Annotated in this window: 57 protein-coding genes and 3 pseudogenes (2 of these 60 only partly in view); 47 read left to right on the forward strand and 13 right to left on the reverse strand. The window is 41.9% G+C overall.

The annotated features are described in order from the left end of the window. A protein-coding gene (locus LI288_RS07420; RefSeq protein WP_227089972.1) for a hypothetical protein crosses the window boundary here: on the reverse strand, positions 1–481 show its 5' portion. The gene continues 11 nt to the left of window position 1, outside the view; the window shows 481 of its 492 coding nt (coding positions 1–481); its start codon is at positions 479–481; its stop codon lies beyond the left edge, outside the window. Between the two features lie 481 nt (positions 482–962). Between LI288_RS07420 and LI288_RS07425 the strand changes: the two genes are divergently transcribed. The 6 genes from LI288_RS07425 to LI288_RS07450 all read left to right on the forward strand — a co-directional run bounded on the left by LI288_RS07425 (position 963) and on the right by LI288_RS07450 (position 5,129). After that, a complete protein-coding gene (locus tag LI288_RS07425; RefSeq protein ID WP_227089973.1) occupies positions 963–1,940 on the forward strand; it encodes an AIR synthase-related protein in 978 nt (325 codons plus the stop codon). A gap of 32 nt (positions 1,941–1,972) precedes the next feature. Next, on the forward strand, positions 1,973–2,455 hold the full coding sequence (locus tag LI288_RS07430) for an Lrp/AsnC family transcriptional regulator (RefSeq protein ID WP_022431835.1): 483 nt from the start codon (positions 1,973–1,975) through the stop codon (positions 2,453–2,455). Then, complete coding sequence (locus tag LI288_RS07435) at positions 2,452–3,633, forward strand: pyridoxal phosphate-dependent aminotransferase (RefSeq protein ID WP_227089974.1); 1,182 nt, start codon at positions 2,452–2,454, stop codon at positions 3,631–3,633. Before LI288_RS07430 ends, LI288_RS07435 begins: the two co-directional genes overlap by 4 nt. After that, positions 3,620–4,090, forward strand: coding sequence for a chemotaxis protein CheX (locus LI288_RS07440; RefSeq protein ID WP_022431837.1), 471 nt, complete (start codon positions 3,620–3,622; stop codon positions 4,088–4,090). Before LI288_RS07435 ends, LI288_RS07440 begins: the two co-directional genes overlap by 14 nt. 82 nt (positions 4,091–4,172) lie before the next feature. Continuing rightward, entirely contained in the window at positions 4,173–4,673 is a 501-nt protein-coding gene (trmL, locus tag LI288_RS07445) for a tRNA (uridine(34)/cytosine(34)/5-carboxymethylaminomethyluridine(34)-2'-O)-methyltransferase TrmL (RefSeq protein WP_227089975.1), read from the forward strand. 21 nt (positions 4,674–4,694) lie between these two features. Next, positions 4,695–5,129 carry an LPXTG cell wall anchor domain-containing protein gene (locus LI288_RS07450; protein WP_227089976.1) on the forward strand — a complete coding sequence of 145 codons (435 nt, stop codon included), beginning with the start codon at positions 4,695–4,697 and terminating at the stop codon, positions 5,127–5,129. A 290-nt stretch (positions 5,130–5,419) separates the two neighbouring features. On the opposite strand, the gene LI288_RS07455 is transcribed toward LI288_RS07450, so the two are convergent. Genes LI288_RS07455 through LI288_RS07465 form a run of 3 tightly spaced genes read right to left on the reverse strand, consistent with a single transcriptional unit; the run spans position 5,420 to position 9,981 of the window. Beyond that, on the reverse strand, positions 5,420–6,838 hold the full coding sequence (locus tag LI288_RS07455; RefSeq protein ID WP_227089977.1) for a HAMP domain-containing sensor histidine kinase: 1,419 nt from the start codon (positions 6,836–6,838) through the stop codon (positions 5,420–5,422). Positions 6,839–6,891: 53 nt separating this feature from the next. Next, positions 6,892–7,596, reverse strand: coding sequence for a response regulator transcription factor (locus LI288_RS07460; protein WP_022431841.1), 705 nt, complete (start codon positions 7,594–7,596; stop codon positions 6,892–6,894). Positions 7,597–7,611: 15 nt separating this feature from the next. Next, the gene (locus LI288_RS07465; protein ID WP_227089978.1) at positions 7,612–9,981 is read right to left on the reverse strand and encodes an endonuclease MutS2; all 2,370 of its coding nucleotides are present in this window, start codon (positions 9,979–9,981) and stop codon (positions 7,612–7,614) included. A 210-nt stretch (positions 9,982–10,191) separates the two neighbouring features. On the opposite strand from LI288_RS07465, the gene LI288_RS07470 reads away from it, so the two are divergent. The 22 genes and pseudogenes from LI288_RS07470 (at position 10,192) to LI288_RS07580 (ending at position 28,461) form a co-directional block, all read left to right on the forward strand. Further along, complete coding sequence (locus LI288_RS07470; RefSeq protein ID WP_227089979.1) at positions 10,192–11,436, forward strand: S1C family serine protease; 1,245 nt, start codon at positions 10,192–10,194, stop codon at positions 11,434–11,436. 52 nt (positions 11,437–11,488) lie between these two features. Then, positions 11,489–12,427 (forward strand): 3'-5' exoribonuclease YhaM family protein, encoded by a 939-nt coding sequence (locus LI288_RS07475; RefSeq protein WP_227089980.1) that lies wholly within the window; start codon positions 11,489–11,491, stop codon positions 12,425–12,427. A gap of 8 nt (positions 12,428–12,435) precedes the next feature. Further along, on the forward strand, positions 12,436–13,998 hold the full coding sequence (rlmD, locus tag LI288_RS07480) for a 23S rRNA (uracil(1939)-C(5))-methyltransferase RlmD (RefSeq protein WP_331464616.1): 1,563 nt from the start codon (positions 12,436–12,438) through the stop codon (positions 13,996–13,998). A 66-nt stretch (positions 13,999–14,064) separates the two neighbouring features. Next, positions 14,065–14,589, forward strand: a complete 525-nt coding sequence (locus LI288_RS07485; protein WP_008119059.1) for a flavodoxin family protein — start codon at positions 14,065–14,067, stop codon at positions 14,587–14,589. A 46-nt stretch (positions 14,590–14,635) separates the two neighbouring features. Continuing rightward, positions 14,636–14,845: a hypothetical protein gene (locus LI288_RS07490; protein WP_227089981.1), complete on the forward strand. Its 210-nt coding sequence runs from the start codon at positions 14,636–14,638 to the stop codon at positions 14,843–14,845. A gap of 179 nt (positions 14,846–15,024) precedes the next feature. Continuing rightward, positions 15,025–15,625 (forward strand): annotated as a pseudogene (locus tag LI288_RS07495) (Fic family protein); the annotation flags it as partial. Positions 15,626–15,996: 371 nt separating this feature from the next. Continuing rightward, entirely contained in the window at positions 15,997–16,332 is a 336-nt protein-coding gene (locus LI288_RS07505; RefSeq protein ID WP_227089982.1) for a DUF3784 domain-containing protein, read from the forward strand. 66 nt (positions 16,333–16,398) lie between these two features. After that, on the forward strand, positions 16,399–16,902 hold the full coding sequence (locus LI288_RS07510; protein WP_022432925.1) for an AAA family ATPase: 504 nt from the start codon (positions 16,399–16,401) through the stop codon (positions 16,900–16,902). Positions 16,903–16,985: 83 nt separating this feature from the next. Continuing rightward, positions 16,986–17,739, forward strand: a pseudogene (gene rhuM / locus LI288_RS07515) (RhuM family protein). A 114-nt stretch (positions 17,740–17,853) separates the two neighbouring features. Beyond that, positions 17,854–18,513 (forward strand): helix-turn-helix transcriptional regulator, encoded by a 660-nt coding sequence (locus LI288_RS07520; RefSeq protein ID WP_022432927.1) that lies wholly within the window; start codon positions 17,854–17,856, stop codon positions 18,511–18,513. A 217-nt stretch (positions 18,514–18,730) separates the two neighbouring features. Next, positions 18,731–19,078, forward strand: coding sequence for a hypothetical protein (locus LI288_RS07525; RefSeq protein ID WP_022432928.1), 348 nt, complete (start codon positions 18,731–18,733; stop codon positions 19,076–19,078). Between the two features lie 174 nt (positions 19,079–19,252). After that, a complete protein-coding gene (locus tag LI288_RS07530; protein WP_022432929.1) occupies positions 19,253–20,251 on the forward strand; it encodes a zinc ribbon domain-containing protein in 999 nt (332 codons plus the stop codon). A 262-nt stretch (positions 20,252–20,513) separates the two neighbouring features. Then, positions 20,514–20,726, forward strand: a pseudogene (locus tag LI288_RS14605) (DUF1848 family protein); the annotation flags it as partial. Positions 20,727–21,025: 299 nt separating this feature from the next. After that, entirely contained in the window at positions 21,026–21,169 is a 144-nt protein-coding gene (locus LI288_RS07540) for a hypothetical protein (protein WP_022432931.1), read from the forward strand. A gap of 10 nt (positions 21,170–21,179) precedes the next feature. Further along, positions 21,180–21,455 carry a hypothetical protein gene (locus LI288_RS07545; RefSeq protein WP_264473936.1) on the forward strand — a complete coding sequence of 92 codons (276 nt, stop codon included), beginning with the start codon at positions 21,180–21,182 and terminating at the stop codon, positions 21,453–21,455. A gap of 74 nt (positions 21,456–21,529) precedes the next feature. Beyond that, a complete protein-coding gene (locus LI288_RS07550; RefSeq protein ID WP_227089983.1) occupies positions 21,530–22,513 on the forward strand; it encodes a TAXI family TRAP transporter solute-binding subunit in 984 nt (327 codons plus the stop codon). Between the two features lie 17 nt (positions 22,514–22,530). Further along, positions 22,531–23,718, forward strand: a complete 1,188-nt coding sequence (gltS, locus tag LI288_RS07555; RefSeq protein WP_022432934.1) for a sodium/glutamate symporter — start codon at positions 22,531–22,533, stop codon at positions 23,716–23,718. Positions 23,719–23,742: 24 nt separating this feature from the next. Further along, positions 23,743–23,940 (forward strand): hypothetical protein, encoded by a 198-nt coding sequence (locus LI288_RS07560; protein ID WP_022432935.1) that lies wholly within the window; start codon positions 23,743–23,745, stop codon positions 23,938–23,940. Between the two features lie 3 nt (positions 23,941–23,943). After that, the gene (locus tag LI288_RS07565) at positions 23,944–25,281 is read left to right on the forward strand and encodes an MATE family efflux transporter (protein WP_022432936.1); all 1,338 of its coding nucleotides are present in this window, start codon (positions 23,944–23,946) and stop codon (positions 25,279–25,281) included. A gap of 60 nt (positions 25,282–25,341) precedes the next feature. Next, positions 25,342–26,916 (forward strand): Na+/H+ antiporter NhaC family protein, encoded by a 1,575-nt coding sequence (locus LI288_RS07570; RefSeq protein WP_022432937.1) that lies wholly within the window; start codon positions 25,342–25,344, stop codon positions 26,914–26,916. After that, entirely contained in the window at positions 26,916–27,866 is a 951-nt protein-coding gene (locus tag LI288_RS07575; protein ID WP_022432938.1) for a DMT family transporter, read from the forward strand. Before LI288_RS07570 ends, LI288_RS07575 begins: the two co-directional genes overlap by 1 nt. A gap of 4 nt (positions 27,867–27,870) precedes the next feature. Further along, positions 27,871–28,461, forward strand: a complete 591-nt coding sequence (locus tag LI288_RS07580; protein WP_227089984.1) for a putative ABC transporter permease — start codon at positions 27,871–27,873, stop codon at positions 28,459–28,461. Between the two features lie 60 nt (positions 28,462–28,521). Here the strand turns inward: LI288_RS07580 and LI288_RS07585 are convergent, their stop codons facing one another. Together LI288_RS07585 and LI288_RS14710 are read right to left on the reverse strand one after the other, a co-directional pair. Further along, positions 28,522–29,322, reverse strand: coding sequence for an SDR family NAD(P)-dependent oxidoreductase (locus LI288_RS07585; protein WP_227089985.1), 801 nt, complete (start codon positions 29,320–29,322; stop codon positions 28,522–28,524). 127 nt (positions 29,323–29,449) lie between these two features. Then, on the reverse strand, positions 29,450–29,911 hold the full coding sequence (locus LI288_RS14710; RefSeq protein ID WP_369122872.1) for a tyrosine-type recombinase/integrase: 462 nt from the start codon (positions 29,909–29,911) through the stop codon (positions 29,450–29,452). Between the two features lie 14 nt (positions 29,912–29,925). On the opposite strand from LI288_RS14710, the gene LI288_RS07590 reads away from it, so the two are divergent. Together LI288_RS07590 and LI288_RS07595 are read left to right on the forward strand one after the other, a co-directional pair. Then, entirely contained in the window at positions 29,926–30,747 is an 822-nt protein-coding gene (locus LI288_RS07590; protein ID WP_227089986.1) for a flagellin, read from the forward strand. 467 nt (positions 30,748–31,214) lie between these two features. Further along, positions 31,215–32,174: a hypothetical protein gene (locus tag LI288_RS07595; protein ID WP_227089987.1), complete on the forward strand. Its 960-nt coding sequence runs from the start codon at positions 31,215–31,217 to the stop codon at positions 32,172–32,174. 133 nt (positions 32,175–32,307) lie between these two features. Here LI288_RS07595 and LI288_RS07600 read toward each other — a convergent pair whose 3' ends face one another. After that, a complete protein-coding gene (locus LI288_RS07600; RefSeq protein WP_227089988.1) occupies positions 32,308–35,016 on the reverse strand; it encodes a PocR ligand-binding domain-containing protein in 2,709 nt (902 codons plus the stop codon). Between the two features lie 43 nt (positions 35,017–35,059). Next, on the reverse strand, positions 35,060–35,935 hold the full coding sequence (locus LI288_RS07605; RefSeq protein ID WP_227089989.1) for a response regulator: 876 nt from the start codon (positions 35,933–35,935) through the stop codon (positions 35,060–35,062). 260 nt (positions 35,936–36,195) lie between these two features. Between LI288_RS07605 and LI288_RS07610 the strand changes: the two genes are divergently transcribed. The 4 genes from LI288_RS07610 to LI288_RS07625 are packed head-to-tail and all read left to right on the forward strand — an operon-like array spanning position 36,196 to position 38,448. Next, complete coding sequence (locus tag LI288_RS07610; protein ID WP_022431125.1) at positions 36,196–36,378, forward strand: DUF6472 family protein; 183 nt, start codon at positions 36,196–36,198, stop codon at positions 36,376–36,378. A gap of 20 nt (positions 36,379–36,398) precedes the next feature. Further along, positions 36,399–37,355: an NYN domain-containing protein gene (locus LI288_RS07615; RefSeq protein ID WP_022431124.1), complete on the forward strand. Its 957-nt coding sequence runs from the start codon at positions 36,399–36,401 to the stop codon at positions 37,353–37,355. 4 nt (positions 37,356–37,359) lie between these two features. Continuing rightward, positions 37,360–37,917 (forward strand): NUDIX hydrolase, encoded by a 558-nt coding sequence (locus tag LI288_RS07620; protein ID WP_022431123.1) that lies wholly within the window; start codon positions 37,360–37,362, stop codon positions 37,915–37,917. Between the two features lie 51 nt (positions 37,918–37,968). After that, complete coding sequence (locus tag LI288_RS07625) at positions 37,969–38,448, forward strand: S-ribosylhomocysteine lyase (protein WP_022431122.1); 480 nt, start codon at positions 37,969–37,971, stop codon at positions 38,446–38,448. Positions 38,449–38,640: 192 nt separating this feature from the next. On the opposite strand, the gene LI288_RS07630 is transcribed toward LI288_RS07625, so the two are convergent. From LI288_RS07630 to fba, 3 genes are all read right to left on the reverse strand, one after another. Next, complete coding sequence (locus LI288_RS07630) at positions 38,641–40,752, reverse strand: glutamine synthetase III family protein (protein ID WP_227089990.1); 2,112 nt, start codon at positions 40,750–40,752, stop codon at positions 38,641–38,643. 235 nt (positions 40,753–40,987) lie between these two features. Further along, positions 40,988–41,926: a class B sortase gene (locus tag LI288_RS07635; protein ID WP_227089991.1), complete on the reverse strand. Its 939-nt coding sequence runs from the start codon at positions 41,924–41,926 to the stop codon at positions 40,988–40,990. A 15-nt stretch (positions 41,927–41,941) separates the two neighbouring features. Next, entirely contained in the window at positions 41,942–42,805 is an 864-nt protein-coding gene (fba, locus tag LI288_RS07640) for a class II fructose-1,6-bisphosphate aldolase (RefSeq protein WP_022431119.1), read from the reverse strand. 483 nt (positions 42,806–43,288) lie between these two features. Between fba and LI288_RS07645 the strand changes: the two genes are divergently transcribed. From LI288_RS07645 to LI288_RS07655, 3 genes are all read left to right on the forward strand, one after another. Next, positions 43,289–43,579 carry a hypothetical protein gene (locus tag LI288_RS07645; RefSeq protein WP_227089992.1) on the forward strand — a complete coding sequence of 97 codons (291 nt, stop codon included), beginning with the start codon at positions 43,289–43,291 and terminating at the stop codon, positions 43,577–43,579. Positions 43,580–44,008: 429 nt separating this feature from the next. Continuing rightward, positions 44,009–45,079 carry a hypothetical protein gene (locus tag LI288_RS07650; protein WP_227089993.1) on the forward strand — a complete coding sequence of 357 codons (1,071 nt, stop codon included), beginning with the start codon at positions 44,009–44,011 and terminating at the stop codon, positions 45,077–45,079. Beyond that, entirely contained in the window at positions 45,076–45,864 is a 789-nt protein-coding gene (locus LI288_RS07655) for a TPM domain-containing protein (protein WP_227089994.1), read from the forward strand. The genes LI288_RS07650 and LI288_RS07655 overlap by 4 nt, the downstream gene beginning before the upstream one ends. Positions 45,865–46,175: 311 nt before the next feature. On the opposite strand, the gene LI288_RS07660 is transcribed toward LI288_RS07655, so the two are convergent. Beyond that, entirely contained in the window at positions 46,176–47,471 is a 1,296-nt protein-coding gene (locus tag LI288_RS07660) for a tyrosine-type recombinase/integrase (protein WP_004841158.1), read from the reverse strand. An 86-nt stretch (positions 47,472–47,557) separates the two neighbouring features. Next, entirely contained in the window at positions 47,558–48,187 is a 630-nt protein-coding gene (locus tag LI288_RS07665) for a helix-turn-helix domain-containing protein (protein WP_004841162.1), read from the reverse strand. 175 nt (positions 48,188–48,362) lie between these two features. Here LI288_RS07665 and LI288_RS07670 point away from each other — a divergent pair, with 175 nt between their 5' ends. The 10 genes from LI288_RS07670 to LI288_RS07715 all read left to right on the forward strand — a co-directional run. Continuing rightward, complete coding sequence (locus LI288_RS07670) at positions 48,363–48,593, forward strand: helix-turn-helix domain-containing protein (RefSeq protein ID WP_002578307.1); 231 nt, start codon at positions 48,363–48,365, stop codon at positions 48,591–48,593. A gap of 146 nt (positions 48,594–48,739) precedes the next feature. Beyond that, the gene (locus LI288_RS07675; protein ID WP_009243674.1) at positions 48,740–49,054 is read left to right on the forward strand and encodes a hypothetical protein; all 315 of its coding nucleotides are present in this window, start codon (positions 48,740–48,742) and stop codon (positions 49,052–49,054) included. A 329-nt stretch (positions 49,055–49,383) separates the two neighbouring features. Beyond that, positions 49,384–51,084, forward strand: a complete 1,701-nt coding sequence (locus LI288_RS07680) for a MobA/MobL family protein (protein WP_055159449.1) — start codon at positions 49,384–49,386, stop codon at positions 51,082–51,084. Then, a complete protein-coding gene (locus tag LI288_RS07685; protein WP_004841175.1) occupies positions 51,068–51,772 on the forward strand; it encodes a DUF6040 family protein in 705 nt (234 codons plus the stop codon). Before LI288_RS07680 ends, LI288_RS07685 begins: the two co-directional genes overlap by 17 nt. Positions 51,773–52,154: 382 nt before the next feature. Further along, a complete protein-coding gene (locus tag LI288_RS07690) occupies positions 52,155–52,529 on the forward strand; it encodes a TnpV protein (protein WP_057491876.1) in 375 nt (124 codons plus the stop codon). Between the two features lie 365 nt (positions 52,530–52,894). Next, positions 52,895–54,814, forward strand: coding sequence for a tetracycline resistance ribosomal protection protein Tet(O) (tet(O), locus tag LI288_RS07695; protein ID WP_057491875.1), 1,920 nt, complete (start codon positions 52,895–52,897; stop codon positions 54,812–54,814). Positions 54,815–54,868: 54 nt separating this feature from the next. Then, entirely contained in the window at positions 54,869–55,039 is a 171-nt protein-coding gene (locus LI288_RS07700; RefSeq protein WP_226896997.1) for a cysteine-rich KTR domain-containing protein, read from the forward strand. A 492-nt stretch (positions 55,040–55,531) separates the two neighbouring features. Beyond that, positions 55,532–55,957, forward strand: a complete 426-nt coding sequence (locus tag LI288_RS07705) for a sigma-70 family RNA polymerase sigma factor (RefSeq protein ID WP_033126097.1) — start codon at positions 55,532–55,534, stop codon at positions 55,955–55,957. Positions 55,958–56,549: 592 nt separating this feature from the next. Further along, on the forward strand, positions 56,550–56,894 hold the full coding sequence (locus tag LI288_RS07710) for a plasmid mobilization protein (protein WP_033126096.1): 345 nt from the start codon (positions 56,550–56,552) through the stop codon (positions 56,892–56,894). A gap of 1 nt (position 56,895) precedes the next feature. Next, positions 56,896–57,671 carry the 5' portion of a relaxase/mobilization nuclease domain-containing protein gene (locus LI288_RS07715; protein ID WP_033126095.1) on the forward strand. The gene runs 580 nt beyond the window's last position, so the window shows 776 of its 1,356 coding nt (coding positions 1–776); the start codon lies at positions 56,896–56,898; its stop codon lies off the right edge, out of view.

Raw genomic sequence — 57,671 nt, forward strand, 5'->3', positions numbered from 1 at the left:
AAGCCTCTCCGCGCTGGATGGCTTTTAACCGGGCAATAATCGGGTCTTTGGAAAGCGAGGAAAGCTGTTCTGCCTGTGCGATTAAAAAGTCGATTTTTTCAGGCTTTCCATATTCCATGTAATATCCGGCAAGCAGGGTATAGTTTTTACCGATGTCGGTATGGGTTGCGATGCCGAATTCCAAAAATGCGGCAGCCTCTTTTTTCAACCCCTGTTCTGTCAGTAGTTCAGCAATTCTTGCAAGGGAGCGGCTCAGTGTGACATAGTTGTTGTCATAATCGGTCAGCTCGGTTAAGTTGCCGACACCGTATTCCAATTTTAAATCGGTGTTGGTAAAACCTGACAGATTTAAAATCTTTTTTTCTTTTAAAGCTTCAATTGTATGCCACTCCTTTAAGATATGTTCATCCTGCGTATCCGGACAGGTCAGTGTATCCGGAATCCGGATGTAATCCAGTCCGGAAATATCTTTTTTCCGCACAGAATTGGCTTCCGACTCCCGTTTCCAGAAGGTTTCATTGTTAATTTTCTCTTTTTTTGAATTTTTTTTCATATTATGTTGAAGCAGAAATAATATTAGTATAAAATAAGGCAGTATCAGTTTCATAATTTATCCTTTACATTGGGATAATCACAGAAATGGAGCAAGTGTGAAAAATCCTTAAATTCAAGATTTTTCACACGGCAGTTTTGTGCCGCAGGCGTCACAAAGCTGCGCTTATCGCAGAACTGAATAAATTCAGTCCGCGATTCCTCCGGCATTAAAATGCCTGCGGAATGGAGAAGAAAATGATTAATTTTAACAATAAAAAAAACAAGCAAATTTTTTCTGCAATTATCATTATTATTTTAGTATTGGCAATGGTTGTGCCGATGGTGGCATCAGCCCTGCTTTACTAATCATAACCTAAATAAGGCAAAGTGGCAAGTTTTACTTAAAGACCTGCCGGAATGGAGAGTATATGAATCCGGGAAAAGTATCAAATTCGATTTTGAAGCGTTCTGTTTTAAAGCAGATAAAAAAACGTGAAGAATATGCGGCGAAACCGGCGATTGGTGTAGACTGTGCGTATATCAGCCTGCAAAAGAAAGACAAGCCTGCGGTGGTGAGTGCGGCAGCGGCTGCAACGGGGGACATTGCAGCGAAAAATCCGGTACAGCGAGCCGCCAATAATATTTATGCAGGCGGCGGAATTCCCGTGGCGGCGGAGTGCACGGTGCTTTTACCGCTGTCCGCAGAGGAGGCGAAGCTGCGGGAAATCATGGAAACGCTCCAAAAGCAGTGCGAACCGCTGGGTATCCAGATTTCCGGCGGACATACGCAGGGCAGTGCAGCGGTTTTAGAACCGGTTGTAACGGTGACGGTAATCGGGCTGTGTGACGGGAAAAATTTATCGGCGAAAAATATTCATCCGGGACAGGACGTGATTCTGACAAAGTGGATTGGTATCAGCGGCATCCGGCAGATTATTGCAAAGAACCGCCCGGAAATTTTACGGTTTTACAGAGAAGACGTGATTGAAAAGGCACAGGGAAATGCACAGGATATGTCCGTTGGGGAAGAAGCGTTTCTTGCTGCACAGGCAGGCGTGACCGGTATGCACGATGTTTCTGAGGGTGGCATTTTTGCAGCACTGTGGGATATGGCAGAAGCCGGAAAAGTCGGACTGGATATTGATTTTAAAAAGATTCCGGTCAGACAGGAGATTATTGAAATTTGTGAAATTTTTGACGTAAATCCATATGAATTGGAATCTTGTGGTGCTTTGTTAATGACAGCGGATAACGGACATGATATAATAAAAATATTGTCTGATGCAGGAATTAAGGCATCTGTCATTGGAAGGACAACGGCAGATCACAATAAAATTTTGCGCAATGACGATGAGGTACGGTATTTGGACACACCGAACCGGGACGAGGTATATCGTTTTATATAAGTCTTGGATTACAGCGAAAGGCGGATGAATGTATGAGAGAAAAGATATTAAATATGCTGGAAAAAAACAGCAGAATCGATTTAAAAGACATGGCGGTTATGCTTGGCATGACAGAGGTGGAAGTCGCCAATGAAATCGCGGATATGGAAAAAGAGCATGTCATCTGCGGTTATAATACCCTGATTAACTGGGACAAGACAAGTGAAGAAAAAGTAACAGCCCTGATTGAAGTGAAAGTCACACCGCAGCGCGGATTGGGATTTGACAGCATTGCAGAGCGCATTTATAAATATGATGAGATTACATCGGTTTATTTAATGTCCGGTGGATTTGACTTTACGGTCATTATTGAAGGCAAGACGATGAAATCAGTGGCACAGTTTGTAGCCAATAAGCTTTCACCGCTGGATTCGGTACTCAGCACATCCACACATTTTGTACTGAAAAAATATAAGGATTACGGCAGGGTATTGGATGCAGAAGAAAAAGATGAAAGGATGCTGGTGACACCATGAGAAATCCATTGTCAAAGAAAATAATCGGTATTGAACCGTCAGGAATCCGTAAATTTTTTGATATTGTCAGTGAAATGCCGGATGCGATTTCTTTAGGTGTCGGAGAACCGGATTTTGATACACCGTGGAATGTCCGCGAAGAAGGCATTTATACGCTGGAAAAGGGAAGAACATTTTATACATCCAATGCAGGTTTAAAAGAACTGCGTGAAGAAATCAGCCGGTATGTAAACCGCAAATATGATCTGCACTATGACCCGGTGCATGAAATTTTTGTCACGGTCGGCGGTAGTGAAGCGATTGATGTGGCACTGCGCTGTATGACAGACCCTGGCGATGAGGTGCTGATTCCGCAGCCGAGTTATGTGTCGTATCTGCCGTGTGCAGTCATGGCGGATGCCGTGCCGGTGCCGATTGAACTAAAGGCGGAAAATGATTTTAAGCTGACAAAAGAACAGCTTTTAAACAGCATTACGAATAAGACCAAGATACTGGTACTGCCATATCCGAACAATCCGACCGGTGCAATTATGACGAAGGAAGAACTGGAAGAACTTGTTCCGGTGATTATTGAAAAGGATTTATATGTGATTTCCGATGAAATTTATGCGGAACTGACATATGGAGGGAAGCGCCACTGTTCGATTGGTTCACTGCCTGGCATGAAGGAGCGGACCATTGTGATTAACGGCTTTTCAAAAGCATTTGCAATGACCGGATGGCGCTTAGGCTATGCCTGCGGACCGGCACCGGTTATTGAGCAGATGGTAAAACTCCACCAGTTTGCGATTATGTGTGCGCCGACGAACAGTCAGTTTGCGGCAGTGGAAGCGTTGAAAAATTGTGACATGGAGGTTGAAATGATGGTAGAGGCATATGATCAGAGAAGACGTTTTCTGCTCAATGCCTTTAAAGAGATGGGACTGGAATGTTTTGAGCCGTATGGCGCATTTTATGTATTTCCGTCAATTAAGAAATTTGGAATGACATCAGAGGAATTTGCAACAAGGTTACTGAGTGAACAGAAGCTGGCAGTAGTACCGGGAACAGCTTTTGGAGCATCAGGTGAAGGCTTTGTGCGCATTTCTTATGCGTACTCCATCGAAAATTTAAAGGTGGGATTAGAAAGAATACAGAAGTTTATAGAGTCCTTGGGAGGAAATGATGGCAGAATTTAGCGTAGAATATATCAATCCTTTTTTAATGGCGGCAACCAGCGTGATTAAAGATATTTGCCAGGTCGATATGAAAATTGGCAGACCGTATGTAAAGACAACGGAGTTTGCAAGTGATTCCGTGATTATTATGATTGGTGTGACAGGAGAAGTGCGCGGACAGGTTTTAATGTCATTTCCGGAAGCACATGCGCTCCATGTAGCCTCCAAGATGATGATGGGGATGCCGGTTACGGCACTCGACGATATGTCTGCCAGTGCGATTAATGAGCTGGGCAATATGATGATGGGAAACGCGGCAACGATTCTTTCGACAAAAGGCATTGCCATGGATATCACACCGCCGACTTTATGCCGCGGAAATGTTTATTTAAAGCAGTCTTACAGTCAGAATATCTGTGTTCCGCTGACAAGTGATGAGATTCATATGGAACTGGATATTGCAATTAATGTGAATTAATTATAATACACGGCGGAGGCATTGACGGATAGGACGGTGCAGTTGTGTAACTGGTTGATTGCAGGATCAGAAAGGGGAAAAGATGTTAAATATTGTATTACATGAACCGGAGATGCCGGCGAATACCGGAAATATCGGAAGAACGTGTGTGGCGGCGGGCGCAAGACTGCATTTGATTGAACCGCTCGGCTTTAAGTTAAATGAAAAGATGTTAAAGCGTGCCGGACTGGATTACTGGGACAAGCTGGATGTAACGGTCTATGATGATTATGCGGATTTTCTGGAAAAGAATCCCGGCGCAAAGATTTACATGGCAACGACAAAGGCGCAGAAGACTTACTGTGATGTGTCTTATGAGGATGACTGTTATATTATGTTTGGCAAGGAAAGTGCCGGAATTCCGGAAGAAATTCTGGTCGATAATGAGGAAACATGTATCCGTATCCCGATGATTGGCGATATCCGTTCCCTGAATCTGTCCAATTCCGTTGCAATTGTACTGTATGAGGCTTTGCGCCAGCACAATTTTGAAACAATGAATCTGGAAGGACATCTGCACAGATTGCACTGGAAAAGTGAATGAATATAAGAATAGCATGAAAAAATGGTAGTCGTAGACATCTCTATTTTAAGAGGTACGGAATTTGTTCATCAGTTCCCTGGCGGCGTTGAAGTAACATTAGACATTCCGGCAGGCTATGAGGAAGCCAATACAAAGGTATTCCGTATGGAAGCAGACGGAACGGCAACAGATATGCAGGCAGTCTGCAAGGACGGCAAAGCAGTCTTTGTAACCAACCATTTCAGTACCTATGTTATTGCAGAACAGGCAAAGACGGCAGAGGAAGCACCGAAGGTTGTGAATGAAAATGTTTCAACCGCACAGACCAAAGCTGCAAAAGCAGAAAATACAAAGAATGAAACCGTAAAAACAGGCGATACTGCCAATGCAGGATTATATGTAATGCTGATGGCAGTCATGTTTATCGGTGCAGGCGTTCTGGTCATCGGAAAACGTAAAGAATTATTTACAAAATAGAATTAGAAGCAAAAGTAAATATAAAGTTGTAAAAGACTGAAAATAAAAGCCGGCGTATAAAGTAAGCAGAAAAGCAAAACTTTATACGTCGGCTTTTTACAGTGTAATATTTTCTAAAGCCAACCCCATCCCGCCCGCCGCCGTTCCAGTAAAAAAATCATCCGCTTTCTAAAGCCAAGTGCCACAGGCAAAAGCCATTGCCGTCCCGTTCGCCACGCCCCGGTAAAAAAATCATCCGCGGTCCGAAGTCAAGTGCCAACGGTGAGGAACGCGGATGATTTTTTTACCTATTACTTACTTAAAGCCAGTGTAAAAATAAACTCTGTGCCGACGCCGACGGTGCTGACGACATCAATCGTTTCATTGTGTGCCTGTAAAATTTCCTTAGTGATAGAAAGTCCAAGGCCGGAGCCTTTTTTGTCGCGGCCGCGGGATGCATCGGATTTGTAAAAGCGGTCCCAGATTTTATCAAGACTTTCCTTTGAAATACCGGAGCCGTTGTCCTTGACGGAAATATAGGCTTTCTCACCTTTTTCCCGCACGGAAATGTAAATCACGGAATTTTCGTGGCTGAATTTAATTGCGTTGTCGACAAGGTTGTAAATAACCTGTCCGATTTTGCTTTTATCGGCTTTGACGGAACAGGTTTCCGCGGAAAAGGTCAGCTGGAACTGAATCCGCTTCTTTTTACACGTTCCCTCAAAGGTTTCAATCGTGTGCTTGATAATCGAATTGACATCAAATACGGACAATTCAAGCCGCACGGTTTTCGGGTCTAATTCATTCAGCGTTAAAATGTTGCTTGTCAGCTTCGTCAGCCGGTCCGTTTCAAACAGTACAATATCAATATATTTTTTTGTCATTTCCGGCGGAATCGTACCGTCTGCAATGGCTTCCAGATATCCTTTAATCGATGTCAGCGGTGAGCGGAAATCGTGGGAAATGTTGGATAGGAACTTCTGCTGGAACTGGTCGGATTCGTCCAGCTTTGATGCCATATAATTTAAGGAAGCGGACAGCCGTCCGATTTCATCAATATCATTTTTGACATCAATTTTATAGGCGAGATTTCCTTTTCCGTATTCCTTTGTCGCTTTGATAATGCCGTTGAGCGGTTTGTGAATCTGGACAAAGTACAGTGCGATAAAGCTGAGGCTTAAAAGCATTACCATAACCAGTGTGATGTAGTTGGTATTAAAGGTTGTGTATACATTACCGGTAATCACATTTTCATCTAAATGCACAACCACATAGCCTTTCATCGTAAAGGAGCTGGTTATCGGTGCGAAGACACTTAAACAGGTACAGTCAAGCATACCGTAAAAATCGCCGGTCTGCGTGTGTTTTGTCCCCAGACTGGTATAATCAAAGCCATCAATGGTGTATAAAATATCTTTTGTGTTATGCTCCTGTGTATAAGCTGTATCCAGAATGATATTGCCTGCGGTGTCGATAAACATAATGCGTGTATCGTTGAGCAGGGCAACGGTCCGTAATTCGGTTTCAACGATACGCAGGTGCTCCTCACTGAAATAGTCATCGGCGTATTCACTTGAAATCGACAGTGCCTGCTTGTACAGGGCATCTGTATAGTAGTTGTAAACCTTTGCATAGTCGATGCGGTAGCTGATAAAAGTCACGCCTAAAAAGCCGAGCAGGGCAACTGCCGCATAGACAAAAAGGTATTTGGTTAAAAGATTAAATTTCATAATTGAAAACAATCCTTTCCGGTGTTATGACGGTTTTATTTCATCTTTGTGGATTACCGGCGTGTTACGAACTTGTAACCGATGCCCCATACCGTTTCAATCGACCAGTTTGCGTGGTCTTTGATTTTTTCACGGATTCGCTTAATATGGACATCGACCGTCCGGGTATCTCCGATATATTCATAACCCCAGATGTGGTCTAAAAGCTGTTCCCTTGTAAAGACCTGATTCGGCGAAGAAGCCAAAAAGTAGAGCAGTTCCAGTTCCTTCGGCGGCATTTCCACCGTCTTTCCGCAGTATTGTACGGAATAATTGCTGAGATTGATAATCAGATCCGGGTATTCCACGCACTGCACAGTTGCACCGACCGGCGCAGATTCCGCCGGCATCTGGTAGCGGCGTAAAACTGCCTTGACGCGGGCAACCAGCTCCTTTGTTTCAAACGGTTTGATAATATAATCATCAGCCCCCAGTTCCAGTCCGAGTACCTTATCAAAGGTTTCGCCCTTGGCGGATAGCATGATAATCGGTACATTGTTGGACTTGCGGATTTCACGGCAGACTTGATAGCCGTCAATACCCGGAAGCATTAAGTCCAGTAAAATGAGGTTCGGGCGGAAAGTGTCAAGCTGGAGCAGGGCACTTTCGCCGTCATAAACAATCTTTGTTTCAAAACATTCTTTTGTCAGATAAAGAGAAATGAGTTCTGCAATATTTTCGTCATCGTCAACAATCAGTATTTTTTGTTTTGTCGCCATGTAAAAATCCCCCTTTTATTTAAAATCTACAATGGTTACACCGGTGTCGCCCTCGCCGATTTCGCCGAGACGGAACGACTTGATATAAGGAACACCGCGCAGGTAGGCGGTAACGCCGTTTCGCAGCGCACCGGTGCCTTTTCCGTGTACAATGCGTACCTGCGGAATTCTTGAAATGTACGCATCGTCTAAATATTTGTCCAGTTTGGCAACCGCTTCGTCAACGGTCAGTCCCAAAAGATTGATTTCATGGGAAATCGAAGCCGCCTTGGACATCTTGATTTTGCCGGAGCCGCCAGCCCCCTTCGGTGCTTTTTTAGCTTCTTCCGGGTCTTTGTAGCCGACAAGAATCTCTAAGTTATTGATTTTTGTCTTGGTGCTTAAACTGCCCATCTGTACGGTGATTTCGCCCTTCGGACTTGGCGGTGCGGTCACGGTGCCGATTAAGTTCATGCTTAGAACGCGCACATGTGTGCCGACTTTAAATTCGGAAATGTCGTGTGCCTTATGTGCTTTCGGCTTTGCTGCCTGGACGGAAAGTTTTTCCTGACGTTTATTCATCTTGTCACGGATGGCACTGCGCTGTTTTTCCAGTTCTTTTACGGTCATGCCGTGCTTGTTCATCGTCTTAATCGTCTGGTCGGCATATTCTTTGGCATCTTTTAAAATCGCCGCCGCTTCTTCGTTGGCTTTGCGCAAAATTTTGTCGCGGCGTTCATCTAACCGGTCGGATTTTGTCTTTAATTCGTCCTTTAACTGCTGGATTTCCTGCTTATAGGCATTGATTTCGGCACGTTCTTTTTCAATCGTAATGCGGCTATGCTCCAAATCGGAGAGCAGGTCTTCAAACTGTACGTCATCGGCATCCATGCGGGCAGAAGCATCTTTAATAATATAATCGGGCAGACCGAGCTTTTTGGAAATCGCAAAAGCGTTACTTTTTCCCGGAATACCGATTAATAAGCGGTAGGTTGGACGCAGGGATTCCACGTCAAATTCACAGCAGGCATTTTCCACGCCGTCCGTGGTGAGTGCATACACCTTAATCTCGCTGTAATGTGTGGTCGCCATGGTTGTAATGCCGCGTTTGTGCAAATCATTTAAAATGGAAATGGCAAGTGCCGCACCTTCTGTCGGGTCTGTTCCCGCACCGATTTCATCAAATAAAATCAGGCTGTGTGCATCGGCTTCCTTTAAAATGCTGACCGTGTTGGTCATATGGGAAGAAAATGTACTTAAACTCTGCTCAATGCTCTGTTCATCACCGATATCGGCAAATACATTGTCAAATACGGCAAGCTCGGAGTGGTCGAGAGCCGGAATGTGCAGACCAGACTGCGCCATTAAGGTCAGCAGTCCCACGGTCTTTAAAGAAACCGTTTTACCGCCGGTATTCGGACCGGTGATAATAAGCAGATTAAAATTCTTTCCTAAATAAATGTCGATTGGCACAACCTTATGCGGGTCAATCAGCGGGTGACGTCCCTTTTTAATATTGATATAATTGTTGGTATTCATAACCGGGCAGCTGCATTTATATTGCTTGGACATCTGTGCCTTTGCAAAAATGAAATCCAGCGTAGTCAGTACCTGGAAATCCGTTAATAGTTCATCGGTAAATTCAGATGCCTTTGCGCTTAATTCTGCAAGAATGGCTTCAATTTCAGCCTGTTCCTTTAATTCAAGCTCGCGGATATCATTGTTTAATTTGACAACCGCCGCCGGTTCGATAAAAAGAGTTGAACCGGTTGCAGACTGGTCATGCACCATGCCGGGTACCTGCGATTTGTATTCGGCTTTGACCGGAAGACAGTATCTGCCGGAGCGTGAGGTGATGACAAAATCCTGTAAGCAGTTACGCACGGAAGATGAATTTAACATCTTATTTAATTCGGTGTGAATCCGTTCAGCGGCAAGCACCTTCTGACGGCGGATACTGCGCAGATTTGCACTGGCATCATCGCTGATTTCATCTTCTGAGACAATACAGCGCTTAATTTCTGTATTTAACGGTGTCAGCGGTTCAAGTGCATGAAAATATCCCGTTAAGGAATCGGTGGTATCTTCGTAATAATTTTTTACCCTTGCAGCCGCGGTCAGCAGGGAACTGATATGCAGTAACTCTACCGTATTTAAGGAGCTGCCGATTTCAAGACGTTTTACGGAAGCACCGATGTCGTGCACGCCGCCAAAAGAAACAGCCCCCTTTGCATAGACACGGGAAAGGGCATCACTGGTTTCTGAAAGAGCAGCGTTAATATCGTGGATGTCCGTCATCGGCACCAGCTTTTTTAAGCGTTCCTTTGCTTTATCGGAAGCCGCAAAAGATACTAAGCGGTCAATAATTTTATCATATTCAAGAGTCGTTAAAGACTTGTAATTCATTCATTTCTCCAATCCGGAAATGCAGGGTCTTGCAGACACGGAATCTGTGGCATTTCCGGCACAGATTCCATTTTATTGTACCGCATTTGAAACAAAAATTCTACTATGGATATAAGAATTTACAAGTAGGTCATAAATTGTTCATAACTGTCCGTTATAATAAAATTAATTTTGCAGTTCAATAAAAGTTAGGTTATGGTGACAGAAAAAATGGGAAACACAGAACACAAGGAAGAAGACTCCTTTGCTTTATATACGGAAAAAATCGTACCCAAGCCGTCCGTGAAGTACCGCAGACTAATCCGCGCGGCAAAGTTTTTTGCGGCGGCAGTGCTGTTTGGTCTGATTGCAAGCGGTGTGATGCTTCTTGTATATCCGGCATTGGAAAAAAGAATGGTTCAGAGGAATACGGACAAAGAAATTCTGACCATTGAAAAGGATGAATATCCGAGTGAAGAACAGGATAATACGGAAACAAAAGAAACGATAGCCGATGACAATTATGAGGCAGTGTTACAGACAACCGATGCGGCAGCTTTAAAAAATGTTGCTACGGCGGCGATTAAATCACTGGTATTAATTGACGTCTATAAGACCGATATGGGAAATATCCTGACGGAAACACAGAGTGCGACAGAAACGGTCGGACTTGTAATCGGACAAGTCAATTCAGAATATATTATTTTGACCAATGCGGCGGTTGTGCGTGATTCGTCGTCACTGGTCGTAAAGGTTTCAAAAGCGACAGAAGTCGATGCCGAGCTGGTTGGAAGCGATACGGATACCGGCATTGCGATTGTCAGTGTCAAGGAATCGCAGATTCCGTCCAAAGAAAGAAGTTCGATTGTAACAGCGCAGTTAGATAACTCTTACAGCATACAGCAGGGGGATATTGTCGTTGCGGCAGGCAGGCTTTACGGACAGAATAAGACGATTGATTACGGCATGGTTTCAGGCATTTCAACAAAAAGCGGTGTCGATAACAGCTATGAGATTATCAGCACGGGACTTGCGGGCATAGAAGGCGATTACGGTTATCTTTTTAATATGAAGGGAAATGTTGTCGGCATTTCCATGAAGAATACAAAGACGACATTTTCAGTGCTTGGCATTTCGGATTTAAAATCAATGATACAGGAATTATCTAACGGAAACAGCCCGGTATATTTCGGCATTAAAGGGCAGAATGTAACCGGTACAATGGCAACGCGCTATGGACTGCCGGTGGGAATTTACGTAACGGATATTGAACTGGACTCTCCGGCATATGCGGCGGGAATCCAGCCGGGGGATATTATTACCGAGATTGACGGAAATATGGTTTTGACAATTCAGGCATTTAGTGAGAAACTATATCAGTGTGAAAGCGGTCAGCAGATTTCTATTACAGCCAAACGGTTTGGCGGGGATGAATATAAGGATATGACATTTAACGCCGTAATTGCGGTGAAATAAAGCATATAATCTGGCTGACGGCAGGAGAAATGAGAAAAGGAAAGGGCAGATTATGCATTTTATTGAAAAATTTAAGGACGGAGACAGAATCTCCGATGTTTACCTTTGTAAGTCCAAATCAACAGCACTCACAAAGTCAGGAAAAGAATATGAAAATGTGATGCTTCAGGATAAGACCGGACAAATGGATTCCAAAATATGGGACCCGTCTTCCGGCGGTATCTGTGACTTTGATGCCATGGATTATGTTGCAGTAACGGGACAGGTTATCAGCTTTAACGGCGCATTACAGTTAAAGATTGAAAGAATCCGCAAGGCAGACGAAGGAGAATATGTTCCGTCTGATTATATTCCATGTTCTAAGTATGATATCGAAGAAATGTATACAGAACTCATGCAGTATATAGGCAGTGTGAAGAATGAGTATCTTTCGGCACTGTTAAAGAGCTTTTTTACAGACGATGCCGATTTTATTGCAAAGTTTAAGAGCATTGCGGCAGGAAAGACGGTACACCACGGCTTTTTGGGCGGATTATTAGAGCATAGTTTAAGTGTAACCAGACTGTGTGTAAAGATTGCGGAAAATTATCCGTTTTTAAACCGCGATTTACTGATTACATGTGCGGCGCTTCACGATGCCGGAAAAGTAAAGGAACTCGCACCGTTCCCAAAGAACGATTATACGGACGAGGGTAATTTCCTCGGACATATTGTAATGGGTTATGAAATGATTCAGCAAAAGATTGCAGGCATTGAAGGTTTTCCGCCGGTGCTGGCTTCCGAAGTCGGACACTGTATTTTATCCCATCACGGCGAGCTTGAATACGGTTCTCCGAAAAAACCTTGTATTATGGAAGCGGTAGCACTGTCCATGGCAGATAATATGGATGCCAAAATGGAAACGTTTAAAGAGGCACTGGAAGCCAAAGACACCAACGAATGGCTTGGTTTTAACCGGTGGCTGGATGCAAATATCAAAAAGACACTGTAGAGGTAAATGTGAAAAGCGAATTTAAAAAAGACGATTGTGTGACACTGCACATTGAGGATATCGGAACGGGTGGCGAAGGCATCGGAAAAGCGGACGGATTTACATTTTTTGTAAAAGATGCCATTGTCGGCGATGTTATCGAAGCCAAAATTATGAAATTAAAGAAAAATTATGGCTATGCAAGACTGATGAAAGTGCTTACACCATCTAAAGACCGTGTAGAGCCGAAATGTCCGGTCGCAAGGCAGTGCGGCGGCTGTCAGATACAGGAAATGCGTTATGAAGCCCAGCTTGCTTTTAAGCAGAAAATGGTACAGAACAATTTAGAGCGTATCGGCGGACTTTCGGACTTTGAAATGTACCCTGTAATCGGCATGGAAACACCGTATGCATACCGTAATAAGGCACAGTTTCCGGTCGGGGAAGATAAGGATGGCAATATTGTCATCGGATTTTATGCCGGAAGAACACATCATATTGTGGAGCAGACAGACTGCTGTATTGGTGCGCCGGAAAACGGCGAAGTGCTTCGCAAAGTCAAGGCATATATGCAGAAAAATCAGATTCGCCCGTACAATGAGGAACACCACAGCGGGATTGTGCGCCACATTTTAATCCGCACCGGCTATCATACTAAAGAGATTATGGTCTGTCTGATTGTCAATGCGGCCAAGGCTTCCTGCTTAAAAAATGCAGAACAGCTCACAGAATCGCTGCGTGAAATGGAAGGCATGACTTCGGTGATGGTGAATTTCAACACGGAAAAGACGAATGTGATTCTCGGCAAAAAAAGCGAGGTGCTGTGGGGGCAGCCGTATATTGAAGATTTTATCGGCGATGTAAAATATCAGATTTCACCGCAGTCTTTCTTTCAGGTAAATCCGATGCAGACGGAAAAGCTGTATGCAAAGGCACTTGAATATGCGGGACTGACCGGAAATGAAACGGTGTGGGATTTGTACTGCGGTATCGGAACGATTTCGTTATTCCTTGCAAAAAATGCGCGCAAGGTATACGGCGTGGAAATTGTGCCGCAGGCAATTGAAGATGCCCGCAATAATGCAAAGCGCAACGGTATCGACAACGCAGAGTTTTTCGTGGGCAAGGCGGAAGAAGTCGTACCGGCATTTTATGAAAAAGCCCTAAAGCAGGCGCAGGATTCGGAAGCCGGTAAAAGTATCCGCCCGGACGTGGTCGTTGTGGATCCGCCGAGAAAGGGCTGTGAAGAAGTGCTGCTTGAAACGATTGTGAAAATGCAGCCACAGCGGATTGTCTACGTAAGCTGTGATTCGGCAACACTGGCACGTGACCTGAAGTTTTTAAGCGCCAACGGCTACGCCGTAAAGAAAGTCCAGCCGGTAGACCAGTTTGGACATAGTGTGCATGTGGAGACGGTTGTTCTTTTGTCCCAACTAAAACAAAAGCCAGATGATTACATTAATGTTACGATTGAACTTGATGATATGGATATAACATCAGCAGAGACTAAGGCAACATATGATGAGATAAAGAAGATAGCAGGCAGCCACAGTGCCCAGAAGATAAAGAAAGTGCAATTGTGGAGGCATTGAAGCATTTTAAGATGATTCAGCAGAAATAAAAGGAGTTTGATAAATTGGAAGTTGGAGGATACACGCATGAAAATTGTAATCATTAATGGAAGTGCCAGAAAAGGAAACACGCTGACAGCAATCAATGCATTTATAAAAGGAGCATCAGAAAAGAATGAAATTGAAATCATTGAACCTGACAAACTCAACATTGCACCATGCAAGGGATGTGGTGTCTGTCAATGCTCTAAGGGATGCGTCGATAAGGATGATACAAATCCTACAATTGATAAAATTGCTGCCGCAGATATGATTCTTTTTGCTACACCAGTTTATTGGTGGGGAATGTCAGCACAATTGAAACTTATCATTGATAAGTGCTACTGCCGTGGATTGCAGTTAAAAAATAAAAAAGTTGGCACGATTGTTGTAGGCGGTTCTCCCGTAGACAGTATCCAGTATGAGCTGATTGATAAGCAGTTTGACTGTATGGCAAAATATCTTTCATGGGATATGCTTTTCAAAAAATCATATTACGCAACAGCCAGAGATGAACTTGAAAAAAACAAGGATTCCATGAACGAACTTGAGGGGATCGGAAAAAATTTATAAAGCACGTTCCAAATCCCAGTTTGCCAGAGAAAGGTATGGTGAGCGAATGAGAATATTATACGAACTTTCATGGTTATGGGAGACTCTGGTCATTGCGCTTGCGGCTGCGGCTGTTTGCGTGGTTTGTGCCATGCTAATCTGTAAGGCAGTAAAGAAGAACCTCAGCAAAAAAACGGCGGCAGTTATCGGCGCAGCAGCGTTTGCGGGAGCTGTTTTGGCAGTCATTGTGATTGCCCGGACTCCGATGCCGCTTTGATTAAACGGGATGCTTGATTGCCTGTGCATAAGTACAACTTACGATTTGTGTGTATGGTAAATCTAAACTGTATTTTAGCAATATTTCCTTAGTGGGGGTAGAAAGTGCCCCCACTTTCATTATTTGGGGGCGGAAAGCGCCACCACATATAATAAACAAAGGGTTCAAGGGAAAAATCCCTTGCTATTCACAGAAAGCTGTTTACCGGTATCTATTCCCACGCCGGACGTATCAGGGATTACAACATCACGAAGAAGGAATGGGTCTTAAATGGCGCGACTGTACTCTACGGCAGCGCCACGGAGCTGCGGGCGACATTGGACTATGATTTTTCGGAGGAGAAGAAGTTCTCTTATAAGAACCTTTCGATGGATGAAATCATCCACCATCTTGCGTTTTTTATTTCAAGATTGTGGCAGATCCATGTTTTCGGTGAGGGCAACACCGGAACGACAGCGGTATTCCTTCGCAATCTCCTGTTGAACGAGAATCATCCTCTTCATAACCGGATATTGCACATCAGCGGCACTTTTAAAGAACCGGAAAAAGTGAACATTGACTCTGGAAAAAGTGAACATTGAAAATAAAAAAGTGAACATTGAAGAGGATTTTACAGCAAAGACCGCTTCGCATGTTCGCAAATTACAAGAGGCTTTAGGAAAAGAAATCGTATTCGGCAGCAATAGAGTTGAGTGGATGGGGAATCGCGGGTATTTTGACTTATTCCCTCAGAGCGAAGTCTTGAGGCGATTGGAAAATCTGTGCACCTGCATTATATAGTAGGAACAAGCACAACATTGATTTCATCTTCCAGAAGATTAAAGACAGGAACCCAGTATTTATCTGTGGATTCCATACAGACATCATGGCAATCATTGTCAAGAAGCCATTGACTGAACTGCCACACAATTAAACTAAGGTGCTTAAACAATTCTTAGTGTACGGATTCATGATGCCACTTATTTGTGCTTGAAAAGGCAGAACTTACACTGATTATTATGCTGTCTAAAACGAAGAAAGTTATTACAACTCCTCCTCCCGTGCTTTGTAGTGTAGCTTCTTGCAAACTATTTTACAGCACAGTGTAGAGAGTTGGAACACTTTCATTACTATTTGTGCCGCCAGCCGAAGGCGGCGGAATGGAGATTATTATGAATATAGGATTTTGGTCATGTATAATTTTGGCTATACTATTTGTAATTATAGGTGTGTTGTTTGCGATTTTTAAGGAAAAAGCAGCAAAATTTGTTTCAGGATTTAATTCGTTTTCTAAAGAAGAACAGGCATTGTATGATAAAGCTCAGATCTCTCGTGATATAAGAAATCAGTGCTTTATATGGGCTGTTATAATGTTGGCAGGCGCATTATTATCCTGCTTTTTAACCCCATATATGGCTATACCAATCTATATTATTTGGTTAGTTTTGTTTTTTAGGGAAGTCCACTTTGATAATCATAAAGCGTTTGAAAAATATTTGTTAAAGTAAATTCCAGCTTGTAGAATTGAAAGTTGGAGATGTAAAATAAATTTGAATTGTGGAGAATACTGACTTATGAAAATACATATTATTGGTTGCAGTGGTTCTGGAAAAACCTATTTAGCAAATGCACTTTCAAAAAAGTATAATATTTCCCATTTCGACTTAGATGATATTCAATGGGATAATAACGCCAAAGAATATGGCAAAAAGAGAACGCTTGATGAACGAAAAGCGTTATTACAAGAAATATTATATAATAATGATGAGTGGATAGTTGAGGGGGTATATTATGCCTGGGTACGGCAAAGTTTTGATGAAGCTGATAAAATATATGTTTTAGATATGCCTGGTTATTTATATAAAAGTAGAATTATTATGCGCTCTATAAAAAGAAAATTGGGAATACAAAAAGGAAAAAGAGAAACTTTGAAATCGGTCTATAACCTTTTGAAATGGACTGAAACTTTTCAGGATAAAAATCTGAAAGAAATAAGAAGTATTTTAGATAGATATGATGATAAAGTTATATGGCTATCAAGAAAAAAAGATGTAGAGAAAATAATAAAGGCGGTATGATAACTTCCTGTTTGTACCTATGTTATCATATCGAAAAAGTGTCACCACTGGTGATACAATCTAAATAATCGGAGTTGGTTGCGTTGGCAAAAAAGAAAAATGAAATAAGCATTCGTTCAAGTGCAGCAGAATATCTTACCTACATTGCTTCTGTCGGAGAGCAGGAAGATAGCATTGAAATGCGCTACGAAGATGAAAATATATGGCTGACACAGAAGATGATGGCTACGCTTTATGATGTTGATGTGCGTACAATTAGTGACCATATCAAAAAGGTGTATTCAGATAGCGAGTTGGAAGAAACGGCAACTATCCGAAAATTTCGGATAGTTCAAACCGAGGGCCCTCGCCAGGTTCAGAGAGAAGTGAACCATTATAACCTGCAGATGATTATTGCTGTCGGCTTCAAGGTAAACAATGAACGTGCCGCGCAGTTCCGTAAGTGGGCAAACGGTATCGTAAAGGACTACACCATCAAGGGCTGGGTTATGGATGATGAGCGTCTGAAACGAGGTACTTATCTTACGGACAAGTATTTCGATGAGCAGTTAGAACGCATCCGGGAAATTCGTGCAAGCGAAAGAAAGTTCTATCAGAAAATCACAGATATGTATGCTACTGCGATAGATTATGACAAAACATCGGCAACAACGAAAAGGTTCTATGCAACCGTTCAAAACAAAATGCATTTTGCAGGATGCCGGAAAGGTTTCTGCTGAAATAGCCAAACTCCACGCTGAAACTGAGTTTGAAAAATATCGTATCATTCAAGACAGATTGTTCATGTCGGACTATGACAGGTATCTGCTTGAATTAGAGGAAAAGGCGAAGAAGTAATAAAAAAGCAAATGTAAAAGCATTTTGACACGTATTTTCTGCGATGTCAAAGCCGTTTGGTAGACTACAAGTGGTGGTTTTCCTATAATAAAAGTGCAAGGGAGGTGCAATGGCATGGAGCATGATATTGGAAGTAAAATCAAGGCAGCCAGACTTGAGAAGAAACTGACACAGGAACAGGTTGCCGAAATATTGGGAGTAAGTCGTCAGACCATCTCAAATTGGGAAAATGAAAAATCATACCCAGATATCATCAGTGTCATTAAAATGAGCGATTGCTACGAAGTCTCTCTTGACTATTTATTGAAGGGAGAACAAAAAATGAAGACCTATTATGATTATCTTGAAGAAAGTACAAATGTTGTGAAAAGCAACACTAACAGAAATAAAATCATTACAATACTGTCCTATCTGCTGATCTGGGCGGTTGCCATGATTGTGTTCTGGTTCTTTACAAGCGGAAGTGATGCTATGGGTTATAGTTTGATGTTCCTTTGGATTATTCTTCCTGTAACTACATTCGTTGTGTCCATTGTTATCGGCAAAAATGACTTTTGGGAAAAAGGAAAATGGGCATTTACCCTTTTCTTCGGAGTAATGTATATGCTTGCTGAATACGGAACATTCAAAATGGCAAACAACATTGCTTTTGACAAACTGAATGCACCGGATTGGGGAATGATTGTAGTTGGTGCAATAATTTCTGCAATAGGTATGCTGATAGGTTCGTTGTTTAACAAGAAGCGTAACAAACAGAAGAAACAAGACATTTAATGGAGGGGCGAATATGAGCGAGTTTAGAACGGTTGTGGCTGTAATTATAATGATTTTGTGCGGAGTTGCAGGATTGTTCCTTGGAGCCACGCATTAACAATGCTATTGGTGGATGTATCCTTGGTGTTTTGATTTCTGGTATCGCCTGCATTATCTATGTGTTGGATAACCAAGACAAAAAATAAGGCAAAAGCAGTTTGATAAGGAGCGTGATGGTATGAAAAGGTTTATATCATTGATTTTATCGCTAACATTCGTGTTGGTATTGGCTGGGTGCAATAACAGAAGTATGAACTACATTATTGAAAATGAGCCAAGCGTAGTAGGTGTTGTAGAAGAAGTGCATGATGATTATGTAATTATGTATTCAGAAACGGCAGAGGGTTATCCTAACGGTTCAAGGTGGTCAATTTCATTGACTGTGGAGAGCAAAGATAGTTATGCAGACCCTGTTGTTGGTGACGAAATTGTTGTATATTACGATGGGAATGTTATGGAAACAGACCCTTTAAAGGTAGGTACAGTATATGCCATCACATTGAAAACTCCTGCTAACAGAAAATGAAAAATCTTAAATTTGGAGCGTAATTAGTGTCTGCCGATAATGTGTACCCAATGTCAAGGACAGTTACTAGAAAACTTCCAATTGATACAAAAGGATATTTTTAAAATAAGCAGTTCAAAAATATCTACATGCGTGGTACAATGGTAGTGTCAACGTATGAGGAGGTTTACACTAATGAAGTGTCCCAATTGTGGTGGAGAAATAGAAAATAATGCAAAATTTTGCACATTTTGCGGTTCACAAATTACAGTAGAAATGCAAAAAGAACGTGAACAGCTAAATAAATCTGGCTGTCCTAAATGCGGTAGCACCAATGTTACATTTAACCGAGAAAAGCAGGGAGAACTTAAAGGGAAAAATGGTACTGTTGTTGTAAGGTCTACAATAGGCTTATGTAAAGATTGTGGATATACATGGAGTACCACTAACACTACACAGCCACAGAAAAAGAATAAGACATGGCTGTGGGTACTAGGTTGGATATTTGTATTTCCAGTTCCATTAACTATTTTAATGCTTCGTAAGAAAGATATGAAACCAGCATTAAAGTATGGTATTATTGCGGCTGCATGGATAGTATATCTTATAATTGGTTTATCTGGTAATTCAAATGATAATACAGCTACAACGGGAAATAATACAGAAACAATAGTATCTGAAAACGAAACTATAAATGATGATGTGACAACAAATATTGTAGAAAGTCAAACAGATAGTGAGGTTGTTGAGCAGACAGAAACAAATTATGCTGACGATGAAATAGTAAATAAATTCATTTCAGAGTTCCAAGAAATCGCAGGGTACAAAATGACGGACATTAGCAAAGGAAACATTCGCACAAAGTACTTTGCATATGCAAATAATTGTTATCTTGAAATGATAAATGCAACAGACGCTGGTGCAGAAGCATTCTGCATTTCATATTCATTTGGCAGTTTATCAGAGGAAGAAATCTATTCTGTATTTACTGATTGCTTAAAAACATTAGGTGCTACTGATGAGGAAATAGAAAAGACCATTGCTGATTTTACCACTAATAATGATGGAGATTACATGATTGAAGGATATGAGACAAATAGCTCTATAACTTGTACATATTGTCCTACAAAGGAGTTATCAAACGGAACATCAATAGGTCACATAGAGATTGCATCTAGTACTTTTGGTAAATAAGAAATAAAAACCAAAGCCACATCAGTCATATCTGGTGTGGCTTTTCTCAAATTCCCATCTCAAACACTTAGTGTTCCCATGATAAAAAATTCATCTAGCTTTAGTGAAAAATGAATAAAAAGTGATGAAATGAATAAATATACAGGTTAGTTTAAGCTAAATACATATAGGAACACTTTTCCGAAAAGGGAGTTTTTTAATAATACTATCTTATTTAGCGCTTACGGCTTATTTAAACATTATTCTAACGGAGTGAGGGGAAATGATTATACAGACAGGAATGAGGACAGATATTCCGGCATTTTATTCCCAATGGTTTATGAATCGAATAAAAGAGGGGTATGTACTTGTTCGCAATCCTTATAATGAAAGACAGGTGACAAGATATCGTTTGACACCTGATGTAGTTGACCTCATCGCATTTTGTACGAAGAATCCCGCACCAATGCTGCCATATATGAATGTTTTAATCTCTTTAGTTATTTGCCTCCTGTGAAAAAATAACTCTTGTTTCATCAACAAACAGTTTCAATGACCTGCTTATGGCTGATATGACCGCTGTCGGTAAGAATATCATGTCGGGCCAGTTTCTTTTTTTACACTGTATAAATGGGAAGAGTTTTGGTTGAACAGCAGCTGGAATGATGATAAAATTTTGTTGTAACAAATGATCAAACAAATTTTTTCTGGAAAAGTGATGCTGAAATGTCAAAGAAATTAACGGAAAAATCATTGGAGAAGAAACTTCATAATATGGATACAGGAGAATAAAAGATGAGCAGTGATATCAAAAATGAATTTGAAGAATATGTAAAAACGCTTACGGAAACTATCTGCAACGACATTTTTCTGGAAAAGCTGGAACAGATCTGTCACGAATATGAGGACGGGGTTAAGCCGGTACAGCAGAAATCATGATGATACAGCGATGAGAAGGGACAAAGACTGGCAGACCGAATTAATGGCGGAAAAACTCAAAAAACGTTTTGCACGATATGAAAATTTCTCCATGACATACATCGGCACACATGAGAAGGTGCTGTGTATTGATGAACGGTATACGCTGGTTGGAAGTTATAATTTACTGTCGTATGACGGCGGTGAAAAAGAGATGTTTCAGGGATATCATTTCCGGTTTGAAGGCGGTGTCATGATTGACGATGCGGAATTTGCAAAACATGTCATAAAAGAGATTGGAATGTAATATAGCCAGCGGGCAAAAGATATGGTATGATAGCTTTTGCCATAAAAGCGGAAGAATAACAGCGAGGTGATTTATTGAAAAAGAAAATATTGGGAATAGGAGCGACGGTACTGATTCTGTCGGCGGCGTTTTTTGCAGGCTGCGGACTGACCGGAACGAGAATCCGGTTCGGTGCGGCAGGACTTGGCGGAACGTATCACGCTTTTGCAGATACATTTGCAGGGCTTATCACAGCCGAGAAAGAAAAATGCACGGTCGAGGTAAAGACCACTGCCGGGTCGGCGGCGAATCTGCGGCTTTTATCAGACGGATATATTCAGATGGCGGTTGCGCAGAATGATTTAACCAATGATGCATACTATGCGGCCGGGACATTTGAAAACAGCAGAAAGTACCGTGGATACAGCGCGGTTGCGGCACTTTACACGGAAAGCTGCCAGATTGTGGTACGTGCGGATTCCGGCATTGAAAGCATGGACGATTTGCAAGGGAAAACAGTCAGTGTCGGTGAGAACGAATCCGGTACGGAATTAAATGCTGAGCAGATTTTAGCTGTCAGCGGACTGACAGATAAGCTGATTGATAAAGTACATCTGGATTACACAGAAGCGGCAGAGCGGCTTGCAGACGGAAAGATCGATGCTTTTTTTTGTACGGCGGGTGCAGAAACAACAGTGATTTCAGAGCTGTCTAAGCAGTGTGAAATCCGCCTGCTGGAGCTTGATGAAAGTACAAGAGACAAACTTTTAAATTCCTACACTTTTTATACGGAATCCGTGATTCCAAAGGGAACGTACAACAATCAGACAGAGGATATACATACTGTCGGTGTCAAAGCGGTGCTGCTTGTGAGTGATAAGTTGCCTGAAAAGACGGTGAAAGCGCTTACAAAAACACTGTTTGAAAACAAGCAGGAGTTACAGTATGCACTGCCTGTCAATATTGTGATGAATGAGCAGACGGCGACAGAAGGAATTACAATTCCGTTTCACAAGGGTGCTGCGGCATATTACAAGGAATGTGGAATTGATGTAGTGACAGGGAAAGGAAGCAGATAGGCAGCAGGTGGACATTAGTGGAAATATATTTGGATATGTACCAGACAATTACTGTAGCAGTACTTGTCTTAATGTTAGGTAAAGTTTTAAAGAAAAAATTCGGAATTTTAGAGCGGTTCTGTATTCCGGCACCGGTTATCGGCGGCGTGGTGTTTGCCGTTTTTACCTGTATTTGTTATGTGACGGGTATTGCGGAATTTTCGTTTGATGATATTTTAAAGGAAGTATGCATGGTATTTTTCTTTACTTCTGTAGGCTTTCAGGCGAATTTAAAAGTGTTAAAAAGTGGTGGAAAGGCACTGATTATTTTTCTGGGACTGGTCATCGGCCTGATTCTTTCACAGAACTTTTTAGCGGTCGGACTGGCAAAGCTTTTACACATTAGTCCGCTGGTCGGACTATGTACCGGTTCAATTCCGATGGTTGGCGGTCACGGTACGGCAGGTGCATTTGGCCCGGTGCTGGAGGATTTTGGTATTATGGGTGCAACAACACTTTGTACGGCAGGTGCAACATTTGGTCTGATTATGGGCAGTATCATGGGCGGACCGGTCGGCAAGCGTCTGATTGAGAAGAAAAATCTGTTAGATACGGTTGTGCCGGAAGATGACAGCCTTCTGGTAGAAGATGAAAAGAAGCATGAACGTCATACCAGCATGTATCCGTCAGCGGTATTCCAGTTAATTATTGCAATGGGACTCGGTACAATCGTATCCCACCTGTTATCGCTGACCGGCATGACGTTTCCGATATACATCGGTGCGATGATTGTTGCCGCATGTATCAGAAATATCGGGGAATATTCGGGAAAATTTACTATTTATATGGGTGAAATTAATGATATCGGTGGTATCAGCCTGTCGCTGTTTTTGGGAATAGCGATGATTACATTAAAGCTCTGGCAGCTTGCAGATCTGGCACTGCCGCTTATCGTACTGCTTGCAGGACAGAGCCTGCTCATCTTTTTATACACGTATTTTGTGGTATTTAATGTCATGGGCAGGGATTATGATGCGGCAGTACTTTCATCCGGTGTCTGTGGTTTCGGTATGGGTGCAACCCCGAATGCCATGGCAAATATGCAGGCAGTCTGTGAAAAGTACGAACCTTCGGTCAAAGCGTATCTGCTTGTACCGTTAATCGGAAGTTTATTTGCGGATTTTTTAAACAGTCTGGTGATAACATTTTTTATTAATTTCTTATAAAATGCCTGCGGAACGGAGAGGAATATGTTTGATAGATGGAAAAAGACCCATAAGGCTGTGTATGAGGTAGAAAGTGAAAACCTGGCGGTGCCGGAGGTGCATATCAGGGAGGATGATACGGCGGCACATGATACAAAAAAACCGGAAGCGGAAGAAGAAATTACCTATGAAAATGTAGCAATTCCGGAAATTCATATTAAAAGAAAGCAGCGGGATAAATAATACATGAAAGATTTAACGAAAGGCAGTCCGTCGCGGCTGATTTTGTCATTTGCGATACCGATATTTTTCGCCAATCTGTTACAGCTGACGTACAGCCTTGTGGATACGCGGATTGTCGGGTCGTTTCTGGGAGAAGACGCACTGGCGGCAGTTGGGGCGACCAGTACACTTAGTAACCTGATTATCGGATTTCTGCTGGGACTTGCCAACGGTTTTGCGATTATTACGGCACAGCGTTACGGTGCAAAAGATATTGCCGGTGTGAAAAAATCCTTTGCCGCCTCTCTGATGATGGGAACGGGAATTTCAGTGCTTTTAACGGCGGCAGGACTGATTTTCTTAAAACAGATATTACAGTTTTTAAATGTACCGGAGGCGTTGTTTGGGACGGCGCGCTCTTATATCGTAGTAATTGTGGCGGGCATGCTTGCAACGTTTCTTTATGATGCATGTGCAGCGGCGCTGCGGGCGCTGGGTGATACGGTCACACCGCTTATCATACTGGCGGTATCGGTCGGATTAAACATTGCGGGAGATTTATTTTTTATATTAGTACTACATGCAGGTGTGTACGGTGCGGCGGTGGCAACGGTACTGTCACAGGTACTGGCATTTGTCATCTGCTGGATTTACATGATCCGCCGCTATGAAATTTTACAGTTAAAAAAGACGGATTTTACGCAGCCGGAAAAAGAAATGCTTGGCAATATGGCGGCTTCCGGTCTGTCCATGGGCTTTATGAGTTCACTGGTTAATATCGGGTCGCTGACCCTTCAGACGGCGATTAACAGGCTTGGACAGGACATTATCGTGGCTCATACGGCGGCGCGGAAAATATCTGAAATGTTTATGATTATGTTTTCGGTATTCGGACAAACCATGGCGACATACTGCGGACAAAATATGGGCGCCGGGCGTATAGACCGCGTCAAAAAAGGTATATGGCTGGCACTTTTATATACCTGTATCTGGTGTATGCTGACCGTTGTGGCAAGTTATACCATCGGTGCAGGGCTGGTTGGACTGGTTACGGGAAGTAAAAATGAAGTCGTGATACACACGGCAACGGTGTATCTGAAATTCAATACCGTATTTTACTGTGTAACGGCGGTCATCTGCATTTTAAGAAATGCAATGCAGGGGCTTGGCGAGCGGATCACCCCGCTGGTGTCGAGTTCGCTTGAAATGATAGGAAAAATCGTTATTGCAGCGGCACTTGTGCCGAGAATCGGTTACAACGGCGTTATCGTTGCAGAGCCGCTGGTGTGGTTTATTATGGTCATACCGCTGGTTGTAAGAATTTATACCATGCCGGTGATGCGTGGGAAAAAACAAATATGATATCATTATAATACAGAAATACAAAAATAGCGGCAAAACCGCTAAGGAATGAGGAGTTTTATGGAACAGATGATGGAGTATGTCCCAAATATGTATGCAACATTTTGGGCATTGGTACCGCCGCTGGTGGCAATTATTCTGGCACTGGTGACAAAGGAAGTTTACAGTTCCCTTTTTATCGGAATTGTAATCGGCGGATTATTTTACGGCAACATTTTTCAGCAGGGATTCAGTTTTGAAAAATCGGTACTGCACATTTTTGAAGACGGACTGGTCGGCGTTTTATCAGACCCGTATAACGTCGGCATTTTAATCTTTCTTGTAGTGCTTGGCATTATGGTCAGCATGATGAACAAGGCAGGCGGTTCGGCAGCCTTCGGACAGTGGGCGGGACGTCATATCAAGACCAGAATCGGTGCACAGCTTTCAGCGGTTCTGCTGGGGATGCTTATTTTTATTGATGATTACTTTAACTGTCTGACGGTCGGAAGTGTTATGCGGCCGGTCACGGATAAGCATCAGGTATCCAGAGCAAAGCTTGCTTATATTATTGATGCAACGGCAGCACCGATTTGTATTATTGCGCCGATTTCTTCATGGGCGGCGGCAGTTACGGGCTTTGTAGAAGGCGAGGACGGATTTGCGGTCTTTATGAATGCGATTCCATATAACTATTATGCATTGCTTACAATTATTGCAATGCTGACAATGGTTTTATTTAAAATTGATTTTGGTGCAATGGCAGTACATGAAGCCAATGCGGCAAAGGGAGATTTATATACAACGCCGGAGCGTCCGTATGCCAATTCCGCACCGGATACGGTAAAGGGCAGAGGTACGGTAGTAGACCTGCTGTTCCCAATTATTACGTTAATTATCTGCTGTATTATCGGCATGATTTACACCGGCGGTTTCTTTAGCGGAACAGGTTTTGTAGAGGCATTTTCGGGAAGTGATGCTTCTGTCGGACTGATGCTTGGAAGCTTTTTTGCACTGGTAATTACGATTGTATTTTATGCACTGCGTAAGGTACTTACCTTTACAGAAAGCTGCGGCTGTCTGCCGGAAGGTTTTAAAGCAATGGTTCCTGCAATTTTGATTCTTACCTTTGCATGGACATTAAAGGGTATGACAGATAGTCTTGGTGCAAAAGAATATGTTGCCGGACTGGTAGGCGGTATTTCAGGACCATGGCTGGCATTATTCCCGGCAGTTGTATTTGTTGTCGGTGCGTTCCTTGCGTTTGCAACAGGTACGTCATGGGGAACTTTTGGTATTTTAATTCCAATTGTAGTTAGTACATTTTCGGGAACGAATCATACAATGATGATTATTTCCATTTCTGCCTGCATGGCGGGTGCGGTATGCGGCGACCACTGTTCACCGATTTCGGATACAACGATTATGGCATCGGCGGGTGCACAGTGCAGCCATATCAACCATGTATCGACACAGCTGCCGTATGTGTTGGTTGTAGCAGCTGTTTCATGTATTACATACATTATTGCAGGATTTGTACAGAGTCCTGTTCTGCCGCTTGTAATCGGAATTGTATTGATGGTTGGCACGCTTTTCGGCATAAAGTATCTGATGAAAAATATCGGTGTGCGCGATAAGAAGGATAAGGTACAGTAATGGCGGATAAAATCAAAAACATTAAAGGAAGCCTGATTCTTCTGCTGGCAGCGTTTATCTGGGGAACGGCCTTTGTTGCCCAGACAAGCGGTGCGGATTCGGTAGGGACGTTTACATTTAATACCTGCCGCTCAGTGGTTGGAGCGCTTTTTTTACTGCTGGTGATAGTGCTTTTGGACAGTTACGGAAAACGTACCTCAGGCGGGGGAAAAGACACACTACAGGAGCCGTATTCACGGACAAAGTGGCCGGTAAAGGGTGGCGTACTCTGCGGCATAATTTTATTTGTGGCAATGTCCTTACAGCAGTATGGAATCGGTATTTATCCGGCAGGTGTGGCGGCATCCGGAAGAGCAGGATTTCTTACGGCAACGTATGTGGTGCTGGTTGCCATCTGTTCCGTATGGATGGGCAAAAAGCTGCATCCGCTGATTGCGGTATCCATTGTCGGCTGTATTGCCGGAATGTATCTTTTGTGTATGTCCGGCGGATTTGCAGGGATTTATATGGGCGATGTGTGCGAGTTTTTGTGTGCAGTCGGTTTTATGTGTCATATTCTTACAGTTGAACATTTTGCAAAGGAAGACGGCATAAAATTATCCTGTATTCAGTTTGCGGTATGTGCTATACTGTCAGGTGTGATGATGCTTTTTACCGAAAATGTCGATTTTGCCGGAATATGTGCGGCAGGACTTCCGATTTTGTATACGGGTGTATTATCGAGCGGAATCGCCTATACCTTACAGATTATCGGACAGAAGTACGCACAGGCTTCGGTAGCTTCGATTGTAATGAGCCTTGAATCCGTCTTTTCGGTACTTGCGGGCTGGCTTGTATTACATGAGGTGTTAAGTCCGAGAGAACTGACCGGCTGTATGCTTGTGTTTGCAGCGGTGATTCTGGCACAGGTTCCGGATATGCTGAATCATTCAATAAATGAAAAAGGGTGAAAAAATGAAATATACATATTATCAACTGGGTATTATGGCGGCAGTTGTATCGTTTCTTGGATTCGTCGTTGAAAATATCTGGCTTGCCATGACAAAAGGGTATATCAATAACAGGAATATGAATGCGCCTTTTTTACTGGGCTATGGGCTGCTGATTTTGTTTATGTACGCGGTGTTTGGAACACCGGCAGCACTTAGAATGTTTGCAAAGGAAAAGGTGCGTTGGAAACGGTATCTGGTTTACTTTTTATGTTCATTTGCCGTTGTCTGTGTAGGTGAAATTGTGCTGGGCATTGTGGTGGAGGCACTTTGTCATATTGAATACTGGAATTATTCCAATATTCCGATGCACATTACAAAATATACGTCCATACCGACCAGTACAGCATTTGCGGCAATGATTACAATTCTGATGGGAAATGTTTTTCCGGTTCTGATGGACTGGATATGCCGTATCAATACGCAGTGGGCAAAAATCATCTGCGCCGTACTTTGGATTGTGATGGTGGCAGACTTCTTTATCAGCTTTGGACATATGATAAAAGCCAAAAATTTTTATTTAAAATGGAAAATTTTTTTAAGAGCGAAAAAGTAGCGGAAAAATGATTAAAGAAAGGACAGGCGGCTGTAAATATACAGTGCCTGTCCTTTTTTATTATGGACGCTGTCCGAGTCCGCCTTCTAATGTCAGGGTTTCGCCTGTCATGTACTTGAAGTCCGGAGAAGCAAGCTGTACGCATACGCGTCCGATTTCAAGTTCAGCATCACCGAAATGTCCTGCCGGTGGTGTATGTACATTCTTTTCAAAAGCTTCCGGATAAGCGTTCTGGAACTGCTCTAACTGTGAAGTCCATGCTAATGGGCAGATAATGTTGACGTTGATTCCGTCTTTTGCCCATTCTGTAGCGGCAACACGTGTCAGTCCACGGATACCTTCCTTTGCAGCAGCATAAGCGCACTGTCCGTAGTTACCGAATAAACCGGCACCGGATGCGAAGTTGATGACAGAACCCTTTGTCTTTGCAAGATATGGATAGCAGGCCTTCATATAATAGAATGCTGCATAAAGTCCTGAATACAGTGCAAGGTTAAACTGCTCTGTTGTGTGGTCTGCTAAAGAAACACCGGAAGCAGAAGCCTGTGCATTATTGATTAAAACGTCAATCTGACCGAAAGTATCAATCGTCTGCTTTACAACATTTGCAACAACTGCTTCGTTGTCTGCAGAAGCGTTGACATCAGCCTGGATTGTAAGAACCTTGATATTGTAAAGTCTTTCAAGTTCTTCCTTTGCAGCGGCAAGCTTTGCTTCATTACGTCCGGTAATCACAAGGTTTGCACCTTCTTTTGCGTAAGCGGTAGCAATACCGTAGCCGATAGAACCACATCTTCCGTCACTTAATACGGCGCGGCCTGCACCGGTAATAATGGCGGTTTTTCCTGTTAAAAATCCCATAACCTAAATCTCCTCATATAATATTTTTAGATAATCGCATAAATATACACAAATCGTTTCATGTTTTAAATGAATAAGGATATTTATCACGACATATCTAACTTAATCATAACACAGTTAGACATTCCTAACAAGGAAATTTATGTAAAATATAAGAATATGAATCAGCATGGGGAGTGAATAAAATCTGATAAAATGAATAAAATATAAATAAAGAATAATAAAAATGCAACATTTTATAAGATAATGTTGCATTCATATATATTAAATCGGAAAGAAGAAAAAATACTGTAGTCCGTTTGGTAAAAATATAATCCTCCGGCTCAGGATTGCGTATTTCAAAATATACGATAAGAGAAGCTTTGACGTGTTGGTTTAGTGCAATGACATTCAACTTCTGTGTTTTTTGTTCATTGACATAAATATGGTCAAAAAAATGATGTTTGTTAAAATCATAAACCATGCGCCATTTCAGCTGTAAAATATCGCCAATTCTAAGTGCAGTATAAAGTCCCAGCAAAATCAGCGTCTGCTTATTATATAAATCAAAGGGAACGGATTTCCCGCAAAAAAACATTTTTACACACATGGAGGTAAACAAATATGGTAGTACAGCACAATATTACAGCGATGAACGCAAACAGAATGTTAGGCGTTACAACAACAGGTCAGTCTAAGTCAACAGAGAAGTTATCAAGTGGTTACAGAATCAACCGTGCTGCAGATGATGCCGCAGGTCTTTCAATTTCTGAAAAGATGAGAAAGCAGATCCGTGGTCTTTCACAGGCTTCTACCAATGCACAGGGAACTGTAACTGATTTAACAGATACTACAACAGCAGAGAATTTAGCAAACTATTTTGATGCTAAAACAGGTGTATATAAGGGTGGTTTATATTCAAGACTTACCGCAGATAATGCAGATGGTGCTAATGGAACAAAAGGCACTATAACACAGATTGGTGCCGAACAGATTAATAAATTTGTCGATGTTACTGTTACAGAAAAGACAACAACAACAAGTGCATTAAGTTTAAATCTTCATGTAGGTGCAGATTCTACAGATAATAATAAGATTAAGCTTGAAATTGAATCTATGAGTTCAAAGTCTTTAGATGTAGATGGATTAAAGGTAGATACAGAAGATGGTGCAACAAATGCGATTAATACAATTGAAGCAGCTATCCAGAAGGTTTCAGATCAGCGTTCTAAGTTAGGTGCTGTTCAGAATCGTCTGGAGCATACAGTTGCCAACCTTGACAACGTTGTTGAAAATACAACATCCGCTGAATCACGTATCCGTGATACAGATATGGCTGAAGAAATGGTTAGCTACTCAAAGAACAACATTCTTATGCAGGCAGGTCAGTCTATGCTTGCACAGGCTAATCAGCAGAATCAGGGTGTTCTTTCACTTCTTCAGTAATTTAAGTTATCTTAATGATTTAAATTATTTTAGTAATTTAAGTGATTTTAGACCTTTTGGCAGGCGGTTAAAGCCTGCTAAAAGGTCTTTTTTGCTGTTATGAACAGTAATTATAAAAATATATAATAAAAAGTATATTATTGATGCAATTTACTATTGCAATATAAATGATATTATGTTATTATTTCAATAGAATATATTCTAAGAACGAATTTAAGCACGGTTTTTTATAAAGATTATGTGTTTAAAGTCTGATTTATATTTGAAATCTAAATATTTAGATTTCGTCTGTATTTTCTATCACGTTTTTTGGAATTTACTGCGGATTCTGAAAGGTCTTTATGGATTTATTTAGACCCTTTTATCATCCGTTTTCATTCCAAAAGATTTGAAAATTTTAGAAAATTTGTCAAAACGCTTGTCGACAATCCCACAAGTCCAGTATAATAAAAGAAAGGAACCAATGCATGGATAATACACCTTACGATGATGTATTCCGTACACTTTTAACCGATTGTACGGAGTTAATGATTCCGGTTGTCAATGAAATTTTTCATACGCACTACACCGGAAAAGAAACCATCTGCCTGCTGCAAAATGAGCATTTTATTAAAATGCCGGACGGCAGTGAGCAGGAACGGATTACAGATTCCAGCTTTGAAATTATCAGCGAAGAAACAGCACCGATAGCACAGGGACAGAAAAAACGATATCACATTGAATGTCAAAGTACGGAAGACGGCAGTATGATTGTACGAATGTTTGAGTATGATACACAGCTTGCATTAGAAAACAGAGAATTTACATCAAATATTTTGACAGTACAATTCCCTGATTCAGCGATTGTGTCGCTTAGACATACTAAAAATACGCCCGAAGAAATGACAGTTAAAGTCTTAACTCCGGGCGGAAGGGTATCCTATACCGTGCCGGTATTAAAGGTAAAACGTTATACGATTCATGAATTGTTTGAAAGGAAACTGTTTTTTCTGATACCGTTTCATATTTTTGCATATGAGAAGGATTTTAAAGAACTGGAAGAAAACAAGAAAAAGTTAAAGCAGCTGGAAGCAGAATATGCTTCAATCAGGGAACGGCTTGAAATCGCCTGCCAGATGGGTGACTTGAACAGATATGCCAAAGCTGCTATTCTTGATATGTCACGTAAAGTCATAGAGCATATTGCTGTTAAATATAAAAATGTTGCGAAAGGGGTGAGCCGGACAATGGGTGGAAAAGTATTAAACTATGAAGCAAAAGATATCTTAAACCGCGGACGCCGCGAAGGCGAAGAATATACTAAAATTCAGATTGCCACAAAACTTCTTAATATGGGGAATGACATAAAATCTGTCGCAGAATTAGCTGAATTGCCACAGAAAACTGTAGAAAAACTGGCGCAAAGTATATCAAAAGAAGAAAAATAAGATTGTAAAGCAGCGTGAAATCAGGTTTATCATCAGCATGGACAAAAAAGGCTACACGTTTTAAGAAATACCCCGCAGGGTATAAACAGAAATGTAATACGCTGCGGGGTATTGTAGTTGATAAAATACGATATTAAACAACAGATTTCCATGCATCAAGGATTTTCGTGCATTGTTCCACGTCAATATCGGAAACAGCCGTCTTTAGCTGATTTAAAAATTCCTGCTGGTTGTCAGGATAGATAAAGTGTGTCATTTCCTCCAGCGTAGATTCCATGGTATCGCTGTTCAGATTATCAATTGCATCATACATGGCATAAAAAAGCTTCTCCAGAACCGGTGCAGTAATCGTTTCCTGTGCGGAGATTTTTTCTTCCTTTTGAAAATATGGCTGCAAAATAGACTGGTATTGTAAATAATCATGAAGGAGGGAAGCAGTCCGTTCATGAATGAGTGCCGCATCTTGTCTGGAACCGGCAAGTTCCAGACGGGCAGCGGATTCAGCAAGGTCAGTCGCACCAATCTGTCTGGAAGCGCTTTTTAATGCGTGGGTTTCAATGGTATAGGCGTGCCAGTCTTCCTGCTGCTCATATTTCTTAATCAGTTCTGCCTTCTGTTTAATGACACGGTAGTAATCTTTTAGAACGGTCATATATAACTGCGGGCTGCCAAGAAGCTGTATGGCAGCTTTTGTATCAAGTCCCTCAATTGCCGGAAATGCTTGCGTATTGTCCGCAGCGGCATTCGTGGCAGTTACAGTGTTGTCAGTGCCTGTGGTATTTCTGCTTGCAGACATACCGTGCTGTCGGTCAATCTTTTCCGCAGGAAGCCAGTGCTTGATTTTTGCAGTTAAAAACTGCAGTTCAATCGGCTTTGGTACAAAATCGTTCATGCCTTCTTTTAAAAACATTTCTTTTGTACCGTCAATGGCATTAGCAGTCAGGGCGATAATCGGAACATCGTCATATTCAGGATGAAAACGCCGGATAATGTGCGTTGTTTCCACACCGTCCAGTTCCGGCATCATATGATCCATAAAAATAATGTCATACATCTGTGACGAAATTTTTTCAATGGCTTCTTTTCCGCTAAGACACGTGTCAATCTGCATACCAAGCGGCTTCAAAAGTCCTTCCGTAACGGTCAGGTTAATAGCATTGTCATCGACAATTAAAATCTGTGCATCCGGTGCCGTAAATTCAAAGTGGTCGGCATCATCTTCTTCATCAAAATGCAGATCTTCATTTTTTAAAATCGAAATCAGATTTAAAGAGTACAGCGGCTTTTTTACAATGTGCAGATTCTTTAAATTGCAGCTGACCGAAGTATAAAAGTCTGTAATCAATACAGCGGTCAGTTCAGGGTGTGCCTGAATATAATCCTGCATGGCAGAGGAAAATACCGCATAATCGATAAAAAGATAATCAGGTGTATTGTCCGGCTCAGTCCCGGTCACGGTACAATTGTCATAAGCAATATGCAGACGGTCCAGATCCTTTTGCAACTGTTCCTGTACAAGGCTGTTTTTAATAAAAAGTGCAGCATGAACCGGCGGATCATTGTTAAATACACCGCTTGGACGGTCATCCAGAACCTTTTGCGGCAGTGTAAAAGAAAAGGTACTGCCAATACCGTATTCGCTTTCAACGGAAATAGTGCCGTGCATTAACGTCAGCAGCAGCTTGGAAATAGCAAGCCCCAGTCCCGTGCCTTCGATATTGCGGTTACGTTTGCTGTCTAACTGTTCAAAGGAGCGGAAAAGTCTTCCAATCTGTTCTTTTTTAATGCCGATGCCGGTATCTTCAATAGAAGCGTGCAAAACAGTTTCACCGTTTTCTACAGGGCCCGCATAAATTTTTAAAAGCACGCGTCCGTGTTTGGTGAATTTTACGGCATTATTGGCAAGATTTAACAAAATCTGTTTAAAACGGATACTGTCACCAAACAGTTTGTAAGGGATATCCGGTGCAATATCTAAAATCAGTTCAACATTTTTGCTGCCAATCCGCGTGGTAATAATATTTGCAACATCGTGGATTGTAGACATCGGTTCATATTCCACCGGAATAATATTCATCTTGCCGGATTCAATTTTTGAGAAATCCAGTATATCATTGATGATGGTTAAAAGTGTCTTTCCGGAGGCTTTAATCTGAGTAATATAATCCCTTGCGGCAGGCGGCAGGTCTTCACGCAGCGCCATTTCTGCCATGCCGATTACAGCATTCATCGGGGTACGGATTTCATGGCTCATATTGGCAAGAAAATCCGATTTCATGCGGTTTGCCTTTTCAATCTCAATATTTGCCTGAAACAGCTGGTATTTGTGGTAGGCAATATTGGAAAGACCGTTTGCAATGGTATATAAAAAGCTTGCTGCTTTGTCAATCTGGCTTTTTTCCACGATATTGACTTTCATAACCGCCTGAATGTAGCTGGCAGGGTCAACCCCCAGTTCATCGGCGACCTGCATGATTTTTGAAATATCCGGCGGCTCGGTCAGCACCTGACCGCCGATAAAACAGCCCACCATTCTGCCGTCCGCAATAATCGGCGCGGCAAAATCCACGAGTCCTGCGTGACAGAAATAGGTTGAAGAAGCCCCTTTTTTAAGTGCCAGCTCCGCCCCGTTTTTATCGCATAATTCACACCGCTGGCAGCCCAGTGGTGAAGAACGTGTATATTTCATGCAGAAGTCTGAAAAATGAGAGCCTTTTGTTACGGCAACTCCGTCAGCATCGGTTGTGACGGAAGCAATGCCGGTCATGTCAGAAAAAGCATCCTGAATTCTTTGCAGCATTTCCACATCGATTAAATCCGTTAAATGTAATTCGTTTTCCATAGGCATCTTCCTTCCGCAGGTAGTTTTATTCTTATAGCTGCGACTACGCTTCAAGTGTATTCTGGATGGCAGCAAGCAGGCGTTTTCTGTTAATTGGTTTTAAAAGGTAACCCTGCGGTTTCATCACCAGTGCCTCCTGTATCTTTTTGCGGTCGGTAATGCCGGTTAAAAAGATGACAGGAATATTTTTGGTCGACGGATTGGCACGCAGCTTTTCAAGTACGACAAGACCGTTTTCATCCGGCATGGCGTAGTCGAGTAAAATTAAATCGGTGTGCTTGGTTTCTAAGAATTTTAAAGCAATTTTTCCGCTGATGGCAGTTGCTACATCGTATTTTTCATGCAGATGAAGCTTAATGACTTTTAACATACGGGCATCATCGTCAATGACCAGAATATGCTTCTTGCCGGAAGTCATTCCTGGTATATTTGCAATATCACGTATATCCGGCATATCCGTCACGTCCGGCACATCTGTTTTTGGCGGAAATGTTTCGTTAAAGGCAAGGTCTGCTTTTTTTAATTCTTCAGCAATCGGTTCGTGCATTCGCTTTTTCTGTTTTAAAAAGACATTTATGCGCTGTTCAATCACTGCGGCGGTTAAAGGGCGCTGCAGTATCAAATCCGCAACCTTAACAGCGGCTTTTGTAAATTTGTCACAGTCGGCAGCATCTCCGATGATAATCAGCGGAAGCTGTACGGCATCCCTGCTTTTCATAGATATAATCTTTGTAATGTCATCGACCGGTTCGTCCTGTAAGCAGTAGACAAAAGCATCTGGATTGAAAGCGTGCATATGGCTTATCATATCTTCATAGCGCTTGGACGTTGTCTGACACTCAAAGCTGTTATACATTTTTGTGAAAAATTCATCAATTGCAGCATTGTTCTTTCCGGTTAGTAAGACCTTATATTTCATAAGTACCCCTCCTTGCGTTGTTATTTAGTTGTTCACGTTGTTTTGTTATCTCTATTATATAAAATTTTTATGGATAATGCACTCTTTTTTTATAGGAAATTGAATATACATTTGAAGAATCGTCTGTTATAATATTAACAGGTTTTTTATGCGGCAGGTAAAAGCCAGCCGCGGGCTATATTGTTTCCGGGCGAAAACAGATAGTCATTATGGCAGGGGAAATACCTTTGCGATTGAATCGTCCGGAAATGAGGTATAACATGGCGGGACAGATTAGCTGCGATTACTGCAACAATTTAGTTTACGATGAAGAAATGGAAGAATACGTATGTGATGTGAATATGGATGAAGATGATTATGCACGTTTTTGTGCATCGGAATATAAGAATTGTCCATACTATCAGAGCAACGATGAATATAAGATTGTAAGACATCAGATGTAGGACAGGGAAGGCAGAAGGGAATGGAAGATAAGCACTATGCAGTGTTAATTGACGCCGATAACATTTCCTCAAAATATATTGCGTATATTTTGGACGAAATGACAAAGTACGGTGTGATTACATATAAAAGAATTTACGGGGACTGGACGAGTCCGCAGGCAGGCAGATGGAAGGATGCACTTATGGAAAATTCAATTGTGCCGATTCAGCAGTTCCGCAATACGGTCGGGAAAAATGCAACCGATTCCACATTGATTATAGATGCCATGGATATTTTGTATACGGGGAATGTGGACGGGTTCTGCATTGTATCGAGTGACGGTGATTTTACAAGGCTGGCGAGCCGCTTAAAAGAATCCGGCATGGACGTTATCGGCATGGGAGAAAATAAAACCCCGCGGTCATTCAGGGCAGCCTGTTCCGTTTTTACGGATCTGGAACTGCTGTTAGAGGCGGCGGAGGAAGAAGAAGAAACACCGGTCAGGAAGCAGAAAAGGATTCCTGAAAATATCATCAGTCAGGCGGTCATTGAAAATGCCATCATTGAAATTGTCATTGAAAATGACGACAAGGGCAGACCGACAGGACTGGGCGAGATTGGCAGTCGTTTGCAGAAGAAATATTCGGATTTTGATGTCAGAAACTACGGATACAGTTCGTTGTCTACATTTATCGAGGAAATTGATAATTTCGACTTACAGAAAGTCAACAATACCGTGATTGTCCGTTTAAAAGAAGACAACGGCAATAAAAAGCAGGTAACGGACTTTGCAATCGCCTGCGTGCGGGAAGCCGGCAGCAGAGGAGTTGAACTTGCCGCACTGGGACAGAAAATCCATGTAAAGTATCCGGGATTTAAAGCTAAGGAATACGGTTATTCCACATTGTCGAAGTTTATCAGTTCCATTAAGGTGTTAAAGATTGAATCCGTTCATGAAAACCGCAAAATGGTATATATAAAAGGAAACGAAAGGTGAGCGCATGGAGTATTTAGATATTCGTACAGAAAATGGTGAGCTGACAGGCGAAATCAAAGAGCGTACACAGGTGCATACGGACGGGGATATTCACGGAACATCGCACGTATGGCTTGTGCGTTATACAGACAAAAATAAAAAGAAATTTGATATTTTACTGCAAAAAAGAGCCGCAACAAAAGATGCGTATGCCGGCTGTTATGATATATCCTCGGCAGGGCATATTCCCGCAGGACAGGATTATCTGGAATCGGCGGTGCGGGAGCTGGAAGAAGAACTGGGAATTAAGGCAGACCCGGAGAAGCTTAAATTTATCGGAATGCATGACGGGACAATGGAAGCGGTTTTTGACGGAAAGCCGTTTAAAAACCATGAATTAAGCGCCGTTTACATTTATGATGAACCGGTGAAGGATTCGGACTTTAAGCTTCAGGAAGAAGAAGTGGAGTCTGTACGCTGGATTGATTTTGACGAATGTAAGAACAAGCTGTGGACAGGTGAAATCCGCAACTGTATATTTGAAAGTGAATTTAAGATGTTGGAAAAAGCAATCCGCGGATGATGTACAGCAATTCCGGTTGAATTGCAGGAATAGAAGGAAAGGACAGAAAAAATGAATAAAATTGCAAGTTTTACGGTAAATCATCTTGATTTACTCACTGGTGTTTATGTTTCAAGAAAAGATTATTTAGGAGATCAGGTGCTGACAACCTTTGATCTGCGTTTTACAAGACCAAACGAAGAACCGCCGATGGATAATCCGGGGATTCATTCTATTGAACATTTAGTTGCGACATTTTTAAGAAACCACAGGGAATGGGCTGATAAGACGGTTTATTTCGGACCAATGGGCTGCCGCACCGGGTTTTATGTGATTTTTGCAGGAGATTTAAAATCAGAAGATATTTTGCCGGTACTGCGTGAGGCCGCAGATTTCGTACTGTCTTATGAGGGCGAAATTCCGGGATATTCTCCGAGGGACTGCGGAAATTATCTGGACAACAACTTAAATCTTGCCAAGATTTATATGAGAAAGTTCAAGCAGGAAGTCTTAGATAATCCGGCGCCGGAGCGTCTTGTGTATCCGCAGTAGACAACAGCACAAGACAGAACGGGTATCTGATACGGAGTGATTAAGCGCTGTTTTAGCCTTGCGCTTAAAGAGCTGCGGATAAAGTAATAAAGCAATAAAGACCAAAATAAGGGTTGTTCCGACAATGAAATATCGGAACAACCCTTATTTTATATAGTTATCATACGATTTTTAAGTAAAATTCTTTATAAATTAAACCTCGAATAATAAGTCACCGTAAGAAGGGAATGGCCAGAAGTCTTTGTCAACAATCATTTCAAGCTTGTCGGCAGGTGCTCTTAAAGCATCCATTGTAGTTTTTACGGTATCTCTGAAGAACTTCGCCTGTTCTTCTACATTGCTGATTTCAGCACCGTCAGCAACAGCCTTTTCCAGTGCAGCAAGCTGTGTCTTCATTTCCTTTAAGTAACCGGTTACGGTAGTTAATAAATCGGCCTGTGTAGAAGCATCGGCACCGGCTTCCTTTACTGCAAGAACAGAGTTTGCAAGTTCTGTTGAGTAAGCGATTACAGCAGGGATTAACTGCTTGCCTGTAATATCAAGCATAGCCTTTGCCTCGATATTGATAGCCTTCGCATAAGCTTCGTACTTGATTTCAGCTCTTGACTTTAATTCTGCTTCTGTAAATACGCCAAAGCTTTCAAACAGCTTAACAGCCTTTGGTGTTGTAAGAGCAGGAATTGCATCAACCATAGAAGGAATGTTTGGAAGACCGCGTCTTTCAGCTTCTGCAATCCATTCATCTGTATAGCCGTTTCCGTTGAATACAATCTTGTGATGGTCTGTGAAAAGCTTTTTAATCATATCATGGCATGCCATGTCGAAGTTATCAGCCTTTTCCAGTTCATCAGCGATTTCTTTAAAGCTTTCTGCAACGATAGTATTTAATACAACATTTGCAGGAGCGATAGAGTCGGCAGAACCAACCATACGGAATTCAAATTTATTACCTGTGAAAGCAAACGGTGATGTTCTGTTTCTGTCGGTAGCATCCTTATTTAAGTCAGGAAGTGTAGAAGCACCGGTCTTTAACTTACCCTTCTGGATTGAGCTTGTAGCATCACCCTTGTCGATTAACTGCATAACAACATCTTCAAGCTGTTCTCCAAGGAACATAGAGATGATAGCAGGAGGTGCTTCGTTCGCACCGAGTCTGTGGTCGTTGCCGACATCAGAAGCAGATTCACGAAGTAAATCAGCATGGGTATCAACAGCCTTCATGACAGCACCAAGTACCAGTAAGAACTGGATATTTTCATGAGGTGTCTTACCAGGCTCTAATAAATTGATACCGTCATCTGTTGTGATAGACCAGTTATTGTGCTTACCGGAACCGTTTACACCTGCAAATGGCTTTTCATGAAGCAGACATACAAGACCGTGTCTGTAAGCAACCTTCTTTAAAACTTCCATTGTCAGCTGGTTGTTATCTGTAGCTGTGTTGCACTGTGCATAAATCGGAGCAAGTTCGTGCTGTGCAGGAGCAACTTCGTTGTGCTGTGTCTTTGCGGAAACACCAAGCTTCCAGAGTTCCTTGTTGACATCCTTCATGAATGCACCGATTCTTTCACGGATAGCACCGAAGTAATGGTCATCAAGTTCCTGACCCTTAGGAGGCATGGCACCGAATAATGTACGGCCTGCGAAGATTAAATCTTTTCTCTGTAAATACTTTTCTCTATCTACGATGAAGTATTCCTGTTCAGCACCGACAGAAGGTGTAACCTTCTTAGAATGTGTGTTGCCGAATAATTTTAAAATACGTAATGACTGTTCATTAATAGCATCCATTGAACGAAGAAGCGGAGTCTTCTGGTCAAGTGCCTCGCCTGTATAAGAACAAAAAGCGGTAGGAATACAAAGTGTAGCACCTGTAGCATCTTCACGGACAAAAGCCGGTGAAGTGCAGTCCCATGCTGTATAGCCTCTTGCTTCAAATGTTGCACGAAGTCCGCCTGAAGGGAATGAAGAGGCATCCGGTTCACCTTTGATTAATTCTTTGCCGGAAAATTCCATCAGAACTTTTCCGTTTTCCTTTGGTGCTGAAATGAAAGAGTCGTGCTTTTCAGCAGTTGTTCCTGTCAATGGCTGGAACCAGTGTGTATAATGTGTAGCACCCTTTTCAATTGCCCAGTCCTTCATTGCATTTGCAATCACATCGGCATCTGTTAAAGATAATTCCTGAACGCCTGTCATAGCTAATTTGAGGTTTTTGTAGACATTCTTTGGTAAACGCTCCTTCATGACAGTATCGTTAAATACATTTTCACCAAAGATGTCAGCTACGTTAAATTTTTCACTCATAACTTTGTCTTCCTTCCTTTTATTATGTTAATATATTAATAGTAAAATCAAAAAAGGCATTCCAATTTATATGCAGATAAATATGGAACACCTTTGTTCTACTATTTAATTATCGACAGCACTTTGTTTGTTTGCTCTCTGTCTTTAAATAAAATAACGCAAAATGTCTAAGAATGCAAGTTCTTTTTTGTATTTTATTTAAAAATTAAATTAAAAGCACAAAGAATGTCAAAAATCAGTAGGTTAATAAGGCTTCTCCCACATAAGCACCCTGAACGATAAAACGCTTCGAACCGTCAGAGGTACAGGTAGAAAGTGTTACAACCTGCGAAACATCATCAACAGAAACACCGGTATTATAAATTGAAAGTGCTTTCATGGATCTGGCATAATCCTGTAATCCGGAAAGCGTTGAAAAATTAAAGGTGTACGTATCACTGACAGGTTCACTGATATATGCACTGAAAATGCGGTACTGCATGATTTTATTTTCAGTGTAAATATAAAACATGTCGTGGCCTTCCGTATAATAGAAGCTTTCATCATCATAGCGGGAAAGCTTTCCAAACATACTGCCGTTGTGCATATTGTGTCCGTAAATAATGACGTTGGTAGCGGAAAGTCCGCCGGTAATCCGGTAATCCTCAAAAAGGCAGCCGTTTTTATTAGCGGTCTTATTAAAGGTGTGGGTTAAATAAAAATCATTATCTGTAGACTGGACCATCGGAAGCCGTACATCAATTGAAGGAATGTAAAGATAGCCAAGTCCTTCGGGATTGATGGAGAGCAGCTGCTTATGGTCATATACAAACGGAATTTCGACTTCTTCATCGTCAAGCGTGACAGAAGTTGGTGTGTCTGTATCTAATACCTGATTTTGAATGGTATCATAAATATCATTGCCTTTTTTGTATTCCCAGAAAATCTGAAACAGCATAAAAGCAGAATAGCAAAAGACACATATTGCCGCAATCAAAACAATGCGCCGTAAAATAGACGGCTTTGCGGCAACGTCCGTATTTACGGAATCTGAACCGTCAGTGTCCGTAAATGTCTTTTTACCGGAAGATTCCGGAGAAGATGTCTCCTCTCCGGAATGCTCATCTTTTGATAAATCTGCTAAAACGTCTTCGGATTTTTCATTGGAAGTTATCTGTTCTTTATCGTTGTTCATGCTGTATTACCGGAATCAGGCCTTATTTGCAGAACCGAATAATTCGATTTTTTCACGGACAGTTTCTTTGATTGCATCACAGCCAGGTGCAAGAAGCTTTCTCGGGTCAAATCCCTTGCCTTCAAGGTCTTTTCCTGCTTCGATGTACTTTCTTACGGCAGCAGCGAAAGCAAGCTGGCATTCTGTATTGACATTAATCTTTGCAACGCCTAAAGAAATGGCTTTCTTAATCATATCTTCAGGAATTCCTGTACCACCGTGGAGAACGAGCGGCATATCACCGACCTTTTCCTTTACGGCAGCCAGTGTTTCAAAGCTAAGACCCGGCCAGTTGGCAGGATATTTGCCGTGGATGTTACCGATTCCGGCAGCAAGCATTGTAACACCAAGGTCTGCAATTGACTTGCATTCATTCGGGTCAGCACACTCACCCATGCCGATAACACCGTCTTCTTCACCGCCGATTGCACCGACTTCCGCTTCAAGGGAAAGCCCCTTTTCATTACAGATTTTTACAAGCTCTGTTGTTTTTTCAACATTTTCTGCGATTGGGTAGTGGGAACCGTCAAACATAATAGAAGAAAAACCGGCTTCAATACACTTGTAGCAGCCTTCATATGTACCGTGGTCTAAGTGCAGAGCCACAGGAACGGTAATATTTAATCCTTCAAGCAGTCCGTTTACCATACCGGAAACAGTTTTAAAACCACCCATGTATTTACCTGCACCCTCTGATACGCCGAGGATAACAGGGGAATTTAATTCCTGCGCTGTAAGAAGAATGGTCTTTGTCCATTCCAGGTTATTAATATTAAACTGACCTACAGCATACTTACCCTCACGGGCTTTTGTTAACATTTCTTTTGCAGAAACCAACATAAATCGTACCTCCTGATATTTTTTAATTTAATATAGGTTGATTATACCGCAAATTGACTGAAAATAAAAGCGGCAATCTTAAATTATAATAACCGTTCAGAGCCAGCCTCCAAAATGCAGGCATTTTGTCGGTGAGGCGTATCCGCCAGATAGATTTCCAGACATAACTGTTCACTCATGCAAGCATGGCTCACATTTATGTCTGGAAATCTGCCTGGCAGAAAATAATCGTAACCGTTCAGAGCCAGCCTCCAAAATGCAGGCATTTTGTCGGTGAAGCGTATCCGCCAGATAACTTTTCAGCCCAAATTGTTCGTTCATGCAAGCATGACTCACAATTATGTCTGAAAAGTTGCCTGGCTCTGAACGGTTGCAATTTATAAAGGTTTTATGATGTTTTCAAAATAACAGACTGTTAGTATTGTGAAAAATGTTGTATAATAAATACAAAATCCGCCGGTGAGGCAGAAGGGAGTGCAGGCAATGGGATTATTACAGAGTGTATTATGTGATATTGATTTTAATGACAGTGAGAGTTATCGTGGAACTTCATATCTGCCGTTTTTGGGGTTTATGGTGTTTTTTGCAGGCATGATGATTGCATTTATCGGAATTGTAAAAATATCCAATTCCAGACACCAGTGGAATATTTTCTATGATGAAAGAGACCGCAAAGATTTAAAGTCACCGGCAGTCAACAAAGACCGCAAAACCGGAATTATCATGCTGGTTGTGGGAATTGTGATGATGATTGTTTCCTTCTTGATCCGATAAAAAAACATCGCCCTGGCTAGGGGCGATGAAAAGAGGGAGGAGTTGTTTATTCACTTAAACAACTGGGATTATGAAAAAAATCTTTATTAAAAAAATATTGGCTAATTTCTTAATACAAATGTATTATATGCAGGAAAAGTGAAGAAAACGTGTGCATATTGTTAAGAGATATTAAAAGAAATATGAACAAAATATGAATGCCCGAAAGCTATGAGCCGTGCCGGACGAAAGCTCGAAGCAGAACTGTGCTTGCAAAAAGTTCTGCATCAGGCTTGAGAACGATAACGTGCATGGCGAAGCAGCGAAAGGCATTAAAGAAAAGATGATATAATGATGCGGATTCTTGCTTACACGGATAGCGTATCATATAATAAGTATCATAATATACTAAAGTGTACCTGATGAAGTATCAAGGGGAATGGAGGGAATATGCCAATAACGTACAAATGCCCGAATTGCGGGGCGGCAATGGAATTTGACAGCACGGCACAAAAACTTAAGTGCCCATCCTGCCAGATGGAAATGGATGTACAGGACTACGAAAAGCAGTACGGACATCTCTACAGCGATGCAGAAGCCGGGGAAAACGCACAGTCTGCACAGTCAGAGGGACAAAAGGGTAAAGGCAGCATGAATATGAAAGTGTATCACTGCCAGAGCTGCGGTGCAGAACTGTTGGCAGATGAGTATACATCTGCAACAATCTGTTCATTCTGCGGCAATCCATCACTGGTGGAAGACCGGTTAAGCGGAGAATTTTCACCGTCATCGGTCATTCCGTTTCAGATTGACCGGGAAGCAGCAAAGAAAATGTATAAAAGCTGGGTAAAAAAAGGGCTGCTTACGCCAAAGACACTGTCAACAGAAAGCACCATTGAAAAAATTTCCGGTGTTTATGTGCCGTTCTGGCTATATGATTTCGATGCCGAAACCGAGATGACGGCAAAAGCCGAAAAAATCAGAACCGAGCGCCACGGCGATACAGAGTATACATATACCGACCATTTTCACGTATACCGTGATGTAGAGGCACAGTTTGAAAAAGTGCCGGCAGATGCTTCGGAAAAAATGGACGATGACACGATGGATAAGTTAGAGCCGTTTGACTATACGGCGTTAAAACCGTTTGCAATGCCGTATCTGTCAGGATATCTTTCAGAACGGTATAATTTCACCGATGAGCAGATGCAGAGCCGTGTCAGAAAAAGGGTAGACCGTTATATTACGGAAATTGCAAGAAGTACAATGCTTGGATATTCGACTGTCAGCGTGCTGGATAATCACATTTCCATGAATAATAAGCACAACGAATACGCACTGCTTCCGGTATGGATGTTAAACTGCCGTTATCACGGAAACGATTTTAACTTCGTTTTAAACGGACAGACGGGTAAAATCGTAGCAGACCGTCCAATCAGCAAAGGAAAAGCAGCTGCTTACTTTGTAGGAATTTTTGTAATCATGATGATTGTGCTGACATTAGGAGGGCTTGCGCTATGAAGATGAAAAAGAAAATGATTTTACTCGTGAGCCTGCTCCTTTTAGCGGCAGCAGTTTTAGGCGGTATGCCGCAGGATGCATGGGCAGATACGCAGTCCAAAGAGTATGTGGTCGATGATGCGGGTTTATTTACCGATAAGGAAAAAGAACAGCTTACTAAAATGTGCCGGAAAGCATCTGATGCCTGCAAGACGGATGTCGTGATTCTGACACAGAGTAAAGGACTGGACGATAAAGAACTGGAAAATGATGTACGCGGCATTATTAATGAAAGCTACGGCTATGATGAAAGCAGTTCGGAGCCGGATGCAATTGTCTATGTCATTGATATGAAGTCACGGGCGGATATGCTGGTTACATCAGGTATTGCAAGAACGACGAAAAGCTTTACGCAGAGTAAATTAGATGCTATCCGTGAAAAAGCGGAAGATAAGCTTTCAGATGGCAATTATTATGCAGGCTGTAAAAAATATATTGCAGGTGTACGCAAACAGCTCGATACCAGCCTTTCTTACAGACTGTCACTGTATCTGCCACAGAAGCTTTTAATTTCACTGGGAGTTGCTGCGGCTGCGGTCATTGCCATGATGTTTCAGGCAAAGTCTAAGATGACAGTGGACAGCAGAACGTATACCAGGAATCATAACTTCAACGTCAGAAGACGTGAAGACCGTTTTATCAATACAACGGTTGTTACACGTCATATTGAATCCAGCAGCAGTTCGGGAAGTTCCGGCGGCGGTGGCGGCGGAGGAAACTCCGGCAGCTCAGGCGGACATTTTTAATTTGAACAGGTATTTTGTGAAATATTAAAAGAATAGCAGAAGCGGAAATCATATTGCGATTTCGTGACAGGGTCACGGAAAGGAGTATGGTTTCCGCTTTTTTGAATACTTTGCCGGGGGGGGGATAATGTATAGACAACTCTAGCCGGAAAATATATAATGAAGTTAATTAAATCGGAATTTGTGGAGAGATTTCCTGAGTTTTCCTTATTTTACAGGCTTTTTAGCCCCTTAGATAGTGAAATGATATGTATTTTCCCTTATTTTTACCCTTGTGAGGAATCCGCAAGGGAAATAAGGGAAATTTTTATTTAAGCGTTGCTCGCTACTTTATCAAGAAGTCTTGCGGAATCCCGCTTTGCTTTTCTTGTTGAGTGAGCGTAAATGTTCATTGTGGTACTGACATCGGAATGTCCTAACAGTTCCTGTACATCTTTCGGAGCAGCTCCATTCGAGAGCAGGTTGCTGGTGTAGGTATGTCGTAACTGGTGAAAGTGAAAATCTTCAAATCCTTCCAGCTTTTTTGATACTGACCTGCAAGCAATGCCGAGTGTACTCGGCAGTTCCAGACTGCCATCCGGTCTGAGGCAGACAAAGGATATTTCTTTATAATCTGCCGGGACTTCCTGTGTTCCGTCAAGGTGATAGTATTCATAATACACCCTGTTTTTCACATGCACCTCTTTGTAGTAGTTGCGGTGGTAAAGTTCCCCGTACTGCATCCGGCTTTTCAGTTGTTCCCGTCTTGCTGCTTTCAATATTTCAGTCAGCGTATCTCCAAAATCAACAATCCTTACTTTCTTTCGCTTGGTCGTTCCAATCACATTTTTATGCTTTGCACCGTCGTAACGGATACTTCTTTTAATGGTCAGGCATTGATCTTCAAGGTTGATGTCCTGCCATGTAAGACCACAGGTTTCACCGATGCGAAGTCCTGCATAATATGCAATCTGAATCGGCAGGATCGCAGGTGGATTTTTCTTTTCCAGATACTTGATAAGTCGCTCATAATCCTCATGTGAAATCGGCTGTGTGCCATCTTCGACTTCATCATCGGAAAAGAGGTCAACTTCCTCTGCCTGTTTTTTCAGCTTAATATACTGCATCGGATTGAAACTGATTAACTGTTTTGGAAATACTGCAAAACGGAATGACTGCTGCAACACTGCGGAAAAAGAATGGATATAATCTTTACTGTATCCTTTTCTCACTTTTCCGTCTGGAAATTCGCCACCGAATGTAAGCAGATCAAGAAATGCCTGTAAATGTTCGGCAGTAACTGTTTTCAGTTTACGGTCTGCAATCGGGTGTTTCTTAGTGCAACGGATTGCACTGAGATAATTTTCCACTGTGCCATTACTGAGTGTTCCGGTTTTCAGTTCTTCTTCTGCCCACATGTCCAGAAGTTCACCTACGGTAAGGTTATCTGCTTTTGCAACAAATTTCTTATCTTCGTAATCTTCCAGTGCCTTGCGGAGAAGTTTTTCTGTCTCACTTTTGCTTTCGGTTCCGGCATATTCTTTCTGAACCATTTTGCCGCTTGCGTCCTCTACATAGAAGCGGTAGTACCATTTCTTTCCTTTCTTTCTAACAGATCCTTTTGCCATAATCGTATGTCTCCTTTCGATATCAGACAATCGGAACTGCTGAAATGCTTCTTGCGTGTAAGTATATCATAACTCCGATTATCTTACTATACCGATTCAGAATCCTCGTACATAACTTCGGATAAAAGATTTGCAAGCCGTTGTTCTGCTGTTTCCGGTTTCTTGGAATAGAGCCTTACAATATCTGCCATGTCATTCAATGCGTTGACAGTATGGGTGATCTCCCTGAGAAACATGATCTCGTTATATTCATCATTCGATTCAAACCCCATTACTTTTGCAATGTCCGCTTCTTTGGTATTGCCTTTGTAATTCTTGCAGGCGAACTGGAACGAATCCAAAAACAGTTCATATTGTTTCAACATTAACAGCAGTAGGTCTTTGGAAAAAGCATCTTCTGTTTTCGTAAGGTCAAGAGGTAACTGTTTGAGAATATCCGTCATGGCATCACGAATCTGTAATTCTCTTTTATCCGTAATGTCGGTTTCATATTCGTCCGTTTCCCCTCTGAGCCATTCCACAGATACATGGAGAGCTTCTGAAAGACCTTCCAGCACCATTTTCTTTGTATTGTCAATCGTTCCGGCTTCATATCTCTGAATCGTAGATGCAGTCACACCCATCTTTTCAGCGATATAAGGCTGTGTCAGATTCAATTCTGTACGGCGCTGTTTTGCCCTGCTACCGATCAGCTTGCGTAATTCTTTATCTTTCATGCTGATGAGCCTCCTTTTTCGGTATGTCATTACTATACCACATAACAAACAATATTGCAATATGCAATTAAACAATAAATAATATAATTTCGTAATGCTTGACAAGATGATATAAACACGCTATACTGACAGCACAAAAGAAATTGCATAATGCAATTTATAAGGAGGTGGTCACATGACGCAAAGAAAGATTGCCTTATCTATTGAGGAAGCTGCGGATTATACGGGAATCGGCAGGAACACCCTGAGAAAACTGGTGGAGTGGAAGAAACTTCCGGTATTAAAGGTCGGGAGGAAAGTCCTGATTAAAACGGATATGCTGGAACTTTTCATGGAAGCCAATGAGGGCAGGGACTTAAGGGATAAAGGAAATGTGAAAGCCGTCACAAGAAACGGTTCCACTTAAAAAGGCGGTTCCCGAAGAAACCGCCAAAGGTTTTATCAGACCGAAGCCATGATATACCTACACGCAAGCAGATTATACCATGTACTTCGTCTGACAGACAACAGGAAACTTATGTTTGGTAGAAAAAAGAAAGGACGATGATATTTATGGCAAGATCAACAAAGAGTTATGAGGAGCGTCTGCTCCAGTTGGAAAAAAGAGAACAGGAAAGCCTTGAAAAAGCGAAACAGTACGCAGCACAGAAACGGGAACTGAAGAAACGTCAGAAAGATGTGGAAACAAAAAAACGAACCCACAGGCTCTGTCAGATTGGCGGTGCGGTGGAATCAGTGATTGGTTCTGCGATTGAGGAAGAAGATATTCCGAAGCTGGTCGGCTTCTTAAAAAGGCAGGAAGCAAATGGGAAATTCTTCTCAAAGGCAATGCAAAAAGAGCCAGTTGCGAATACGGAGGAAGTGTAATGCCGGAGGGAGTGGAGTTTCCATTCCCTTCATTGCTTTTTTATGAAGGGCGCACTTATGGACAACCAGAGGTCGTCCGTATAAGTTTGCCACAGGTGGCAACCGGTCTGCGCTAACGCTTGCCGGGCTCGTTCCGTCGGCGGGCATTTCATGCAGACCTGCTCATGTCGCAGGAGGCACTCTTCGCCAGAGGGGCGCATTCCATGCAGGCTGTTATGCACAGAGCACTCTTACGCAGAGGGCGTTCCGGCAGATACCATTCTCTTTTACAGGAAATGTTAACTGCCGGAAATCAATGCCGGGTACGGCAGAAAGGGGGGAAACGGATCATGGCGATCTTTCATTATACGGTAAAGATTGTCGGACGCAGCAAAGGGAAATCCATCATATCAGCGTCTGCCTATCTCAATGGTGATGTAATGAAAAATGAAGAAACAGGCAGGATCAGTTACTACACTTCCAAAAGAGAAGTTGTTTATACCAGTTTGATGATGTGTGAAAATGCACCGCAGGAATGGCAGAATGTACCTGCCGAAAATATCAAACGGTTTCAGAAATCTGTCCGGTATAAAAGGGCAGACAACAAAGAAGTTGTACTGGAGAAATTCAAACTTACTTTTCAGAAACAGTGCTTATGGAATGAAGTTTTGAAGATTGAGAAAAGTTCAGACGCACAGCTTGGCAGATCGTTTGAGTTCTCACTTCCAAAAGAATGGAATCGACAGGAACAAATTGAATATACAACAGATTATATTCAGAAAAACTTTGTGGACAAAGGCATGTGTGCAGATTGGAGCATTCACGATAAGGGCGACGGAAACCCGCATGTGCATTTACTTGTAACCATGCGTCCCTTTAATCCCGACCACTCATGGGGAAACAAAGAAGTCAAAGACTGGGAGTTTGTCAGAGATACTGACGGAAATATTGTGGTTGATGAATCCCACCCGGACTGGTGGCAGGATAAAAAGAATCCTGACCGTCATGGAATCCGAATTCCGGTATTGGACGAAAACGGTAATCAGAAAGTTGGTGCAAGGAACCGTAAACAATGGAAACGGGTGCTGACCGATGCTACCGGATGGAACAATCCAAAGAATTGTGAATTATGGCGGAGCGAATGGGCGAAAGTCTGTAATGACCATTTATCAGTAGAACAACAGATTGACCACCGTTCCTATGCAAGACAGGGAAAATTAGAAATCCCTACAATCCATGAGGGTGCTGATGCAAGAAAGATTGATGAGAAATTCCAGAGTGGACAGGTGCAGACAGCTTCATGGAAAGTAGAGGAAAACCAGATCATAAAAAGACAAAATGCACTGCTGAAAAAGATACAGACCAGTTTCGGAAAAGTATCTGGTGCATTATCACAGTGGAAGGAGTGGTTAAATGACCTTAGAAGAAAGCCGGGAAGTCATTCCCATGATGGAGTCAATGATAAACCAGATCGAGGAACAGCAGAACCTTATGGCAGAGATGGTACAGGAATTACAGGAACGGGACAGACAGCTTCTGTCCTTTCAGGAGCAGAACCAGAGTTTGCAGATCTTAAACAGCGAGTTATCCGGGCTTCTGAATCTTTTGCCAGATACAGAAGAACTGCTCTCCCAGATCGAACAGCAAAAAGTCAGAATCGAACAGTTGGAAAACGAGAATCAGCAATGGCAGGAATTAACGCAGAAGCTGAACAACGAGAACAGCTTATTACTGACATTAAACAGCAGATAGAGAAAGCGAGGGATATTGATGAACGAATGCGTAAACTTAGAGAACGTCGGGCGGGTGGAAGAACTCCTGGCAATGACGGAACAGATGCAGGACGAACTGGATCAGAAAGACCAGACAATTCTGGAACTGAACAGGCAGCTAAACAGATCGCTGACCTTGAACGAGAAATTGAACAGCGAAAACAGAGCCGAGAATATCGAAGCATTGCGGACAAAATTAAAGCAAACAGAGGAACAATTAACCAGCGAGACAGACAGCAGGAAAAGAGCCGACGCAGAAGTCGTGGCATGGAAATTTAAGTACGAAAAAGCGGAGCAGGCAAAACGCTATGCACAGACACACCAAAAGACGGTAGAGGTGCCTGTCGAGAAAAAAGTGCCTTATGAGAAATGCGATAACTGTGACCGTACTGCTTATCAGAAAGCAAAAGAAAAATGCGATAATCGAAAAATTCAGTTGGAGAAAAAATATAAACAAATGACAACAGGTTATGAAAGCCTTATGTTCCTGTTGGCATGGTACAGCATAGCAACTACACTGTTCACAGCTATCCTTTCTCCGGTTTTTCTTAACGACTGTATCACCTTTTTCGGTACGATTGGTAAAGGAATCATAAACCTGTTTCGAGAATTTGTTACAGGAGCAGATTCTTTCGGACAGTTAAGCAATGGAATCTCAAACAGTATCGTTTCCGGGATTGTGTACTGGCTGATCGCGGCTATTGTTATGGGAATTTTATTCATTATAACGGGATTCCTGATAATTGGGATTGGCTATCAGGTGGGAAAAATCTACCGGAAATATTGTTGGGATATCATCAGCATTATGGTGGCAATAATGAGTACAGCTATCGTAATCTACTTTGGCGAATGGATAAAATCTGTCATTCCGATAAACCTCATTGTACTGTTACTACTTGTATATGTGGTCTATATTGGAATTCGATGTTATGTAAAAGACTGGCGAGAAGAGCGGGGATATTATTAAGAAAAACACAGGGAGATGTCTTTATCTTCCTGTGTTAAAAATGAAGCATTGATTATTTTTATATGAGAGGGATTATCGGACAGACCTATATCGTGTTACAAAGTGTTGTAAAGCCTGCAATTTCGTGATTTTTAAAATTGACCGTTTTATAGGATAGTATAAAAGTTTGTTAGAGAATCTTAAAAATAAACATTAAAATTATATAAATCACCACTATTATAGGATACTATAAAAAATAATTCAAAACAAGTCTTTTATTTTTTAAAGAGTGATATTGTAGGATTACAATACATGTATGAAACCAGATAAGGAGAAAACGTAAATTGTGTTAATGATAGCAGACATGAGTATGGAGTGAATATCTTATTTGGAGGAAAAACAAATGGTACAATCAATCTTTGAGGAAATGGGCGGCAGATACGAACGGCAAGGCGAATACATTTTACCCTGCCTTACCATACCACCCGAAAAGGAACAGTCGATAGACTTATTCGGACGGCGGCACTTGGACTATCTGCGGGAGTACCGCAAAATTACATACACCAATCTTCTCACAAGCGGCAGGCTCAATGCTTACCTTGCCGACATTGACAGACAGGCACAGGAACACTTTGAACGGCTCATAGAGGGCATGAAGCAAGCACAGGGCATAACGGAATGCCTAAAGGAAGAAAACGCCTTAGAATGGACTGGAAGAACGAATAACATAAGGGCTTGTGCGAGGGAGATTGTGGGGAAAGAAATTATTTTTGCATAAACAGATGATTAGTGGCAGGGTGAAATCCTGCCGCTTTTTCTGCTTTAGTTTGTCAGCTTGACAAATAAAGGGTTAAGGAATATAATTAAATTCAGTTTTATACAAGGAGTTAATAAATATGCGGCAAGGTATTCTTAAATAAACTGTCAATTTGATAGTGGGAACAAAAGTAGCAGTCTCGTTTCACTTTTAATATGGGGCTTAGTTTTTTGTACCCAGTTTAAGAATACTTTTATCATGTAATTTTATATGCCCGAAAACATATAAGTGTTTTGGGGCTATTGGAGTTATTTACCCAGTGATAGGAGTATTTATCACTGGGTATTTTTATGCCCTTTTTTGGGTGTTAATAGGAGGAAAATCACATGAAAATAATTAACTTAGGCATTCTGGCTCACGTTGACGCAGGAAAGACAACCTTAACGGAGAGTTTATTGTATACCAGTGGTGCAATTGCAGAACTAGGGAGCGTAGATAAAGGCACAACAAGGACAGATACAATGAATTTGGAGCGTCAAAGGGGAATCACTATCCAGACAGCAGTGGCATCTTTTCAGTGGGAGGATGTAAAAGTCAACATTATAGATACGCCAGGCCATATGGATTTTTTGGCGGAAGTATACCGTTCTTTATCCGTATTAGACGGAGCAGTATTATTAGTTTCTGCAAAGGATGGCATACAGGCACAGACCCGCATACTGTTTCATGCACTACAGACAATGAAGATTCCGACAATTTTTTTCATCAATAAAATTGACCAAGAAGGGATTGATTTGCCAATGGTATATCGGGAAATGAAAGCAAAGCTTTCTTCGGAAATTATAGTGAAGCAAAAGGTTGGGCAGCATCCCCATATAAATGTAACGGACAATGACGATATGGAACAGTGGGATGCAGTAATTATGGGAAACGATGAACTATTAGAGAAATATATGTCAGGGAAACCGTTTAAAATGTCAGAACTGGAACAGGAAGAAAACAGGAGATTCCAAAACGGAACGTTATTTCCCGTTTATCACGGAAGCGCTAAAAACAATCTTGGGATTCGGCAGCTTATAGAAGTGATTGCCAGTAAGTTTTATTCATCAACGCCTGAAGGTCAATCTGAACTATGCGGGCAGGTTTTTAAGATTGAATATTCGGAGAAACGGCGGCGTTTTGTTTACGTGCGTATATATAGCGGAACATTGCATTTGAGGGATGTTATTAGAATATCTGAAAAAGAGAAAATAAAAATCACAGAGATGTGTGTTCCGACAAACGGTGAATTATGTTCATCCGATACAGCCTGCTCTGGTGATATTGTAATTTTACCAAATGATGTTTTGCAGCTAAACAGTATTTTGGGGAACGAAATGCTGTTGCCGCAGAGAACATTTATTGAAAATCCTCTCCCTATGCTCCAAACAACGATTGCAGCAAAGAAATCTGAACAGCGGGAAATATTGCTTGGGGCACTTACAGAAATTTCAGATGGCGACCCTCTTTTAAAATATTATGTGGATACTACAACGCATGAGATTATACTTTCTTTTTTGGGGAAAGTGCAGATGGAAGTCATTTGTGCCATCCTTGAGGAAAAATATCATGTGGAGGCAGAAATAAAAGAGCCTACTGTTATATATATGGAAAGACCGCTTAGAAAAGCAGAATATACCATCCACATAGAAGTCCCGCCAAACCCTTTCTGGGCTTCTGTCGGGTTGTCTATAGAGCCGCTCCCTATTGGAAGCGGAGTGCAGTATGAAAGCAGAGTTTCACTTGGATATTTAAACCAATCGTTCCAAAATGCGGTTATGGAGGGGGTTCTCTATGGCTGCGGGCAGGGGCTGTATGGATGGAAAGTGACAGACTGTAAAATCTGTTTTGAATATGGATTGTATTATAGTCCTGTAAGTACCCCCGCAGACTTTCGGCTGCTTTCCCCTATCGTATTGGAGCAGGCTTTAAAAAAAGCAGGGACAGAACTATTAGAGCCATATCTCCACTTTGAAACTTATGCACCGCAGGAATATCTCTCACGGGCGTATCATGATGCCCCAAGGTATTGTGCAGATATTGTAAGTACCCAGATAAAGAATGACGAGGTCATTCTGAAAGGAGAAATCCCTGCCAGATGTATTCAAGAATACAGGAACGATTTAACTTATTTCACAAATGGGCAGGGAGTCTGCTTGACAGAGTTAAAAGGATACCAGCCAGCTACTGGTAAACTTATTTGCCAACCCCGCCGCCCGAATAGCCGTATAGATAAGGTTCGGCATATGTTCCACAAGTTAGCCTAACAGCTTGCATAAGTCGTATAAAATGAGATTTGAAAGGATTAGAAGCTAATTATGATGAAATGCGAATGGATATTATGTCCTGTTTGTGGGAGCAAAACCCGTAATAAAATTAGGAAGGACACTGTTTTGAAGAATTATCCCCTTTATTGTCCAAAATGCAGACAAGAAAGATTGATTAAAGTTGACAACTTGAAGATAACTGTCATCAAAGAGCCAGACGCTTAAGACGCAGAGCCGATGAAATTGTGGAACAATTCACGAATCATCGGCTCTTTTTGTTTCGTATTTGAAAGAACAAACTCACCAAATAAAAAAAACGATATTCGGGTGGGTTATTTTGTTATACCCTAAATTACCCTCTGAATTTGTTTTTAAATTTGGAGGGTTTTTATGTTCCTTTTTTCGGGCGGTTGCCCATCTGCTTATATAAAGCAAAGTTTATTTATACATAGCACATCAGGGAATGGCGGGAAGCCAGTTAAAAAAATCCCTGCCAGTGCAACGGTACTTCCCACCATGAAGGTAGAAGTACAATCTCCATACAACAGAATTAGTATTTCCCATAACCGTAAAGGTCACAAAGCCTTTGCGGTTTTTCTTTTGTCGTTTTTGGTTGGAAAGTGCCGCAGGACTATTATTGGTGTTAAGTGTCGTTCGCCGCCTTTCAATCTGGATTTTTATGTTTTCAAAGATTCAGATTGATTGGAGGAAAAAAGAATGGCATATAACAACGGACGTGAGGACAGGAAGTGGCGTATCTGGAAAGAAGCCGAGGAAAAAGTGTTGCGGGAACATGGAGTTGATGAAGCTACCATCGAACAAATCCGTATTGACGACAGGGCAGACTTTAATTCCAACAGGCGGTTTTACCATTGGACAAGCGATTTCGGGGAATACCTTGAGGGAATGGCAGACAGGGAACAGTCAGCCGAAGTAAAGACCGTTGAAGATTTACTGGATGAAATCGAAGATGAAAATCTGTATCAGGCATTACTTACGGTGGACAGGCGTACACTGCAAATCGTTCTGCTGAAAATGAAAGGGTATTCCACAAAAGAGATTGCCCCGCTTGTGCATTTAACGACGGGTGCTATCTATGCACGGTTAGACCATCTTAGAAAAAAGTTGCGGAAGATTTTATAGTCATCTAATACAGCATGCTTTCTTATGGGCTATTGGGTGGGGGATAAAATTCTCCCACCCAATTTTAGAATAAGTGAATAAAATCCCTGTCCATAGAGAATACTAAAAAGTTTGTGCAAAATCTTGACAGCCATATTGCCGCTATGGTATTCTGAAATACCAATGGGGAAATTGGAAGATTGAAAATTAAATAAGCACATAGATATAAGATTGAAATGTCAGCCAATCGGCAAGGCTGACATGGGTTTTGAATTTCAAAGCCGCTACATAGCATTGCGAATCAGAGCGGGAGGGAATCCTCTTGTCGTTCGTGATGCAGTGTGGCGGCTTTTTCATTTATCCAAAAGTCAAAGGCAATAAAATCCAGAACGGAGGTGGAAAGGACATAGGATTTCCTTTTCGGAGGGTAAAGGCAGGCATTAAGAAAGCCGTTACACAGAAAAATGCTCTGCGGAGTTGTCCACAGAGATAGCGAGCATCGGATTGTGTCAGCCACAATCCAATCCACACCCTAAAGGCGTGTGGACTAACTTAGGGGACAACCCCTAGCTACCCCGATAAAAGGAAAAATAAAACTGGAGGATTAAGAAAAATGAGTAGAGAAAAATCAGAAAAAGTATGCATTACTTTTAGATTGAGCGAAGAAGAACATGAAAAATTAAAGCAGTATTCATCCGCCTGCGGTCTGTCCACCGCAGAATTTATGCGTCAGTTATGCAGGGGAAACGCACCGCAGCCACAGCCAGAGAAAGAATTTTGGGAACTATTAGGCACGCTTTACGAAGTACACGTAGCCTTTAAAAAGTGTATCCCCTACGCCCCTTCCGCTGATGAAATATGCAGGGAGATTGAGGATTTTATCTTGGAACTGCAACGGAATTATACCCTCCCACAGCAGTTTGACATGGAAAAATTGACGGAACAGGGGGCAGTCTGATATGGCGGCAACGAGCCTCTGGCACATCGAAGGACGGTTGAAAGACTTAATTTCTTATGTGGAAAACCCAGAAAAGACCGTGCCGAATAAGGAGATGCAGGACTTCTTTGACGTGTTCTCCTATGTGAAGAATCCACAGAAAACGGACAATGGAGAGTTTGTTTCCGCCATCAACTGTTTAAAAGAAACAGCGTTACAGCAGATGATTCTAACGAAAAAGCAGTACCAGAAGACAGGCGGGTATATCGCTTGGCACGGCTACCAGAGCTTCAAGCCAGACGAAGTAACGCCCGAACAATGCCACGAAATCGGCTTAAAACTTGCGAGGGAAATGTGGGGCGACAAGTACCAGATAATCGTTGTCACCCACCTTGACAGGGGGCATCTCCACAATCACTTCTGCTTCAACTCTGTTTCCTATCTGGATGGGAGCAAATATAATTACTCAAAATCGGAGCAGAAACGGCTAAGGGAAACGTCAGACCGCTTGTGCAGAGAGTACGGATTATCGGTGATTGAGAACCCGAAGAAAGCACCGTCAAGACCGCTGTATCTGGATGAAAAGAGCGGCAAGCCGACACGCTACAACGTCTATCTGGAAGATTTAGCGGAGGCAATCAGCGGCAGTCGGGATATTCCGCACATGATGAAGTATCTAATCGACAAAGGCTACGAGGTTGATTTTTCGGGCGGGCATTGGAAAATGAAGCTGCCGCAGTATAAGCATTTCACAAGATTAGATACGCTTGATGAACGCTTAACGCCCGATTTTATCCG

This window comes from Lachnospira pectinoschiza (assembly GCF_020564355.1).
Classification (GTDB): domain Bacteria; phylum Bacillota; class Clostridia; order Lachnospirales; family Lachnospiraceae; genus Lachnospira; species Lachnospira intestinalis.

Bases quoted from the DNA above. Each gene is read 5' to 3' on its own strand.
- LI288_RS07680 (WP_055159449.1), top strand. From the start codon at position 49,384: ATGGCGATCTTTCATTATACGGTAAAGATTGTCGGACGCAGCAAAGGG.
- fba (WP_022431119.1), bottom strand. From the start codon at position 42,805: ATGTTGGTTTCTGCAAAAGAAATGTTAACAAAAGCCCGTGAGGGTAAG.
- LI288_RS07460 (WP_022431841.1), bottom strand. From the start codon at position 7,596: ATGGCGACAAAACAAAAAATACTGATTGTTGACGATGACGAAAATATT.
- LI288_RS07435 (WP_227089974.1), top strand. From the start codon at position 2,452: ATGAGAAATCCATTGTCAAAGAAAATAATCGGTATTGAACCGTCAGGA.
- LI288_RS07540 (WP_022432931.1), top strand. From the start codon at position 21,026: ATGAGCAGTGATATCAAAAATGAATTTGAAGAATATGTAAAAACGCTT.
- LI288_RS07505 (WP_227089982.1), top strand. From the start codon at position 15,997: ATGAATATAGGATTTTGGTCATGTATAATTTTGGCTATACTATTTGTA.
- LI288_RS07510 (WP_022432925.1), top strand. From the start codon at position 16,399: ATGAAAATACATATTATTGGTTGCAGTGGTTCTGGAAAAACCTATTTA.
- LI288_RS07565 (WP_022432936.1), top strand. From the start codon at position 23,944: ATGAAAGATTTAACGAAAGGCAGTCCGTCGCGGCTGATTTTGTCATTT.
- LI288_RS07610 (WP_022431125.1), top strand. From the start codon at position 36,196: ATGGCGGGACAGATTAGCTGCGATTACTGCAACAATTTAGTTTACGAT.
- LI288_RS07545 (WP_264473936.1), top strand. From the start codon at position 21,180: ATGAGAAGGGACAAAGACTGGCAGACCGAATTAATGGCGGAAAAACTC.
- LI288_RS07630 (WP_227089990.1), bottom strand. From the start codon at position 40,752: ATGAGTGAAAAATTTAACGTAGCTGACATCTTTGGTGAAAATGTATTT.
- LI288_RS07425 (WP_227089973.1), top strand. From the start codon at position 963: ATGAATCCGGGAAAAGTATCAAATTCGATTTTGAAGCGTTCTGTTTTA.
- LI288_RS07620 (WP_022431123.1), top strand. From the start codon at position 37,360: ATGGAGTATTTAGATATTCGTACAGAAAATGGTGAGCTGACAGGCGAA.
- LI288_RS07675 (WP_009243674.1), top strand. From the start codon at position 48,740: ATGGCAAGATCAACAAAGAGTTATGAGGAGCGTCTGCTCCAGTTGGAA.
- LI288_RS07485 (WP_008119059.1), top strand. From the start codon at position 14,065: ATGAAAATTGTAATCATTAATGGAAGTGCCAGAAAAGGAAACACGCTG.
- LI288_RS07470 (WP_227089979.1), top strand. From the start codon at position 10,192: ATGGGAAACACAGAACACAAGGAAGAAGACTCCTTTGCTTTATATACG.
- LI288_RS07430 (WP_022431835.1), top strand. From the start codon at position 1,973: ATGAGAGAAAAGATATTAAATATGCTGGAAAAAAACAGCAGAATCGAT.
- LI288_RS07690 (WP_057491876.1), top strand. From the start codon at position 52,155: ATGGTACAATCAATCTTTGAGGAAATGGGCGGCAGATACGAACGGCAA.
- LI288_RS07605 (WP_227089989.1), bottom strand. From the start codon at position 35,935: ATGAAATATAAGGTCTTACTAACCGGAAAGAACAATGCTGCAATTGAT.
- LI288_RS07635 (WP_227089991.1), bottom strand. From the start codon at position 41,926: ATGAACAACGATAAAGAACAGATAACTTCCAATGAAAAATCCGAAGAC.
- LI288_RS07465 (WP_227089978.1), bottom strand. From the start codon at position 9,981: ATGAATTACAAGTCTTTAACGACTCTTGAATATGATAAAATTATTGAC.
- LI288_RS07700 (WP_226896997.1), top strand. From the start codon at position 54,869: ATGAAATGCGAATGGATATTATGTCCTGTTTGTGGGAGCAAAACCCGT.
- LI288_RS07580 (WP_227089984.1), top strand. From the start codon at position 27,871: ATGAAATATACATATTATCAACTGGGTATTATGGCGGCAGTTGTATCG.
- LI288_RS07655 (WP_227089994.1), top strand. From the start codon at position 45,076: ATGAAGATGAAAAAGAAAATGATTTTACTCGTGAGCCTGCTCCTTTTA.
- LI288_RS07520 (WP_022432927.1), top strand. From the start codon at position 17,854: ATGGAGCATGATATTGGAAGTAAAATCAAGGCAGCCAGACTTGAGAAG.
- LI288_RS07490 (WP_227089981.1), top strand. From the start codon at position 14,636: ATGAGAATATTATACGAACTTTCATGGTTATGGGAGACTCTGGTCATT.
- LI288_RS07600 (WP_227089988.1), bottom strand. From the start codon at position 35,016: ATGGAAAACGAATTACATTTAACGGATTTAATCGATGTGGAAATGCTG.
- LI288_RS07475 (WP_227089980.1), top strand. From the start codon at position 11,489: ATGCATTTTATTGAAAAATTTAAGGACGGAGACAGAATCTCCGATGTT.
- LI288_RS07660 (WP_004841158.1), bottom strand. From the start codon at position 47,471: ATGGCAAAAGGATCTGTTAGAAAGAAAGGAAAGAAATGGTACTACCGC.
- LI288_RS07575 (WP_022432938.1), top strand. From the start codon at position 26,916: ATGGCGGATAAAATCAAAAACATTAAAGGAAGCCTGATTCTTCTGCTG.
- LI288_RS07670 (WP_002578307.1), top strand. From the start codon at position 48,363: ATGACGCAAAGAAAGATTGCCTTATCTATTGAGGAAGCTGCGGATTAT.
- LI288_RS07530 (WP_022432929.1), top strand. From the start codon at position 19,253: ATGAAGTGTCCCAATTGTGGTGGAGAAATAGAAAATAATGCAAAATTT.
- LI288_RS07570 (WP_022432937.1), top strand. From the start codon at position 25,342: ATGGAACAGATGATGGAGTATGTCCCAAATATGTATGCAACATTTTGG.
- LI288_RS07560 (WP_022432935.1), top strand. From the start codon at position 23,743: ATGTTTGATAGATGGAAAAAGACCCATAAGGCTGTGTATGAGGTAGAA.
- LI288_RS07585 (WP_227089985.1), bottom strand. From the start codon at position 29,322: ATGGGATTTTTAACAGGAAAAACCGCCATTATTACCGGTGCAGGCCGC.
- LI288_RS07455 (WP_227089977.1), bottom strand. From the start codon at position 6,838: ATGAAATTTAATCTTTTAACCAAATACCTTTTTGTCTATGCGGCAGTT.
- LI288_RS07625 (WP_022431122.1), top strand. From the start codon at position 37,969: ATGAATAAAATTGCAAGTTTTACGGTAAATCATCTTGATTTACTCACT.
- LI288_RS07440 (WP_022431837.1), top strand. From the start codon at position 3,620: ATGGCAGAATTTAGCGTAGAATATATCAATCCTTTTTTAATGGCGGCA.
- trmL (WP_227089975.1), top strand. From the start codon at position 4,173: ATGTTAAATATTGTATTACATGAACCGGAGATGCCGGCGAATACCGGA.
- LI288_RS07645 (WP_227089992.1), top strand. From the start codon at position 43,289: ATGGGATTATTACAGAGTGTATTATGTGATATTGATTTTAATGACAGT.
- LI288_RS07450 (WP_227089976.1), top strand. From the start codon at position 4,695: ATGGTAGTCGTAGACATCTCTATTTTAAGAGGTACGGAATTTGTTCAT.
- LI288_RS07595 (WP_227089987.1), top strand. From the start codon at position 31,215: ATGGATAATACACCTTACGATGATGTATTCCGTACACTTTTAACCGAT.
- LI288_RS07590 (WP_227089986.1), top strand. From the start codon at position 29,926: ATGGTAGTACAGCACAATATTACAGCGATGAACGCAAACAGAATGTTA.
- LI288_RS07710 (WP_033126096.1), top strand. From the start codon at position 56,550: ATGAGTAGAGAAAAATCAGAAAAAGTATGCATTACTTTTAGATTGAGC.
- LI288_RS07665 (WP_004841162.1), bottom strand. From the start codon at position 48,187: ATGAAAGATAAAGAATTACGCAAGCTGATCGGTAGCAGGGCAAAACAG.
- LI288_RS07615 (WP_022431124.1), top strand. From the start codon at position 36,399: ATGGAAGATAAGCACTATGCAGTGTTAATTGACGCCGATAACATTTCC.
- LI288_RS14710 (WP_369122872.1), bottom strand. From the start codon at position 29,911: ATGTGTGTAAAAATGTTTTTTTGCGGGAAATCCGTTCCCTTTGATTTA.
- LI288_RS07525 (WP_022432928.1), top strand. From the start codon at position 18,731: ATGAAAAGGTTTATATCATTGATTTTATCGCTAACATTCGTGTTGGTA.
- LI288_RS07650 (WP_227089993.1), top strand. From the start codon at position 44,009: ATGCCAATAACGTACAAATGCCCGAATTGCGGGGCGGCAATGGAATTT.
- LI288_RS07705 (WP_033126097.1), top strand. From the start codon at position 55,532: ATGGCATATAACAACGGACGTGAGGACAGGAAGTGGCGTATCTGGAAA.